This window comes from Streptomyces sp. URMC 126, assembly GCF_051386555.1.
Taxonomy (GTDB): Bacteria; Actinomycetota; Actinomycetes; order Streptomycetales; family Streptomycetaceae; genus Streptomyces.
In genome coordinates this window covers 1-57,671 of the sequence record NZ_JBPQTX010000005.1, presented here as the reverse complement: position 1 = coordinate 57,671, position 57,671 = coordinate 1, and the positions used below count along the sequence as shown (strand labels likewise).

Genomic DNA, 57,671 nt, shown 5'->3' with positions numbered 1-57,671 from the left:
GCGTCCACCTGGTCGGCGCGGACACCGGCGTTCGCCAGGGCGGCCCGGATCACCCGCTGCTGCGCCGGGCCGTTGGGCGCCGTCATGCCGTTCGACGCGCCGTCCTGGTTGATCGCGCTGCCCCGCAGCACCGCGAGCACCTTGTGCCCCTTGCGCCGCGCGTCGGACAGCCGTTCCACGAGGAGCACACCGGCGCCCTCGGCGAAGCCGGTGCCGTCCGCCGCCGCGGCGAACGCCTTGCACCGTCCGTCCGGGGCGAGACCGCGCTGCCGGGAGAACTCGATGAACGTCCCCGGCGTGGCCATGACCGTGACACCGCCGGCGAGCGCCATCGAGCACTCGCCGGAGCGCAGTGCCTGCGCGGCGAGGTGCAGCGCCACCAGCGCCGACGAGCAGGCCGTGTCGACCGTCATCGCCGGCCCCTCCAGGCCGTAGGTGTACGCGAGGCGGCCGGACAGGATGCTGGTCGCGACCCCCGTCATCAGGTGCCCCTCGGCCTCGGAGCCGCCCTGCGCCAGCACGCTGTTCTCGTAGCCGGAGGCGTATCCGCCGACGAAGGCGCCGGTCTGACTGCCGCGCAGGGAGGTCGGGTCGATGCCGGCCCCCTCGACGGCCTCCCAGGAGAGTTCCAGGAGCAGCCGCTGCTGCGGGTCCATCGCCAGCGCCTCGCGCGGGCTGATTCCGAAGAACGCGGCGTCGAACCCGCCGGCCTCCGCGAGGAACCCGCCCGCCCGGGTGTACGAGGTGCCCGTGTGGGCGGCGTCGGCGTCGTACAGGGCCTCCAGGTCCCAGCCGCGGTCGTCCGGGAATCCGGAGATCGCGTCCTGTCCGTCGGCGAGCATCCGCCACAGGTCCTCGGGGCCGGTCACACCGCCGGGGAACCGGCAGCTCATCCCCACGATGGCGATCGGTTCGGCGTGGTCCGCGGCCCCGGCGGGGACCGGCAGGTCCGCGCGCGGGCCGGCCTCCCCGCCGAGCAGGCCGCGAAGGCGCACGGCGAGCGCGGTCGGGCTGGGGTAGTCGAACACGAGGGTGGCGGGCAGCCGCAGCCCCGTGGCCGTGCCGAGCCGGTTGCGCAGCTGCACGGCGGTGAGCGAGGTGAAGCCCAGGTCGGTGAAGGCCCGGTCCGGTTCGACGGCGTCGGCGGAGGCGTGGCCCAGCACCGCGGCGACGTGGGCGCGGACCAGGTTCAGCAGCATCTGGTGGCCGTCCTCGGCGGACAGCGCGGCGAGCTTCCGCCGCAGCGGGTCCCCGCCCGCCTCGCCGGAGGCGGCGGCCCGGCGGGCCGGCCCGCCGGCCAGTGCCCGCCACAGCGGCGGGATCTCGTCGCGGGCCGCCTGCGCCCGCAGCCCGGCCAGGTCGAGCCGGGCGGGGACCAGTACCGCCTCGTCGCGGTCGAGTGCCAGGTCCAGCAGGGCCAGGCCCTCGTCCACGCTCAGGGCGGTGGCCCCGTTCCTGCTCATCCGGGCCCGTTCCGCGTCGGAGAGTTGCCCGGTCAGGCCGCTGACGGCCGCCCAGAGGCCCCACGCCAGCGACGTTCCGGGCAGCCCGGAAGCCCGCCGGTCGGCCGCCAGCGCGTCGAGGAACGCGTTGGCCGCCACGTAGTTGCCCTGACCCGGCACGCCGAACGTCGCCGCCGCCGAGGAGAACAGCACGAAGTGCTCCAGGTCCAGCTCCCGGGTGAGCTCGTGCAGATGCCACGCGGCGTCGGCCTTGGGCCGCATCACCGTCGCCACCCGCTCCGGGGTCAGCGAGGTGATCGTCCCGTCGTCGAGGACGCCGGCGGCGTGGATGACGGTCCGCAGCGGACGCCCGGCCGGGATCGCCCCGATCAGCGCGGCCAGCGCGTCGCGGTCCGCCGCGTCGCAGGCGAGCACGTCGACCGACGCGCCGCTCTCCGCCAGGCCGGCGGCCAGCGCGGCCACTTCGGCGGCGGCCGGACCCGAGCGGCTGGTCAGCACCACTCCGTCGGCCCGCCCGGTGGCCACCAGGTGCCGGGCGACGAGTCCGCCCAGCGTGCCGGTGCCGCCGGTCACCAGAACGGTGCGCGCGGTCCGCGCGCCCCGCGGGTCCGAGGGCCGTTCAACTGCTGCCGCGGCACGGGATGGACGGGTCAGCCGCCGCCCGTACGCGACACCGTCGCGGACGGCCAGTTCCGGTTCCCCGCTGTTTACGACGGACGGCAGGAGGGCGGCCTGGTCGCCTCCGCCTCCGGTTCCCGCCCGGTCGTCCGCGCGGGTGCCGGCGGCGGTCCGGTCGTCCGTGCCGCACGCGGCCCGGGCGTCGGCGCCCGCGGCGGGCAGGTCCACCAGGACCAGCCTGCCGGGGTTCTCCGACTGCGCCGAGCGCAGCAGACCCCAGACCGAGGCCGCCGTGAGGTCGGACACCCGTTCACCCGCCGCGGCGGCCACGCCCCCTCGGGTCACGACCACCAGCCGCGCGGCTCCGAGGCGCTCCTCGCCGAGCCACTTCTGCACCAGGCCCAGCGCCCGGCCGGCCGCCCGGCGTGCGGCCCGCGCCGCATCGCCGTCCTCGCCGCCCGCGCAGGCCAGTACGACATCGGGAGCGATCCGCCCCGCCTCGACGGCGGCGGCCACCTCGGCGAGATCGGCGAAGGAACGCACCGCCACGCCGGCCGCCTCCAGCCCCGCGACCACCTCGAAGCGGTCGGGGCCGATCAGCGCCCACTCCCCCGCCGGTACGGCGGTCTCGGGGACCGGGGTCCACTCGACGGTGTACAACGCGTCGGCCACTCCGGGTGCGGCGGGCCGGAGCCGATCCGCCGCCACCGACCGGGTGATCAAGGAGGCCACCGACACCACCGGAGCGCCCGAGGCGTCCGCAGCCGTCACGCTCAGGTTGCCCTGCGCGTCCCGCCGCAGTCGCGCCCGCAGCACCGACGCGCCACCGGCGTGCAGCTCCACGCCCGTCCACGCGAACGGCAGCCGCACCTGCCCCGGCTCGCCCTCCCCGGGCTCCACGGGCCTGCCGTCGGCGAGGCCGCCGGCCTGGAGAACGGCGTCGAAGAGCGCCGGGTGCAGCCCGAACGCGCCCGCGTCCTGAGCCACGTCCTCGGGCAGCGCCACCTCGGCGAAGACGTCCTCACCCCGGCGCCAGACGGCACGGAGCCCCTGGAACGCCGGGCCGTAGGCGTACGACGCCCGGGCCAACTCCTCGTACATTCCGCTGATGTCCACGGCCGTGGCCTCGCGCGGCGGCCAGACGGTCAGGTCGTCCTCCGCCGCGTGGACGGGCCCGGAGGGCGCGACGGTGCCGTCTGCGTGCTGAATCCAGGGCTCGTCGGAACCGTCGGGCCGGGAGAACACCTCGACCGCGCGGCGCCCCTCGGCATCGGCGTCGGCCACCACGACCTGGATCCGCACTCCACTGCCGTCGGCGGGCACCACCAACGGCGCCTGCAACGTCAGCTCCTCCAGCAGACCACAGCCCACCTGGTCCCCGGCGCGCACGACCATCTCCACGAAACCGGTGCCGGGCAGCAGAACCGCGCCATCGATCGTGTGATCGGCCAGCCACGGATGCGTCCGCGCCGACAACCGACCCGTGCACACCAGCCCCGCGCCACCGGCCAGTTCCACCGCCGCGCCCAGCAGCGGGTGATCCACCGCGCCGAGCCCCAGCGACACCGCGTCCCCGCCGATGACCGGTCCGGCCGCGCGCGGCCAGTACCGCTCGTGCCGGAAGGCGTACGTCGGCAGCTCCACCCGGTTCGCGGCGGGCAGCACCTTCGCCCAGTCCACCGCCACACCCTGCACGAACGCCTCCGCGAGCGAGGCGAGCAGGCGGTCGGCACCACCGTCGTCGCGGCGCAGCGTCCCGCAGACCGCCCCCGCCACCGTGCCGGGGCCCGCGTCCTGTGCGAACTCTTCGAGGGTGTCGTTCATCGCACCCATGAGCACCGGGTGCGGGGTCACCTCGACGAACATCTGGTGGCCCTGGCCGGCCAGCAGCCGCACGGCCCGGTCGTAGTGCACGGTGGCGCGCAGGGACGCGTACCAGTAGTCGGCGTCCAGCTCCTCGCCCGTCAGGGTCTCGCCCGACATGGCCGACACCATCGGGATCCGGCCGCGACGCGGCGCGATGTCGGCGAGAACGGACGTGATCTCCTCCTCCAGGCGCTCCACCTGGGCGGAGTGCGAGGCGTAGTCCACGGCCACCATGCGGGCCCGGACGCCGTCCGCCTCCAACTCGGCCTTCAGCTCCTCCAGCGCCTGCGGCTCACCGGACACCACCGTCGACGCGGGGCCGTTGACGGCCGCCAGCGACAGACGCTCGCCCCAACGCGGCAGCCGCTCCACGACCGCCGCAGCGGACAGGCTCACCGAGAGCATGCCGCCCGCACCCGCCAGCACCTTCAGCGACTGCGAACGCAAGGCCACGACGCGGGCGCCGTCCTCCAGCGACAGCATCCCGGCCACCGTCGCCGCCGCGATCTCACCCTGCGAATGACCCACCACAGCGTCGGGGGCCACACCAGCGGCCTCCCACACCGCCGCGAGCGACACCATCACCGCCCACAACGCCGGCTGGACGACATGGGCCGCCACCATCTCGGGCGCACCCTCCGCACCCGCCAGCACCTCACTCAACGACCAGTCGACATACGGGGCCAGCGCCTGCTCGCACTCGGCGAGGCGAGCCGCGAAGACCGGGACGGTCCGGGCGAGTTCACGGCCCATGCCCACCCACTGCGAGCCCTGGCCCGCGAAGGCGAACACCGTTCGCACGCCCGGCCGGGCCACCCCGGCGACCACCGAACCGGCGGGCACATCGGCCGCCAGGCTCTCCAGACCGGCGAGAAGCCCACCCCGGTCGTCGCCCACCACGACCGCCCGGTGCTCGAACACCGATCGCGTCGCCGCCAGCGACCACGCTACGTCCGCCGGCTCCAGCTCCGGACGCGCGCTCACCCACTCGCGCAAACGTTCCGCCTGCGCCGCCAGGCCCTCCGCCGACCGGGCCGACACCAGCCACGCACCGCCCCCGCCGGACTCGACCACGGCGGGTCCGTGAGCCGGTTCGCCGGTCTCACCGTCGGACGCGGAGGCGGGGTCCGCCGACTCGGCGACCGCGGCCGGGGCTTCCTCCAGCAGCAGATGGACGTTGGTGCCGCTGATGCCGAACGAGGACACGCCCGCCCGTCGCGGCCGTCCGCCCGCGGGCCACGGCGCCGCTTCCGTCAGCAGCCGTACGTCGCCGGCCGTCCAGTCGACGTGCGGGGACGGCTCGTCCGCGTGCAGGGTCCGCGGCAACTGCTCGTTCCGCAGGGCGAGCACCATCTTGATGACGCCCGCCACACCGGCGGCGGCCTGCGTGTGACCGATGTTGGACTTCACCGAGCCCAGCCACAGCGGTCGGCCGTCGGGGCGGTCCTGCCCGTACGTCGCGAGGAGCGCCTGGGCCTCGATCGGGTCACCGAGCTTGGTGCCCGTGCCGTGCGCCTCGACCACGTCCACGTCGGCGGGGGACAGCCGGGCGTTCGCCAGGGCGGCGCGGATCACGCGCTGCTGGGACGGGCCGTTGGGCGCGGTCAGGCCGTTCGACGCGCCGTCCTGGTTCACCGCCGAACCGCGGATCACCGCCAGGACCTCGTGTCCGTTGCGCAGGGCGTCCGAGAGCCGCTCCACGACGACCATGCCGGCGCCCTCGGCGAAGCCCATGCCGTCCGCGTCCGCCGAGAACGCCTTGCAGCGGCCGTCCTCGGCCAGGCCGCGCTGCCGGCTGAAGCCCACGATCCCGTCAGGGGTCGCGATGACCGTGGCGCCACCGGCCAGTGCCATCGAGCACTCGCCCGAGCGCAGCGCCTGCGCGGCCAGGTGCAGTGCCACCAGCGACGACGAACACGCCGTGTCCACCGTCACCGCCGGCCCCTCCAGGCCCAGCGCGTACGAGACCCGGCCCGACATGACGCTCGTCGCGAAGCCCGTCGTCAGATGCCCTTCGACGCCTTCGTCGCCCGTGTTTCCACCGCCGAAGCCGTAGGCCGAGGCGAATCCGCCGACGAAGACACCGGTCCGGCTGCCGCGCAGGGAGGCCGGGTCGATCCCGGCCCGCTCGACGGCCTCCCATGACACCTCAAGGAGCTGCCGCTGCTGCGGGTCCATGGCCAGCGCCTCGCGCGGGCTGATCCCGAAGAACGCGGCGTCGAACCCGCCGGCGTCCGCCATGAACCCGCCGGAGCGCGTGTACGCGGTCCCGGCGTGCTCCGGGTCCGGGTCGTAGAGCCCCTCCACGTCCCAGCCCCGGTCGCCCGGGAAGTCCGAGACGGCGTCCGTCCCGTTGGAGATCAGCTCCCAGAACCGGTCGGGGTCGTTCACGTCTCCGGGGTAGCGGCAGGCCATGCCGACGATCGCGATGGGCTCGCCGGTCGCCGCCTCCGCCGTGTGGACCGGCGGCGGTCCCGCGGGCTCCTCGCCGTCGCCCACGAGCCGGGCCCGGAGGTGCTTGGCGAGGGCGACGGGGTTGGGGTAGTCGAAGACGAGGGTGGCCGGCAGCCGCAGGCCGGTCGCGGTGTTGAGGCGGTTGCGCAGTTCCACGGCGGTGAGCGAGTCGAAGCCGAGGTCCGTGAAGGCCCTGGTGGGTTCGATCGCGTCGGCCGAGGCGTGGCCCAGCACGGCCGCCACATGGGTGCGGATCAGGTCGGTGAGCCTGCGCTCCCGGTCCTGGGGCGCGAGCCCCGCCAACTGCTGGTGCAGCGAGTCCGCGCCGCCGCCACCCGAGACGGCCGCACGCCGCCCGGTGCCGCCCCGCACCAACTGCCGCCACAGCGGCGGCACTTCGGCACTGCGGGCGGCCTTGGCGCGGAGGCCGGCGAGGTCGATCCGGGTCGGCACCAGCACCGCCTCGTCGCGGGCCAGCGCCATGTCCAGCAGGGCCAGCCCGTCCTCCGCGCTGAGCGCCCGCGCGCCGCCGCGGGTCAGACGGTCCCGCTCGGAGTCGGTGAGCTGCCCGGTCAGGGCACTGACCTCGGCCCACAGCCCCCAGGCCAGTGACGTTCCGGGCAGCCCGGCGGCACGGCGACGGGTGGCGAGGGCGTCGAGGAACGCGTTGGCCGCGACGTAGTTGCCCTGGCCCGCCACGCCGAAGGTGGCCGCCGCCGAGGAGAACAGCACGAAGTGTTCCAGGTCCACGCCCTGGGTGAGTTCATGCAGGTTCCACGCGCCGTCGGCCTTGGGCCGCATCACCGTCTCCACCCGCTCCGGGGTGAGCGAGGCGATCGTCCCGTCGTCCAGGACGCCGGCGGTGTGGACGACGGTCGTCAGCGGGTTGTCGTCCGGTACGCGCGCGATGACGGTGGCGAGCGCGTCCCGGTCGGCCGCGTCGCAGGCCACGATCTGCACCGCCGCGCCCAACAGCGCCAGTTCCGCCGCCAGTGCGGCCACGTTCGGGGCGGACGGGCCCGAGCGGCCGGTCAGCACCAGCCCGTCGGCCCGTCCCGTCGCGGCCAGATGACGCGCCACGAGGCCGCCCAGCGTGCCCGTACCACCCGTCACCAGCGCCGTCTTGCCGCCTGTGCGCGGTACGAGTGAGCCGTGGCGGTCGGCGGGCAGCGTCAGGACCATCTTTCCGGTGTGCCGCGCCTGCGACATGAACCGGAACGCCTCCCGGACCCGCCGCACGTCCCACGCCCGCACCGGCAACCGCGACAGCTCACCCGCGGCCATCAGATCGACAATCCGGCCGAGCATCTCCCCCAGCCGCTCCGGCCCGGCCTCGCCAAGGTCGAACGGCCGGTACGTGACTCCCGGATGCTGCCGGGTGAGAGTCTGCGGGTCCCGGAGGTCCGTGCGGCCCATCTCGATGAACGCACCGCCCTTCGGCAGCAACCGCAGCGACGCGTCCGTCAGCTCCCCCGCCAGGGAGTTCACCACGATGTCCACACCCGCACCGCCCGTGGCGGCCAGGAACTCCGCCTCGAAACCGGCACTCCGCGACGAGGAGACGTGCGCCTCGTCCAGCCCCATCGCCGCCAGCACCGGCCACTTGGCCACACTCGCGGTCGCGAACACCTCCAGCCCCAGGTGCCGGGCGATCTGCACCGCCGCCATCCCCACACCACCGGCCGCCGCGTGCACCAGCACCCGCTGACCGGCCCGCGCACCCGCCAACTCCACCAACGCGTACCACGCCGTCGCGAAGGCGACCGGCACCGAGGCCGCCTCGGCGAACGACCACCCCGCCGGGATCCGCACCACCTGGCGGGCGTCCGTGACGACCACCGAGCCGATCCCGCCGGCGGCGACGCCCATCACGCGGTCACCGACCACCAGACCCGAGACGCCCGGGCCGGTCTCGATCACCGTTCCGGCGACCTCGCTGCCCAGCACGCCACCACCCGGATACATACCCAGGCCGATCAGCACGTCCCGGAAGTTCAACCCCGCCGTCCGCACCGCCACCCGCACCTGCCCGGCCTCCAGCGGATCACCGGCCCCCGGCAACTCCACCGCCACCAGACCGTCCAACGACCCGCCCGCGTCCGGCTCCAACCGCCACAACCCCTCGGGCACCACCAGACCACCCGACGGACGCGACAACCGCCGCCCCAGAGCGACCCCGCCCCGAACCGCCAACTCCGCCTCACCGCAATCCACCACCGACGGCAACACCGCGGCAGCCTCACCCACCACACCCCCGGCCGGCAGATCCACCAGCACCAACCGACCCGGGTTCTCCGACTGCGCCGAACGCAACAGACCCCAGACAGCAGCCGCCGCGAGATCCACGACGCCTTCACCGACGGAGGCGGCCGCCCCGCCCCGCGTCACGACCACCAACCGGGCGGATTCCAGACGCTCTTCGTCCAGCCACTCCTGGACGAGCTCCAGGGCCGCGCCGGTCGCCCGGCGGGCGGAGGCCGCCACATCGTCGCCCTCACCGCCGGCGCACGTCAGCACGACACCCGGAACGATCTCCCCCGCCTCGACGGCGGCGGCCACCTCGGCGAGACCGGCGAAGGAACGCACCGGCACCCCGGCCGCCTCCAGCCCCGCGACCACCTCGAAGCGGTCGGGGCCGATCAGCGCCCACTCCCCCGCCGGAATCTGCGCCTCGGGTACGGGGACCCAGTCCACCGCGAAGAGCGCGTCGGCCACTCCTGCCCCGGGGCCCTGGAGTTGATCGGCCGACACCGGGCGGGTGATCAGTGACGCCACCGACACCACCGGAGCGCCCGAGGTGTCCGCCGCCGTCACGCTCAGGTTGCCCTGGGCGTCCCGCCGCAGCCGCGCCCGCAGCACCGAGGCGCCACCGGCGTGCAGCTCCACGCCCGTCCACGCGAACGGAAGCCGCACCTGACCCGGCTCGTCCTCCTCGGTCCCAGCGGTCCCACCGGTGAGAACACCGGCTTGGAGCAAGGCGTCGAGCAAGACCGGGTGCAGCCCGAAAGCACCCGCGTCCCGGGCGACGCTCTCGGGCAGCGCCACCTCGGCGAAGACGTCCTCGCCCCGGCGCCAGGCGGCCCGCAGCCCCTGGAACGCCGGGCCGTAGGCGTACGACGCCCGGGCCAACTCCTCGTACATGCCGCTGATGTCCACGGGTGTCGCTGCACGCGGCGGCCAGACGGCCAGGTCGTCCTCCGCCGCGTGAACGGGACCGGAGGGCGCGACGGTGCCGTCGGCATGCTGCGTCCAGGGCTCGTCGGAACCGTCGGGGCGGGAGAACACCTCGACCGACCGACGGCCATCCCCGTCGGCGTCGGCCACCACGACCTGGACCTGCACACCGCCGCCGTCGGCGGGCACCACCAGCGGTGCCTGCAACGTCAGCTCCTCCAGCAGACCGCAGCCCACCTGGTCCCCGGCGCGTACGACCATCTCCACGAAACCGGTACCCGGCAGCAGAACCACACCGCCCACCACGTGATCGGCCAGCCACGGATGCGTCCGCACCGACAACCGGCCCGTACACACCAACCCCGCACCACCGGCCAGCTCCACCGCCGCACCCAGCAGCGGGTGATCCACCGCGCCCAAGCCCAAGGAGACCGCGTCCCCGCCCAGGGTCGGCGCCGCCTCGGGCGGCCAGTACCGCTCCTGCTGGAAGGCGTACGTCGGCAACTCGACCCGGTTCGCGGCGGGCAGCACCTTCTTCCAGTCCACCGCGACGCCCTGGACGAATGCCTCGGCCAGAGACGTGAGCAGCCGCGTGGCGCCGCCGTCGTCGCGGCGCAGGGTGCCGCACACCCCGGCGGGGGTCGCGTCCTGCGCGACCTCTTCGAGGGTGTCGTTCATCGCGCCCATGAGCACGGGGTGGGGAGTGACCTCGATGAAGACCTGGTGGCCCTGGCCGGCCAGCAGCCGCACCGCGCGGTCGTAATGCACCGTCGCGCGCAGACTCTCGTACCAGTACGCGGCGTCCAGTTCCTCACCGGTCAGGGTCTCGCCGGACATGGCCGACACCATCGGCACCCGGCCGCGACGCGGAGAGACCCCGGCCAGGACGGAGAGGATCTCCTCCTCCAGCCGCTCGACCTGCGCCGAGTGCGAGGCATAGTCCACGGCCACCATGCGGGCCCGAACGCCGTCCGCCTCCAGCTCCGCCTTCAGCTCCTCCAGCGCCCCCGGCTCACCGGACACCACCGTCGACGCCGGACCGTTGACCGCCGCCAGCGACAGACGCTCACCCCAACGCGGCAGCCGCTCCACGACCGCCGCAGCGGACAGGCTCACCGACAGCATGCCGCCAGCGCCCGCCAGCACCTTCAACGCCTGCGACCGCAAGGCCACGACGCGGGCGCCGTCTTCCAGCGACAGCATCCCCGCCACCGTCGCGGCGGCGATCTCACCCTGCGAATGACCCACCACCGCATCCGGCACCACACCAGCGGCCTCCCACACCGCCGCAAGCGACACCATCACCGCCCACAACGCCGGCTGGACGACATGGGCCGCCACCATCTCGGGCGCGCCCTCCGCGCCCGCCAGTACCTCACTCAACGACCAGTCGACATACGGGTCCAGCGCCTGCTCGCACTCGGCGAGACGCGCCGCGAACACCGGGCTGGCCTCCGCCAGCTCCCGGCCCATGCCCACCCACTGCGAGCCCTGACCCGCGAACGCGAACACCGGTCGCGCATCCGAGCGGGCCACCCCGGCGACCGCCTGACCGGCGGAGCCCTCGGCCGCCAGGCTGTCCAGGCCGGTGACGAGCTGACCCCGGTCACGTCCGACCACCACGGCACGGTGGTCGAACACCGACCGCGTCGTCACCAGCGACCACGCCACGTCCGCCGGCTCCAGCTCCGGACGCGCGCTCACCCATGCCCGCAGACGATCCGCCTGCGCCGTCAGGCCCTCGGCCGACCGGGCCGACACCAGCCACGCGTCCGCGCCCGATACGACGGGCGCGGTGGTCGCGCTGCCGTCTTGGGTTCCGGCGGTTCCGGCCGTTCCGGTGGTTTCAGCGGTTCGGGTGCCCTCCGTGTCGCCGTCGCCGGGCGTGGCGTCGCCCGGTGCCGCCGTCTCGGCGGGGGCTTCCTCGAGGATGACGTGGACGTTGGTGCCGCTGATACCGAACGAGGAGACACCGGCGCGGCGGACGCGCTCGCCCGCCGGCCAGGCCACGGCCTCGGTCAGCAGCCGGACGTCGCCGTCGGACCAGTCCACGTGCGGGGACGGCTCGTCGGCGTGCAGGGTCCTCGGCAGCTCGCCGTGCTGGAGGGCGAGCACCATCTTGATCACGCCGGCCACACCGGCCGCTTGCTGGGCGTGTCCGATGTTGGACTTCACCGAACCGAGCCACAGCGGCCGGCCGTCGGGGCGGTCCTGCCCGTAGGTGGCGAGGAGCGCCTGGGCCTCGATCGGGTCGCCCAGCGTCGTGCCGGTGCCGTGTGCCTCGACCGCGTCCACGTCGGCGGGCGTCAGGCGGGCGCCGGCCAGGGCGGCGCGGATGACGCGCTGCTGGGAGGGGCCGTTGGGGGCGGTCAGGCCGTTGGACGCGCCGTCCTGGTTCGTCGCCGAGCCCCGTACGACGGCGAGGACCTTGTGCCCGTTGCGCCGCGCGTCGGACAGCCGCTCCACGACGACCATGCCGGCGCCCTCGCCCATGCCCATGCCGTCCGCGTCCGCCGAGAACGCCTTGCAGCGGCCGTCCTCGGCCAGGCCGCGCTGGCGGGAGAACCCGACGAAGCCCGCGGGCGTGGCCATGATCGTGACGCCGCCGGCCAGCGCCATCGAGCACTCACCGGAGCGCACCGCCTGGCAGGCCAGGTGCAGGGCCACGAGGGAGGAGGAGCACGCCGTGTCGATGGACACGGCGGGTCCCTGCAGACCGAGCAGGTAGGAGATACGGCCCGACATCACGCTGGCCGCGCCGCCGGTCATCAGGTGCCAGTCGAGGCCCTCCATGGTGCGCAGGGCCGGGTGTGTGACGTAGTCGGAGGGGGCGACGCCGACGAACACGCCGGTCAGCGAGCCGCGCAGCGAGGCGGGGTCGACGCCGGCCCGCTCCAGCGCCTCCCAGGAGGTCTCCAGGAGCAGGCGCTGCTGCGGGTCCATCGCCAGCGCCTCGCGCGGGCTGATCCCGAAGAACCCCGCGTCGAAGCTGGCCGCGTCCCGCAGGAACCCGCCCTCGACCACGTAGGAGGTGCCCTGGTTGTCCGGGTCGGGGTCGTAGACGCCCTCGGCGTCCCAGCCCCGGTCTGTCGGGAAGCCGGATATCGCGTCCCCGCCCGCGGCGAGGAGGTCCCACAGTTCCTCCGGGGTGGTCACCCCGCCCGGGTAGCGGCAGCTCATACCGACGATCGCCAGGGGCTCCGTGGACGCCGAGACGAGTCGGCGGTTCCGCTGCCGCAGCCGCTCGGTTTCCTTCACGGAGGCGCGCAGCGCTTCAAGGAGCTTGTCAGCCGGTCCGGTCATCGCTGCCTCCACGCATCGAGCATCGTCAACTTCACTCCGACTCGCCGTCCAGGGCCAGGCGGATCAGGCTTTCCGCGTCCAGTGCGTCGAAGTCCCCGACCTCTTCGCCCTTGTCGTTCACGAGGTCGTCGTCGTGGACGTCGGCGAGCCGCATCAGCGCTTCCATGAGTCCGGCCTCACGGAACCTGGACAGCGGAACGCTCGCGAGCGCCTTCCGGAGTTTCTCCTCGGCGGGTATCGCCGCGCCATGTTCAGCGATCTCCGGTGACAGCTTTTCCTGGAGGAACGCGGCCAGTTCCAGGGGGTTGGGGTAGTCGAAGACGAGGGTGGCCGGCAGCCGCAGGCCGGTCGCGGTGTTGAGGCGGTTGCGCAGTTCCACGGCGGTGAGCGAGTCGAAGCCGAGGTCCGTGAAGGCCCTGGTGGGTTCGATCGCGTCGGCCGAGGCGTGGCCCAGCACGGCCGCCACATGGGTGCGGATCAGGTCGGTGAGCCTGCGCTCCCGGTCCTGGGGCGCGAGCCCCGCCAACTGCTGGTGCAGCGAGTCCGCGCCGCCGCCACCCGAGACGGCCGCACGCCGCCCGGTGCCACCCCGCACCAACTGCCGCCACAGCGGCGGCACTTCGGCGCTGCGGGCGGCTTGCGCCCGCAGCCCGGCCAGGTCGAGGTGGGCCGGGACGAGAACGGCCTCGTCGCGGGTGAGGGCCAGATCCAGCAGGGCCAGTCCGTCGTCCGCGCTGAGGGCGGTGACGCCGCCCCGGTTGATGCGTGCCCGTTCGGAGTCGGTGAGCTGCCCGGTCAGGGCGCTGGCCTCGTCCCAGAGGCCCCAGGCCAGGGACGTTCCGGGCAGTCCTGCCGCGCGCCGGTCGGCCGCCAGCGCGTCGAGGAACGCGTTGGCCGCGACGTAGTTGCCCTGGCCGGCCGCGCCGAAGGTGGCCGCCGCCGAGGAGAACAGCACGAAGTGTTCCAGGTCCATGTCCCGGGTGAGTTCATGCAGGTTCCACGCGCCGTCGGCCTTGGGCCGCATCACCGTCTCCACCCGCTCGGGGGTGAGCGAGGCGATCGTCCCGTCGTCCAGGACGCCGGCGGTGTGGACGACGGTCGTCAGTGACGTCTCCTTGGCGGCCCCCGCGATGACGGTGGCGAGCGCGTCCCGGTCGGCCGCGTCACAGGCCACGATCTGCACCGCCGCGCCCAACAGCGCCAGTTCCGCCGCCAGTGCGGCCACGTTCGGGGCGGACGGGCCCGAGCGGCCGGTCAGCACCAGCCCGTCGGCCCGTCCCGTCGCGGCCAGATGACGCGCCACGAGACCACCCAGCGTGCCCGTACCACCCGTCACCAGCGCCGACCGCCGGGCCGGCCGCGAGGCGACCGGGGCGGCGGCGACCAGTTGCGACACGGCGGAGGTGGCCGGAAGGGTCAGGACCATCTTTCCGGTGTGCCGTGCCTGCGACATGAACCGGAACGCCTCCCGCGCCCGCCGCACGTCCCACGCCCGCACCGGCAACCGCGACAGCTCACCCGCGGCCATCAGACCGACGATCCGCCCGAGCATCTCCCCCAGCCGCTCCGGCCCGGCCTCGCCGAGCTCGAACGGCCGGTAGACGACACCGGGATGCCGCTGCGCCAGGTCGTCGGCGTCCCGGAGGTCCGTGCGGCCCATCTCGATGAACGCACCGCCCTTCGGCAGCAACCGCAGCGAGGCGTCCGTCAGCTCCCCTGCCAGGGAGTTCACCACGATGTCCACCCCCGCGCCGCCCGTGGCGGCCAGGAACTCCGCCTCGAAACCGGCACTGCGCGACGAGGAGACGTGCGCCTCGTCCAGCCCCATCGCCGCCAGCACCGGCCACTTGGCCACACTCGCGGTCGCGAAGACCTCCAACCCGAGATGCCGGGCGATCTGCACCGCCGCCATTCCCACACCACCGGCCGCCGCGTGCACCAGCACCCGCTGACCGGCCCGCGCACCCGCCAACTCCACCAACGCGTACCACGCCGTCATGAAGGCGCTGGGGACGGCCGCGGCGTCGGCGTAGGACCAGCCGTCGGGTATCCGTGTCAGTTGCCGGGCGTCCGTCACCACGACCGGGCCGAAACCGCCGGCGGCGACGCCCATCACGCGGTCGCCGACCACCAGACCCGAGACCTCCGGGCCGGTCTCGATCACCGTTCCGGCGATCTCGCTGCCCAGCACGCCACCACCCGGGTACATGCCCAGGCCGATCAGCACGTCCCGGAAGTTCAACCCGGCCGTCCGCACCGCCACCCGCACCTGCCCGGCCTCCAGCGGATCACCGGCCCCCGGCGACTCCCCCGCCACCAGACCGTCCAGCGACCCGCCCGCGTCCGGCTCCAGCCGCCACAACCCCTCGGGCACCACCAGACCACCCGACGGACGCGACAGCCGCCGGCCCAGAGCGACCCCGCCCCGAACCGCCAACTCCGCCTCGCCGCAATCCACCACCGACGGCAACACCGCGGCAGCCTCACCCATCACGGCCCCGGCCGGCAGGTCCACCAGCACCAACCGACCCGGGTTCTCCGACTGCGCCGAACGCAGCAGACCCCAGACGGCAGCCGCCGCGAGGTCGGACACCCGCTCGCCGGCGGAGGCGGCCACGCCTCCACGGGTCACGACCACCAGCTGGGCCGACTCCAGGCGCTCGTCGCCGAACCAGTCCTGCGCCAGCCCCAGGGCCGCGCCGGTCGCCCGGCACGCGGCCCGCGCCACGTCGCCGTCCGTACCGTCCTCGTCACCCGCGCAGGCCAGCACAGTCCCGGGAGCGGCGGTGCCCGCCTCGACGGCGGCGGCGAGCTCGGTGAGGCCGGTGAAGGTACGCACCGGCACCCCGGCCGCCCTGAGTGCTTCCGCCAGGCCGAAACGGTCGGCACCGACCAGTGCCCACTCCCCCGCCGGTACGGCGGTCTCGGGGACCGGGGTCCACTCGACGGTGAACAGCGAGTCCGCCACTCCCTCTTCGGCGGGCCGCAGTCGGTCCGCCGACACCGGGCGGGTGATCAGTGACGCCACCGACACCACCGGAGCGCCCGAGGTGTCCGCCGCCGTCACGTTCAGACCGCCCTGGCCGTCCCGCCGCAGTCGCGCCCGCAGCACCGAGGCGCCACCGGCGTGCAGCTCCACGCCCGTCCACGCGAACGGCAGCCGCACCTGACCCGGCTCGTCCCGCTCGGCCTCGCCGACGAGGCCGCCGGCGTGCAGCACCGCGTCGAGCAGCGCCGGGTGCAGTGCGAAGGAGCCCGCGTCCCGTGCCACGGCCTCGGGGAGCTCCACCTCGGCGAAGACGTCCTCGCCCCGGCGCCACACCGCGCGCAGCCCCTGGAACGCCGGGCCGTAGCCGTACGCCCCCGCCGCCTCGTCGTACATCCCGCCGATGTCCACGGCCGTGGCCTCGCGCGGCGGCCAGACGGCCAGGTCGTCCTCCGCCGCGTGAACGGGACCGGAGGGCGCGACGGTGCCGCCGGCGTGCTGAATCCAGGGCTCGTCGGAACCGTCGGGCCGGGAGAACACCTCGACCGCGCGGCGCCCCTCGGCGTCGGCGTCGGCCACCACGACCTGGACCCGCACACCGCCGCCGTCACCGGGAAGCACCAGCGGCGCCTGCAACGTCAGCTCCTCCAGCAGACCGCAGCCCACCAGATCCCCGGCCCGCACGACCATCTCCACGAAACCGGTACCCGGCAGCAGAACCACACCGCCCACCACGTGATCAGCGAGCCACGGATGCGTCCGCACCGACAACCGACCCGTACACACCAGCCCCGCACCACCGGCCAGCTCCACCGCGGCGCCCAGCAGCGGGTGATCCACCGCGCCGAGGCCCAGCGACACCGCGTCCCCGCCGCCGACCGGTCCGGCCGCGCGCGGCCAGTACCGCTCGTGCCGGAAGGCGTACGTCGGCAGCTCCACCCGCTCCGCCGAGGGCAGCACCTTCTTCCAGTCCACCGCCACACCGTGGACGAACGCCTCGGCCAGCGAGGTGACCAGGCGCGTCGCGCCGCCGTCGTCGCGGCGCAGCGTCCCGCACACCCCGGCGGGGACCGCGCCCTGCGCGACCTCCTCCAGCGTGTCGTTCATCGCACCCATCAGCACCGGGTGCGGGGTCACCTCGACGAACATCTGGTGCCCCTGGCCGGCCAGCACCCGCACCGCGCGGTCGTAATGCACCGTCGCGCGCAGGGACGCGTACCAGTAGTCGGCGTCCAGTTCCTCACCCGTCAGGGTCTCGCCCGTCATCGCCGACACCATGGGCACCCGGCCCCCGCGCGGGGTGATCCCGGCGAGAGCGGACGTGATCTCCCGCTCCAGCCGTTCGACCTGGACGCTGTGCGAGGCGTAGTCCACGGCCACCATCCGCGCGCGGACGCCCTCCGCCTCCAGCTCGGCCTTCAGCTCCTCCAGCGCCTCCGGCTCACCGGACACCACCACCGCGGCCGGGCCGTTCACCGCCGCCAGCGACAGACGCTCACCCCAACGCGGCAGCCGCTCCTCGACCGCCGCGGCCGACAGGCTCACCGACAGCATCCCGCCCGCGCCCGCCAGCGCCTTCAACGCCCGCGAGCGCAGCGCCACCACGCGGGCGCCGTCCTCGACGCTGAGCATTCCGGCCACCGTCGCCGCGGCGATCTCGCCCTGCGAGTGGCCCACCACCGCCTCCGGTGTGACCCCGGCCGCCTCCCACACCGCCGCCAGGGACACCATCACCGCCCACAGCGCCGGCTGCACCACATCCGCGGCCTCCAGCGCGGGGGCGCCCTCGGCGCCCGCGAGGACGTCGCTCAGCGACCACTCCACGAACGGCGCCAACGCCCGCTCGCACTCCGCGAGACGCGCCGCGAACACCGGGCTGGTGGCGCTGAGTTCGCGGCCCATGCCCGCCCACTGCGAGCCCTGGCCCGCGAAGGCGAACACCGTCCGCACGCCCGGCCGGGCCGCCCCGGCGACCACCGAACCGGCGGGCACGTCGGCCGCCAGGTTCTCCAGGCCCGACACGAGTTCCGCCCGGTCACGGCCCACGACGACCGCACGGTGGTCGAACACCGACCGCGTCGTCGCGAGCGACCACGCCACGTCCGCCGGCTCCAGGCCCGGACGCGCGCTCACCCACTCGCGCAAACGTTCCGCCTGCGCCGCCAGGCCCTCGGCCGACCGGCCGGACACCAGCCACGCGCCGACGCCGTCGAGCTCGACCACGGCCTCGTCGGCGGTGTCGTCCGGACCGGCGTTGTCGTTCTCGACCGGGTCCGCTTCGGGGGCCGGGGCCTCCTCCAGGATGATGTGGGCGTTGGTGCCGCTCAGGCCGAACGAGGACACGCCCGCCCGCCGCGGCCGTCCGCCCGCGGGCCACGGCGCCGCTTCCGTCAGCAGCCGCACGTCGCCGGCCGTCCAGTCGACGTGCGGGGACGGCTCGTCCGCGTGCAGGGTCCGCGGCAACTGCTCGTTCCGCAGGGCGAGCACCATCTTGATGACGCCCGCCACACCGGCGGCGGCCTGCGTGTGACCGATGTTCGACTTCACCGAGCCGAGCAGCAGCGGCCGGCCCTCCGGCCGTTCCTGCCCGTACGTCGCGAGGAGCGCCTGGGCCTCGATCGGGTCACCCAGCTTGGTGCCCGTGCCGTGCGCCTCGACGGCGTCCACGTCGGCGGCCGTCAGACGGGCGTTGGCCAACGCCGCCCGGATCACCCGCTGCTGCGAGGGGCCGTTGGGGGCGGTCAGGCCGTTCGACGCGCCGTCCTGGTTGGTCGCGCTGCCGCGCAGCACCGCGAGCACCGGGTGCCCGTTGCGCCGCGCGTCGGACAGCCGCTCCACGACGACCATGCCCGCGCCCTCGGCGAAGCCCATGCCGTCCGCGTCCGCCGAGAACGCCTTGCAGCGCCCGTCGGCCGCCAGACCGCTCTGCTCGCTGAAACCGACGAAACCCTCGGGGGTCACGAGGAGCGTGATGCCTCCGGCCAGCGCCATCGAGCACTCGCCCGAGCGCAGTGCCTGCGCGGCCAGGTGCAGCGCCACCAGCGACGACGAACACGCCGTGTCCACCGTCACCGCCGGGCCCTCCAGGCCCAGCGCGTACGACACGCGGCCCGAGAGCACGCTCGTCGCGTTGCCGGTGATGAGGTGGGCCGCGCCGCCGAGGTCCGCGCCGTATCCGTAGCCGGACGCGTAGCCGCCGGCGAAGACGCCGGTCGAGCTGCCGCGCGCCGACTCCGGGTCGATACCGGCCCGTTCGAGGGCCTCCCAGGACAGTTCGAGGAGCAGCCGCTGCTGCGGGTCCATGGCCAGCGCCTCGCGGGGGCTGATGCCGAAGAACCCGGCGTCGAACCCGCTCATGTCCTCGATGAAGCCGCCGTGCCGCACGTACGAGGTGTCGCCGAGCGCCTCCAGATCCCAGCCCCGGTCCTCCGGGAAGCCGGAGATCCCGTCCCCGCCCGAGCCGAGGAGCGCCCACAGTCCGTCGGGGTCGGTCACGCCGCCGGGGTAGCGGCAGCTCATGCCGACGATCGCGATCGGCTCGTCCGCCACGGACGGGCCCTGTGCCGCCGTCGGTACCGCGGTGTCGTCCGGCAGGGCCCCCAGCAGCTCCGTGCGGAGGTACTCGCTGAGGGCACCCGGGCTGGGGTAGTCGAACAGCAGGGTCGCGGGGAGGCGCAGTCCGGTCGCGGTGTTGAGGTCGTTGCGCAGTTCCACCGCGGTCAGGGAGTCGAAGCCCAGTTCACTGAAGGCGCGGCCCGCCTCGACCGCGTCGTGTGAGGCGTGGCCCAGTACGTGGGCTGCCTTGGCCTGCACGAGTTCGGTCAGGGTCCGGTGCTGTTCGGTCCTGCTCATGGCGGACAGCCGACGCGTCAGGTCGCCTTCTTCTTCCCGAACGGCGGGGGCGTCCGCGAGGAGCCCGGCCAGTTGGCGGACTTCCGGCAGGTCCCGCATCAGCGGGACCTCCAGCAGGCTCGCCGCCGACCGCGGCGTCGCGAGGATGACGGACCAGTCGATGTTCGTCACCGTCAGGACGGTGTCGGAACCGTCGAACGCCTCGCCCAGGGCGCGGATCGCCAGGTCCGGGTCCATCACTCCTTCCCACTGGTTGCGGGCCAGCCGCTGCCGCGCGGCCTCGGAGCCCTGCGCCACTCCGGCCGCCCACGGGCCCCAGGCCACGGCGAGACCGGGGAGCCCCCGGCCGCGCCGGTTCTCGGCGAGGGCGTCCAGGTACGCGTTGGCCGCGGCGTAGTTGCCCTGGCCCGGGCCGCCCGTGGTGGCCACCACGGACGAGAACAGCACGAACGCGTCCAGGTCCAGGCCGGCGGTCAGCTCGTCCAGGTGGGCGGCGCCCGCGGCCTTGGCGGCCAGCGCCGTCTCCAGGCGGGCCGCGGACAGGCCGTCGATCACGCCGTCGTCCAGCACGGCCGCGGTGTGTACCACCGTGGAGAGCCCGGGGCCGCTCGCACCGATCCAGTCCACGAGTCCGGCGAGCTCCGAGCGGTCGCTCACGTCGCAGGTCACGACGTCCACACGGGTGCCTCGGGCGGCCAGGCCGGCGGCCTGCGCCGCGACGCCCGCTCCTGCGGGCCCGGAGCGGCTGGTCAGCACCAGCCGGCCGGCGTCACGCCCGGCGAGCCAGTGGGCCACGTGCCCGCCGAGCGCCCCGGTGCCACCGGTGACCAGCGCCGTGCCGCGCACGGAGCGCCTGCCGTCGTGCGCCGAGGGCTGCGGGGCGTGGGTGAGCCTGCGGCCCAGGATTCCGGCCGGCCTGATCGCCGCCTGGTTCTCGCCGCAGCCGGACAGCACGGCCACCAGCCGCGCGCCCGTCCGCTCGTCCAGTGCGGCGGGCAGGTCGATCAACCCGCCCCAGCGGTCCGGGTATTCGAGTCCGACGACGCGGCCGAAGCCCCAGACCTGCGCCTGCGACGGGCTGGTCGGCACCTCGCCGGGCCCGGTGGCGACGGCGCCGTGGGTGAGGAGCCACAGCGGTGCGCCGACCCCGGCGTCTCCCAGCGCCTGCACGAGTGCCAGCGTGGCGGCCAGTCCCGCGCACACCACGGGGTGGTCCGGTACGGGCGCCTCGTCGAGGGCCAGCAGCGAGACCGCGCCGGACAGCGCGCCGGATTCCGTGCCGGCGTTCCGCAGCTCCCGGTCGAGCAGCACGGCCAGGCCGGCCCGGCCCACCGTCGCGGCCGGCACCTCGACGACGGTCACCTGGGCGCCGCGCGCGGTCAGTGCCGTGACACATCCCCGCGTCAGCTCGGCCGCGGCCGGACCGGCGGGCGTCACGACCAGCCACTGCCCCGGCAGCCGGACGGTGCCCGGCTCCGTGACCGGCGCCCAGGTCACGCGGTAACGCCACTTGGCGGTGACCGACTTGTCCTGCTCACGCCGCCGCCAGGAGGCCAGCGCCGGCAGCACCGCGCTGAGCTGCTTCTCGTCCTCGATCGCCAGCGTCTGGGCGATCCCCGCGAGGTCACCGCCCTCGACGGCGGCCCAGAACTCCGCCTCGGCCGCCGCGCTCGCGCCGTCCCCGCCTATGGGGGTCGGGGTCACCGCCGACTTGAGCCAGTACTGCTCCTGCTGGAAGGCGTAGGTGGGCAACTCCACCGGCTCACCGGCGGGGAGGACCGTCTTCCAGTCCACCGGCAGGCCACCGACGTAGGCCTGGGCGAAGGAAGTGAGCAGCCGGGACACGCCGGCGTTGTCGCGCTCCAGCGTGCCCACCGTCAGCACGCCGCTCACGCCCGCGTCCTCGGCCGTCTCCGTCACCGCAGCGGTCAGCACCGGATGCGGGGAAACCTCGACGAAGTCGCCGTAACCGGCCCCCAGCAGGGCCCGGACGGCCTCTTCGAAACGGACCATCCGCCGCAGGTTCGCGAACCAATACCCCGCGTCCACCTCCGGACCCGAAAGCCACTCACCCGTGACCGTCGAAACCATCGGAACACGGCCCTCCCGCGGCGTGATCCCGGCAAGCTCCTGCTCCAGCACCGCCGCCAGCGGCTCCACCACCGGCGAATGCGCGACGAAATCCGTCTCCGGAATACGCCAGCGGAGCACATGCCGGGAAGCGAGCTCTCGCTCGAACTCCGCCAACGCCCCCGGCTCACCCGAGACAACGACGGAGGCCGGACCGTTGACCGCCGCCACCGACAACCGCTCACCCCAGCCCGTGGCAAGCTCCGCCACCGCCTCCGACGGCATCACCACCGACACCATCGAGCCCTCGACCGACAAACCACTCAGCGCGCGGGAACGCACCGCCACCACCCGGGCGCCGTCCTCCAGCGACAGCATCCCCGCCACCGTCGCGGCGGCGATCTCACCCTGGGAATGGCCCACTACAGCGTCGGGGGTCACACCAGCGGCCTCCCAGACCGCCGCGAGCGACACCATCACCGCCCACAGCGCCGGCTGCACCACATCGGCGGCCACCATCTCGGGCGCACCCTGCGCACCCGCCAGCACCTCACTCAACGACCACGACACATACGGCGCCAGCGCCCGCTCACACTCCGCGAGACGGGCAGCGAACACCGGGCTGGACTCCGCCAACTCCCGGCCCATGCCCACCCACTGCGACCCCTGCCCCGCGAACACAAACACCGTCCGCCCACCGGACCGGGCCACACCCGCGACAACAGACCGCGCAGGCGCCCCGTCCGCCAGGCTCTCCAGCCCCGCCAACAACTCCGCCCGGTCACCGCCGACCACAACGGCGCGCTGCTCGAACGACGACCGCGTCGCCGCCAGCGACCACGCCACGTCCACCGGCGCCAACTCCGGCCGCGCCTCAACCCACTGCCGCAGCCGCTCCGCCTGCGCCGTCAGACCCTCCGACGTGCGACCCGACACCGGCCACACACTGACGCCACCGGCCTCGACCACCGCCGGAGCGGTGGCCGTCGGGGCCACGTCGGTGGGCTCCTCCGGGGTGTGGGCCGCTTCGCCGTCCTCGGCCGGGGCTTCCTCCAGGATGACGTGGACGTTGGTGCCGCTCATCCCGAACGCCGACACACCGGCGCGGCGCACCCGCTCGCCGGCGGGCCACGGGACGGCATCCGTCAGCAGCCGTACGTCGCCCACCGACCAGTCGACGTGCGGTGTCGGCTCGTCGACGTGCAGCGTTCGCGGCAGCTGCTCGTGCTGCAGCGCGAGCACCATCTTCATCACGCCCGCCACACCGGCGGCGGCCTGGGTGTGTCCGATGTTGGACTTCACCGACCCGAGCCACAGCGGGCGTTCGGCCGGCCGCTCCCGGCCGTAAGTGGCGAGCAGGGCCTGTGCCTCGATCGGGTCGCCGAGGGTGGTCGCGGAACCGTGGGCTTCCACCACGTCCACCTCGGCGGGCGACACCCGGGCGGCGGCCAGTGCCGCGCGGATCACCCGCTGCTGCGACGGGCCGTTGGGGGCGGTCAGACCGTTCGACGCGCCGTCCTGGTTGATCGCCGAGCCGGGGATCACCGCGAGCACCTTGTGCCCGTTGCGCCGGGCGTCCGACAGGCGCTCCACCACGAGCATGCCCGCGCCCTCGGCGAAGCCCGAGCCGTCGGCCGAGGCCGCGAACGACTTGCAGCGTCCGTCCACCGACACTCCGCCGGCCTTGGCGAAGGCGACGAACACGTCCGGGGTGGCGGTGACCGTGGCGCCGCCGGCGAGGGCGAGCGAGCACTCGCCCGCCCGGATCGCCTGGCAGGCCATGTGCAGGGCGACCAGCGACGAGGAGCACGCCGTGTCGACCGTCACCGCCGGGCCCTCCAGGCCGAAGGTGTAGGACAGCCGGCCGGAGAGGACGCTGGTCGCGTTCCCGGTCACCAGGTGTCCCTCGACGACCTCCGTGCCCTCCAGCTCCACGTTGGTTCCGTACCGGGAGCTGTATCCGCCGACGAAGGCGCCGGTCTGGCTGCCGCGCAGGGTGTGCGGGTCGATGCCGGCCCGCTCGAACGCCTCCCACGACGTCTCCAGGAGCAGGCGCTGCTGCGGGTCCATAGCCAGGGCCTCGCGCGGGCTGATGCCGAAGAACGCCGCGTCGAACCCGCTCGCGTTCCGGACGAACCCGCCCCCTTGCGTGTACGACGTCCCGGCGCGTTTCGACTCCGGGTCGTAGAGCGCCTCGATGTCCCAGCCGCGGTCCTGCGGGAACGGGCCGATGGCGTCCGAGCCGGAGGCCAGCAGCTGCCACAGCTCCTCCGGGCCGGCCGCGCCGCCGGGGTAGCGGCAGGCCATGCCGACGATCGCGATCGGCTCGTCCGCCGCTCCCGCCGCCGCCGGGGCGGACGGCGCCGTGACGGCGGGCAGGTCGCCCGCCAGTTCCGCGCGCAGCAGCCCGGCCAGGGCCGCCGGGGTGGGGTAGTCGAAGACGAGGGTGGCCGGCAGCCGCAGTCCGGTCTCCGCGTTCAGCCGGTTGCGCAGTTCCACGGCGGTCAGCGAGTCGAAGCCCACGTCGGTGAAGGCCCGGCTGGCCTCGATCGCCTCGGCCGACGCGTGCCCCAGGACGGCGGCCACGTGGGCGCACACCATGTCGAGGAGCAGGCGGGCGCGTTCGGCGGCCGGCACCGATGCCAGCTGCCGCCGCAGCGCCTCTCCCGCCGCGGCGCCCACGCCGAGGACGGTGCCCGCTCCCGCGACGGTGCCCGCGGCGGCGGTGCGCCGGGCGGACGGGCCCGCCAGCGCCCGCCACAGCGGGGGGACGTCGTCGCTGCCCGCGGCCTGTGCGCGCAGTGCCGCCAGGTCCAGGCGGGCGGGTACCAGGACCGCCTCGTCTCGGGCCAGTGCCACGTCCAGGACGACGAGTCCCGCTTCGGCGTCCAGCGGTACGAAGCTCCGGTCGATCCGCGACAGCAGCCGCTCGTCCAGGTTCCGGCCGATGCCCTCCTCGTGCGCCCAGGGGCCGAGCTGGAGCGAGAGGCCCGCGAGCCCGGCCGCGCGCCGGTATCCCGCCAGGGCGTCCATGAACGAGTTCGCCGCCACGTAGCTGCCCTGGCCGGGCGCGCCGAAGGTGGCCGCCGCAGAGGAGAACGTGACGAAGCGCTCCAGGTCCAGGTGCGCGGTGAGTTCGTGCAGGTGCCAGGCGGCGTCGACCTTCGGGCGCATGACCGCCGCGAGGCGCTCGGGCGTCAGCAGTTCGATGACGCCGTCGTCGACGACTCCGGCGGAGTGGATGACGGAACCCAGCGGGTTCTCCGCCGGCACGGTCTCCAGGAGCGCGGCCAGCGCGGTGCGGTCGGCCGCGTCGCACGCGACGATCCGGACCCACGCGCCGAGCTCCGCCAGCTCCGCGGCGAGCACCGCCACACCGGCGGCGCCCGGGCCGGAACGGCTGGTCAGCACGGCACCGCCGGCGCGGCCCGTCGCCACCAGGTGCCGGGCCACCAGCGCGCCCAGCGTGCCGGTGCCGCCCGTCACGAGGACGGACCGGGCCGTGGCGTCGGCCTTCGGCGCGGCCGGCCACTCGACCGGTGCGAGTTCGCCGGAGGGCCGGGTCAGCCGTCTGCCGTAGGCGGCCTGTCCGCGGATCACCAGCTCCGGTTCGCCGCTGTCGAGGACGGAGGGCAGCACCCGGGCGTGTCGCCCGGCGTCCGCGGCGGGCAGGTCCGCGAGGAGCAGCCGGCCGGGGTTCTCCGCCTGCGCCGACCTCAGCAGCCCCCACACGGCGGCGGCGGCCGGGTCGGACACCGGCTCACCGGCGGCCGCGTCGACCGCGCCCCGGGTGACGACCAGCAGCCGCGCGGCGTCCAGGCGCCGTTCGGCCAGCCACCGCTGGACCAGGCCCAGGGCCTCACCGGTCGCCTGCCGGGCGGCTTCCGCCATGTCGTCGCCCTCGCCGCCGGCGCAGACGACGACCGTGCGCGGGTCGATGTCACCCGCCTCGGCGGCGGCGGCCAGCTCGGCGAGGCCGGCGAAGGTGCGCACGGCCACCCCCGCGGCGCCCAGCCCTTCGAGGAGCCCGAACCGGTCGGCGCCGATCAGCGCCCACTCGCCGGCCGGAGCCGGGGACTCGGCCACGGCCGCCCAGTCCGTGACGAACAGCGAATCGGTCAAGCCGGTTGCGGCGGACGGGAGTTGGTCCATCGACACCAGGCGCTTCACCAGCGAACCCACCGACACCACCGGGGCTCCGGTGGCGTCCGCGGCCGTCAGCGACAGGCCGCCCTGCTCGTCACGGCGCAGCCGTACGCGCAGCACCGAGGCGCCACCGGCGTGCAGCTCGACGCCCGTCCACGCGAACGGCATCCGGATCCGCCCCGGCTCGGCCTCGGCGTCCGTCTCCGCGAGGGCCGCGCCGTGCAGCGCGGCGTCGAGCAGCGCCGGGTGCAGGGCGTACTTGCCCGCCTCGTGTACCACCTCGTCGGGCAGCGTCACCTCGGCGTAGAGGTCGTCGCCCCGGCGCCAGGCGGCCCGCAGCCCGTGGAAGGCCGGGCCGTACACGTCCGCCAGGTGCACCGCGTACAGGTCCGCGATGTCCAGCGGCTCGGCGTTCCGCGGCGGCCATTCCCGCAGGTCCTCGGCCGGCCCGGCCGGCCCGGCCGTCAGGGCGGGGGCCACCACGCCGCTGGCGTGCCGCGCCCACGCCTGCTGGGCACCGGCTCCGTCGGGGCGGGAGAACACCTCCACCCCGCGGCGGCCCTCGGCGTCGGCCGCGGCCACCACGACCTGGATCTGCACTCCGCTGCCGTCGGAAGGCACCACCAGCGGTGCCTGGAGCGTCAGTTCCTCCAGCAGGCCGCATCCGGCCTGGTCGCCGGCGCGTACCGCGAGTTCCACGAAGGCGGTGCCCGGAAGCAGCATCACGCCGCCGACGGCGTGGTCGGCCAGCCAGGGCTGCGTGCGCACCGACAGGCGCCCCGTGCAGACGAGGCCCGCGCCACCGGCCAGTTCCACCACCGCGCCCAGCAGCGGGTGTCCCACCGCGCCGAGGCCCAGCGACGTCGCGTCACCGCCGGACGCCCGGACGGACAGGTCCGTCAACGTCCCCTTCGGCCAGTAGCGTTCGTGCTGGAAGGCGTACGTCGGCAGGTCCACCCGGCGGGCGGCGGGCAGCACCTTCGCCCAGTCCACCGCCACACCGTGGACGAACGCCTCGGCCAGCGAGGTGACCAGGCGCGTCGCGCCGCCGTCGTCGCGGCGCAGCGTCCCGCACACCGCGGCGGCCACCGCGCCGGGACCCGCCTCGCGCGCGACCTCCTCCAGCGTGTCGTTCATCGCGCCCATCAGCACCGGGTGCGGGGTGATCTCCAGGAAGACCTGGTGCCCCTGGCCGGCGAGGGTGCGCACGGCGCGGTCGTAGTGGACCGTCGCGCGCAGGCTCTCGTACCAGTACGCGGCGTCCAGTTCCTCGCCGGTCAGGGTCTCGCCCGACATGGCCGACACCATCGGCACGCGGCCCTTGCGCGGCGCGATCGCGGCCAGGACGGAGAGGATCTCCTCTTCCAGGCGCTCGACCTGGGCGGAGTGCGAGGCGTAGTCCACGGCCACCATGCGGGCCCGGACGCCGTCCGCCTCCAGCTCGGCCTTCAGCTCCTCCAGCGCCTGCGGCTCACCGGACACGACCACCGCGGCCGGGCCGTTGACGGCGGCCAGCGACAGACGCTCGCCCCAACGCGGCAGCCGCTCCACGACCGACGCGGCGGACAGGCTCACCGAGAGCATGCCGCCCGCGCCCGCCAGCACCTTCAGCGACTGCGAACGCAACGCCACCACCCGGGCGCCGTCCTCCAGCGACAGCATCCCGGCGACCGTCGCGGCGGCGATCTCACCCTGCGAATGACCCACCACCGCATCAGGGGCCACACCAGCGGCCTCCCACACCGCCGCCAGGGACACCATCACCGCCCACAACGCCGGCTGCACCACATCGGCGGCCACCATCTCGGGCGCACCCTCCGCGCCCGCCAGTACCTCACTCAACGACCAGTCGACATACGGCGCCAACGCCGCCTCGCACTCGGCGAGACGAGCCGCGAACACCGGGCTGGCCTCCGCCAGCTCGCGGCCCATGCCCAGCCACTGCGAGCCCTGGCCCGCGAAGGCGAACACCGGTCGCACATCGGTCGTGGCCACGCCGGAGACGACGGCGCCGCTGGGCGTCCCCCCGGCCAGGGCCTCCAGGCCGGCGAGCAGCGCGTCCCGGTCGTCGCCCACCACCACGGCGCGGTGTTCGAAGGCCGCCCGCGTGGTCGCCGACGACCAGGCCACGTCGGCCGGTTCCAGCTCCGGGCGGGCGGTGGCCCACTCGCGCAGCCGGTCCGCCTGCGCCGCCAGGCCGTCCGCCGAGCGCCCCGACACCAGCCACGCGCCGGCGCCGGCCACCACGGGCCCCGCGGCGGCGGAACCGCCCGCGTCCGCCGTCCCGGCCGTACCGTCCTCCGGTGCCGCGGTCTCCCGCGCCGCGCCACCGGTCGCGTCGGCGGCGGCCGGCTTGCCGCCCGCGCCCTCGTCGGCGGGCGCCTCCTCCAGGATGAGGTGGGCGTTGGTGCCGCTGCCGCCGAACGAGGAGACGCCCGCACGGCGCGGGCGCTCCCCGGCCGGCCAGGGCACCGGTTCCGTCAGCAGCTCCACCTCGCCGGCGGACCAGTCCACGTGCGGCGTGGGCTCCTTGACGTGCAGCGTCCGCGGCAGCTCGCCGTGCTGCATCGCGAGCACCATCTTGATCACACCGGCGACGCCGGAAGCGGCCTGCGTGTGGCCGATGTTGGACTTCACCGAGCCCAGCCACAGCGGCCGGCCCCCGGCCCGCTCCTGGCCGTAGGTGGCCAGGAGGGCCTGGGCCTCGATCGGGTCGCCCAGCCGGGTGCCCGTGCCGTGCGCCTCCACCGCGTCCACGTCGGCCGCCGAGAGGCGGGAGTTGTCGAGTGCGGCGCGGATCACGCGCTGCTGGGACGGGCCGTTGGGGGCGGTCAGGCCGTTGGACGCGCCGTCCTGGTTGATCGCGCTGCCGCGGATGACCGCGAGGACCTTGTGCCCGTTGCGGCGCGCGTCGGACAGGCGTTCCACGACGACCATGCCGGTGCCCTCGGCCCAGCCGGTGCCGTTCGCGTCCTCGGAGAAGGCGCGGCACCGGCCGTCCACGGACAGGCCCTGCTGCCGGGAGAACTCGACGAACATGCCCGGTGTCGCCAGCACCGTCACGCCGCCGGCCAGCGCCATCGAGCACTCGCCCGACCGGATCGCCTGGCAGGCCAGGTGCAGCGCCACGAGGGAGGACGAACAGGCCGTGTCCACCGTCAGCGCCGGGCCCTCCAGGCCCAGGACGTACGACACGCGGCCGGAGAGGACGGCGGTGAGGTTGCCGGTCATCATGTGTCCCTCAAGCCCGGCCGTGCCCCCTTCCGCCAGCTCCAGGTTCACTATGTAGTTCGACGTGAAACCGCCGACGAACACGCCGGTCTTGCTGCCGCGCAGGGTTCCGGCGTCGATGCCCGCCCGCTCCAGGGCCTCCCACGACACCTCGAGAAGCAGCCGCTGCTGCGGGTCCATCGCCAGTGCCTCGCGCGGGCTGATCCCGAAGAACCCCGCGTCGAACCCGCTGGCGTCGCGCACGAACGCGCCGGACTGCGTGTACGACCGTCCGGACTTCTCCGGGTCCGGGTCGTACACGCTCTCCAGGTCCCAGCCGCGGTCGGTCGGGAACTCTCCGACCGCGTCGCCGCCCTCCGACAGCAGCCGCCAGAGGTCCTCCGGGCTCTCCACCCGGCCCGGGTAGCGGCACGCCATCCCGACGATCGCCATCGGCTCGTAGTCGCCGGCCTCCAGCTTGTGCAGGCGCTTGCGCGTCTCCTGGAGCTCGGCCGCGGTCTTCTTGAGGTAGGCGAAGAGCTTCTCTTGGTTGTCCACAGTGACCCCTTGCTAAAGCGTGCCGTCAATAAGTCCGAAGCAACTAGTTGGACAAGCCAAGTTCCTTGTCCAGAAACTCGAAAACCTCGTCGGGCGTTGCCGACTGGAGTTCGACCTCTTCACTTCCGGACTCCGCCCCGCCCTGTCTTCCGATCCACTGCGAAAGAATGCTCTGCAACCGCCTCGTAATGCTCTCGCTCAGTTCCTGGTCAGGCGTCGAACTCGACAGGCTGGATTCGAGCCGGTCGAGGTCGTCGAGTACCGGCACCGACGCCGCTTCGTCGTCGATGAATTCGGTACGCAGCCAGGCGGCCACCGCCACGGGGGTGGGGTAGTCGAAAATCAACGTAGCGGGGACCCGCAGTCCGGTCGCAGCGTTCAACCTGTTGCGGATCTCGACCGCGGTCAACGAGTCGAAGCCCAGGTCCTTGAACGCCTGCTGCGCCTGGACCGCCTCCGGCGAGGCGTGGCCGAGCACCACGGCCGCCTCGGAGCGCACCAGATCCGTCAGGACCCGCTCCTGCTCGGCCCGGTCCATCCCGGCCAGCCTGCGGCCCAACTCCCCTTCGTCGGCGGCGGCGTCGGTGGTCGATTCGCCGGCGGCGGCCAGTCGGCGGACCTCCGGCAGGTCGCGCACCAGCGGACTCTGCGACAGGCCGACCGCCGTCGCCGCGAGCCGGGCCCAGTCCACGTCCATCACCGTCACGACGGCGTCGCGCCCGTCCAGCGATTCGCCGAGCGCCCGGACCGCCAGCTGCGGGTCCATCGCGGGCATCGGGAGCCGCTTCATCCGCGACCGGATCGCCTCCTTCGACTCCGCGAGGCCGCCGCCGCCCCACAGGCCCCAGGCCACCGACAGACCGGTGAGGCCCCGGGCCCTCCGGTTCTCCGCCAGGGCGTCCAGATAGGCGTTGGCGGCGGCGTAGTTGCCCTGGCCCGCCGAGCCCAGTGTGGACGCCGCGGAGGAGAACAGCACGAACGCGTCCAGGTCCAGGCCGGCGGTCAGCTCGTCCAGGTGGGCGGCGCTGGCTGCCTTCGCGGCCAGCACCTTCTCCAGACGCGGCGCGGACAGACGATCGACGACGCCGTCGTCCAGAACACCCGCGGTGTGCATCACCGACGACAACGCGGGACCACTACGACCCGTCCACTCCACCAGCCCTTCAACCGCCGACCGCACGCTCACGTCACACGCCACGACATCCACCCGCGTGCCCTGAGCGGCCAAGTCGGCGACCTGCGCCGCGACACCGGACGCAGCGGGACCGGAACGGCTCGTCAGCACCAGACGCGGCGCACCCCGCTCGGCCAGCCACCGGGCCACATGCCCCGCGATCGCACCCGTGCCACCCGTGATCAGCACGCTGCCGCGCGGCGTCCACCGCCGCTCGGTGGTGCGGGCCGGTGCGGGCCGGCTCATCCTGCGGCCGTACACCCCGGCCGGGCGGATGGCGACCTGGTCCTCACCGCCTCCGGCGAGCACGGCCACCAGACGCGCCCCCGCCCGCTCGTCGACGGTCGCGGGCAGATCGACCATCCCGCCCCACCGCTCCGGGTGCTCCAGGCCCACGACCCGGCCGAGCCCCCACACCTGCGCCTGCACAGGACTGCCCGGCGCCTCGTCCGCCACGGCCGCCACCGCACCACACGTCGCCAACCACAACGGCGCGAGGACTTCGGTGTCCCCCAACGCCTGCACGAGAGCCAGCGTCGCCGCCAGCCCCCCGGCCACCACCGGGTACTCCGGCAACGCCGTCTCATCCAGCGCCAGGAGCGACAGCACACCCGTCACGTCCGCGGCCCCAGCGGCCTCCGTGCTCTCCAGTGCCGCTCGCACCCGCGCGGCCACCTCGGCCCGGTCCACGGCTCCGGCCGGCACCACGACCGTCACGGCCGTGGCGCCCCGGGCGCCGAGCGCCACCGCGCACTCCCGCGCGAGGCCGTCCTCGGCGGACCCTTCCGGGGCCACCACGAGCCACGTCCCGGACAGCAGGGCCGGGTCGGGCTCGGCGATGGGTGCCCAGCCCATGCGGTAACGCCAGTTCGCGGTCACCGAGCGGTCCTGCTCGCGGCGGCGCCACGACGTCAGCGCGGGCAGCACCTCACTGAGGTGCCTCTGGTCCTCAAGGGCGAGGGTGTCCGCGACACGTGCCAGGTCGCCGCCCTCGACGGCCGCCCAGAACTCGGTCTCGGCCGCCGTGCCCGACCCGTCCCCGCCGGAGGCCCGCCCGCCGTTCGGCAGCTCCGACAGAGCGCGCGGCCAGTAGCGGTCGTGGCGGAAGGCGTACGTCGGCAGGTCCACCCGGTGCGCGGCGGGCAGCACCTTCGCCCAGTCCACCGCCACACCGTGGACGAACGCCTCCGCGAGCGAGGTGACCAGCCGCGTCGCGCCGCCGTCGTCGCGGCGCAGCGTCCCGCACACCGCGGCGGCCACCGCGCCGGGACCCGCGTCCCGCGCCACCTCCTCCAGCGACTCCGTCATGCCGCCCAGCAGCACGGGGTGCGGGGTGACCTCGATGAAGACCTGGTGCCCCTGGCCGGCGAGGGTGCGCACGGCGCGGTCGTAGTGGACCGTCGCGCGCAGGGACGCGTACCAGTACGCGGCGTCCAGCTCCTCGCCCGTCAGGGTCTCGCCCGACATGGCCGACACCATCGGCACGCGCCCGCGACGCGGCGCGATGTCGGCGAGAACGGACGTGATCTCCTCCTCCAGCCGCTCGACCTGCGCGGAGTGCGAGGCGTAGTCCACGGCCACCATCCGCGCCCGGACGCCGTCCGCCTCCAGCTCGGCCTTCAGCTCCTCCAGCGCCGCCGGGTCACCCGACACCACGACCGTGGCCGGGCCGTTGACGGCGGCCAGCGACAGACGCTCGCCCCAACGCGGCAGCCGCTCCACGACCGACGCGGCGGACAGGCTCACCGAGAGCATGCCGCCAGCACCCGCGAGCACCTTCAGCGACTGCGAACGCAACGCCACCACCCGGGCGCCGTCCTCCAGCGACAGCATCCCGGCCACCGTCGCGGCGGCGATCTCACCTTGCGAATGGCCCACCACAGCGTCGGGGGCCACACCAGCGGCCTCCCACACCGCCGCGAGCGACACCATCACCGCCCACAACGCCGGCTGCACCACATCAGCGGCCACCATCTCCGACGCACCCGACAGCACATCGGCAAGCGACCACGACACATAAGGCGCCAACGCCCGCTCGCACTCGGCGAGACGCGCCGCGAAAACAGGGCTACAGGCGTCCAACTCCCGCCCCATCCCGATCCACTGCGAACCCTGACCCGCGAACGCGAACACCACCCGCGCGTCCGGCCGAGCCACTCCCGACACCACCGAACCCGCGGACACGCCCGCGGTCAGGCTCTCCAGGCCCGACACCAGTTCCGCCCGGTCGCCGCCCACGACGACGGCCCGGTGCTCGAAGACCGAGCGCGTCACCGCCAGCGACCACGCCACGTCCGCCGGCTCCGTCCCGGGGCGCGCGGCCACCCATTCCCGCAGCCTGCCCGCCTGTGCCGAGAGCGCCTTGGGCGACCGGCCCGACACCACCCACGCGGTGGGCCCGGACACCACCGGCGCCGTGGCCGCCGTGCCGCTCCCGGCGGCGCCCGCGTCCTCGTCCTCCGTCGCGGCGGCCGGGGCCTCCTCAAGGATGACGTGCGCGTTGGTGCCGCTGATGCCGAAGGAGGACACACCGGCTCGGCGCGGCCGCTCGCCGGCGGGCCACGGCACCGGTTCGGTGAGCAGCCGCACCTGCCCGGCCGACCAGTCGATGTGCGGCGAGGGCTCGTCCACGTGCAGCGTCCGGGGCAGTTGCCGGTGCCGGAGCGCCAGCAGCATCTTCATGACGCCGGCCACGCCTGCGGCGGCCTGGGTGTGGCCGATGTTGGACTTCACCGAGCCGAGCCACACCGGACGCCCCTCGGGCCGGTCCTGGCCGTAGGTGGCGAGCAGGGCCTGCGCCTCGATGGGGTCGCCGAGCGAGGTGCCCGTGCCGTGTGCCTCGACCACGTCCACGTCGGCGGGGGACAGCCGGGCGTTCGCCAGGGCGGCGCGGATCACGCGCTGCTGGGACGGGCCGTTGGGCGCGGTCAGGCCGTTGGACGCGCCGTCCTGGTTGATCGCGCTGCCGCGCACCACCGCGAGGACCGGGTGGCCGAGCCGCCGGGCGTCCGAGAGCCGCTCCACCACGAGCATGCCGACACCCTCGGACATGCCCATGCCGTCGGCCGACGCGGCGAACGCCTTGGACCGCCCGTCCACCGCGAGCCCGCGCGCCTGGGAGAACGCTACGAACCCGTCGGGGCTCGCCATGACGGTGACCCCGCCGGCGAGGGCCAGCGAGCACTCCCCCGCCTTGAGCGCCTGGCAGGCCATGTGCAGGGCGACCAGGGACGAGGAGCAGGCCGTGTCCATCGTCACGGCGGGGCCCTCCAGGCCGAAGACGTACGACAGGCGGCCCGACAGCACGCTGGTCGCGTTGCCGGTCATCACGTGCCCCTCGCTGCCCTCGAACTCCCCGTCGCCGTCGAGGCCGATGCCGGCGTACCCCGACCCGTAACCGCCGACGAACGCGCCGGTCCGGCTGCCGCGCAACGCGGCCGGGTCGATGCCGGCCCGCTCGAACGCCTCCCACGACGTCTCCAGGAGCAGCCGCTGCTGCGGGTCCATGGCGAGGGCCTCACGCGGGCTGATGCCGAAGAACCCCGGGTCGAACCCGCTCACGTCGCGTACGAAGCCGCCCTCCCGGGTGTACGAGGTCCCCGTGTGCTCGGAGTCCGGGTCGTACAGGGCGTCGATGTCCCAGCCGCGGTCCTGCGGGAACGGGCCGATCGCGTCCGTGCCGTCGGCCAGGAGCCGCCACAGCTCCTCCGGGCCGGCCGCGCCGCCGGGGAAGCGGCAGGCCATGCCGACGATCGCGACCGGCTCGTCCGCGACCGCGGCGGCCGCCGCGGCGGGTTCGGCGGTGGGCGAGTCTCCCGCCAGTTCGCCGCGGAGCAGCAGGGCCAGCGCGGCGGGGGTGGGGTGGTCGAAGATCAGCGTGGCGGGGAGCCGGAGGCCCGTCTCCGTCCGCAGCCGGTTGCGCAGTTCCACGGCGGTCAGCGAGTCGAAGCCCAGGTCGGTGAAGGCCCGGTTCGCCTCGACGGCGTCCGCCGAGCCGTGTCCGAGCACCGCGGCGACCTGTGCCCGTACGAGGTCGAGCAGGATCCGGTCCCGTTCGGGGCCCGACGCCCCGGCCAGTCGCCGGCGCAGTTCCGCTCCGGCGTCCGTGCCGGTCGCGGCGGCCTGGGCGGCGACCGCCCGGCGGACGCGTCCGCCGGCCAGGGTCCGCCACAGCGGCGGGATGTCCGTGCTGCGCGCGGCGCGTGTCCGCAGCCCCGCCAGGTCAAGGCGCGCCGGTACGAGGACGGCCTCGTCGCGGGCCAGCGCCGTGTCCAGCAGGGCCAGGCCCTCGTCCGCGCCCAGCTCCGCGACGCCCGACCGGCTGATGCGCGTCAGCAGCCGGTCGCCGAGGTCCCTGCCGATGCCCGCCTCGTGCACCCACGGCCCCCAGGCCAGGGACAGGCCCGCGAGGCCCGCCGCCCGCCGGTGGCCCGCGAGCGCGTCCAGGAAGGCGTTGGCGGCGACGTAGTTGCCCTGCCCCGGCGCGCCGAACACCGCCGCGGCCGAGGAGAACAGGACGAAGTGGTCCAGGTCCAGCTCCCGGGTGAGCTCGTGCAGGTGCCAGGCGGCGTCGGCCTTCGGCCGCATGACCGCCGCGAGGCGTTCGGGGGTGAGCGCCGCGAGCACTCCGTCGTCGATGATCCCGGCGGCGTGGAAGACGGAGCCCAGCGGGCACTCGTCCGGCACGGTCTCCAGGAGCGCGGCCAGCGCGGTGCGGTCGGCCGCGTCACACGCGACGATCCGGACCCACGCGCCGAGTTTCGCCAGCTCCGCGGCGAGCACCGCCACACCGGCGGCGCCCGGGCCGGAACGGCTGGTCAGCACGGCACCGCCGGCGCGTCCCGTCGCCACCAGGTGCCGGGCCACCAATCCGCCCAAAGTACCCGTACCGCCGGTCACCAACAGGGTCCGCGGGGTGCCGGCGGACGGGCCCGTGGGGTGTTCAACCGATGCCGCAGCGCCGGACGGACGGGTGAGACGCCGTCCGAGAGCGCTGCCACCGCGCAGGGCCAGCTCCGGTTCGCCGGTGCCGATGACCGCCGGAAGTACGGCGATCCGCCCGGTATCGTCCGCATCCGGGGTGTCGGCGGCGGAGAGGTCGACGAGGACCAGCCGGCCGGGGTTCTCCGACTGCGCCGAGCGCAGCAGGCCCAGGGCGGCGGCCGCCGCCAGGTCCGCGACGCCCTCGCCGGGCGACGCGGCCACACCGCCACGGGTGACGACCGCCAGCGTCGCCGACTCCAGGGACTGCTCCTCCAGCCACGCCTGGGCCAGCTCCAGCGCCTCGCAGGTGATCCGACGGGCCGTCTCCGGCACGGTCGCGGCGTCGTCCGCGGCGCCGCCGTCGACCGGGGGCGTGCCGAGGCAGACGAGCACCACCGGCGGGGCGGCCTCGCCCGCTTCCACCGCCGTGGACACCGCGTGCAGGTCGGCGAAGGGCCGCACCGCCACGCCCTCGGCGGCCAGCCCTGCGGCCACCCCGAAGCGGTCGGGGCCGATCAGCGCCCACTCCCCCGCCGGTACGGCCGTCTCGGCCACCGGCGCCCACTCCTGGACGAACAGCACGTCGGCCGTTCCGCCGTCGGCGGCCCGGAGCTGCCCCGCCGACACCGGCCGGCTCACGAGGGACTCCACCGAGACCACCGGTGCGCCCGTGGCGTCGGCGGCGGTCAGTGCGAGACCGCCCCGCGCGTCCCGCCGCAGCCGGGCCCGCAGCACCGAGGCCCCGCTCGCGTGCAGTTCCACGCCGGTCCACGCGAACGGCATACGCACCTGGCCGGGCTCGCCGTCGGCGTCTTCCGCGGCCGCGTCGTCCAACGCGGCGGCGTGCAGCACCGCGTCGAGCAGGACCGGGTGCAGCCCGAACGCGCCGGCGTCCCGGGCCACGCTCTCGGGCAGCTCCACCTCGGCGAAGACGTCCTCGCCCCGGCGCCAGGCGGCCCGCAGCCCCTGGAACGCCGGGCCGTACACATCGGCCAGACGCACCGCGTACAGGTCGTCGACGTCCAGTGCCGTCGCGCCCTGCGGCGGCCAGACGGTCAGGTCGTCCTCCACCGCGTGAACGGGACCGGAGGGCGCGACGGTGCCGCCGGCATGCTGCGTCCAGGGCTCGTCGGAACCGTCGGGGCGGGAGAACACCTCGACCGCGCGGCGCCCCTCGGCATCGGCGTCGGCCACGACAACCTGGACCTGCACACCGCCGCCGTCGGCGGGCACCACCAACGGTGCCTGCAACGTCAGCTCCTCCAGCAGGCCGCAGCCCACCTGGTCCCCGGCGCGCACGACCATCTCCACGAAACCGGTGCCGGGCAGCAGAACCACACCGCCCACCACGTGATCGGCCAGCCACGGATGCGTCCGCACCGACAACCGACCCGTGCACACCAGCCCCGCGCCACCGGCCAGTTCCACCGCGGCGCCCAGCAGCGGGTGATCCACCGCGCCGAGCCCCAGCGACACCGCGTCCTGGCCCGCGCCCACCAGGGACAGCGGAAGCATCCCCCGCGGCCAGAACCGTTCGTGCCGGAACGCGTAGGTCGGCAGCTCGACCCGCTCGCCCCGGGGGAGAACGGCGGTCCAGTCCACGGCGACGCCTTGGACGTACGCCTCGGCGAGCGAGGTGACCAGCCGCGTCACACCGCCCTCGTCGCGGCGCAGGGTCCCGCAGACCGCCCCGGGGACAGCGCCCGGACCCGCGTCCTGCGCGACCTCTTCGAGGGTGTCGTTCATCGCGCCCATGAGCACGGGGTGGGGAGTGACCTCGATGAAGACCTGGTGGCCCTGGCCGGCCAGCACCCGCACGGCCCGGTCGTAGTGCACGGTGGCCCGCAGACTCTCGTACCAGTACGCGGCGTCCAGTTCCTCGCCCGTCAGGGTCTCGCCGGACAGGGCCGACACCATCGGCACCCGGCCCTCGCGTGGCGCGATGCCGGCGAGAACGGACGTGATCTCCTCCTCCAGCCGCTCGACCTGCGCGGAGTGCGAGGCGTAGTCCACGGCCACCATCCGCGCCCGGACGCCGTCCGCCTCCAGCTCGGCCCGCAACTCCTCCAGCGCCCCCGGCTCACCGGACACCACCACCGCGGCCGGACCGTTCACCGCCGCCAACGACAGGCGGGTGCCCCAGCGCGCGATGCGCTCTTCGATCGCCGCGGCGGACAGGCTTACCGAGAGCATCCCGCCCGCACCCGCGAGCACCTTTAGTGATCGCGAACGCAACGCCACGACGCGGGCGCCGTCCTCCAGCGACAGCATTCCGGCGACCGTCGCGGCGGCGATCTCACCCTGCGAGTGGCCCACCACAGCGTCCGGCGTGACCCCGGCCGCCTCCCACACCGCCGCGAGCGACACCATCACCGCCCACAGCGCAGGCTGCACCACATCGGCGGCCACCATCTCCGACGCACCCGACAGCACATCGGCAAGCGACCACGACACATAAGGCGCCAACGCCCGCCCGCACTCGGCGAGACGCGCGGCGAACACCGGGCTGCACGCGGCCAGTTCACGACCCATGCCCACCCACTGCGACCCCTGGCCCGCGAAGGCGAACACCACCCGCGCGCCGGGGCGGGCCACTCCGGAGACCACGGAACCCGTGGGCACACCGGCGGCCAGGCTCTCCAGACCGGTCAGCAGTGCGGCGGGCTCCCCGCCGACCACCACGGCACGGTGCTCGAAGGCCGATCGCGTCGTGGCCAGCGACCAGGCCACGTCCGCCGCCTCCAGTCCCGGCCGCGCCGCGAGCCACCCGCGCAGGCGGTCGGCCTGAGCCGCCAGCCCCTCCGCGGACCGCCCCGAGACCGGCCACGCGCCGGCACCCGACACCACGACGGCCGCACCGGCCTCGACCGCTGGGCCGGAACCGCCCTCGGCCGCCGGCTCCTCGGCGGGTGCCTCCTCCAGGATGACGTGGGCGTTGGTGCCGCTCATCCCGAACGAGGACACACCGGCGCGACGCACCCTGTCCCCGACAGGCCACGGCACCTGCTCGTTCAGCAGCTCGATGTCGCCGGCCGTCCAGTCCACGTGCGACGAGGGCTCGTCCGCGTGCAGCGTGCGCGGGAGCCGCTCGTGCCGCAGCGCGAGCACCATCTTGATCACACCCGCGACACCGGCGGCGGCCTGGGTGTGACCGATGTTCGACTTCACCGAACCGAGCCACAGCGGCCGGTCCCCGGCGCGTTCCCGACCGTAGGTCGCGAGCAGCGCCTGCGCCTCGATCGGGTCGCCGAGCGTGGTGCCCGTGCCATGCGCCTCGACCACGTCCACGTCGGCGGCGGTCAGCCGCGCACTGGCGAGCGCCGAACGGATCACCCGCTGCTGGGAGGGGCCGTTGGGGGCGGTCAGGCCGTTGGACGCGCCGTCCTGGTTGATCGCGCTGCCGCGTACCACCGCGAGGACCGGGTGTCCGTTGCGCCGGGCGTCGGAGAGCCGCTCCAGGACGAGCATGCCCGCGCCCTCGGCCCAGCCGGTGCCGTCCGCGTCCTCGGAGAAGGCGCGGCACCGCCCGTCCGCCGAAAGTCCCTGCTGGCGTGAGAAGTCGATGAACGTCCCCGGCGTCGCCATGACCGTGACGCCGCCGGCGAGCGCCAGCGAGCACTCGCCGGACCGCAGCGCCTGCGCGGCCAGGTGCAGTGCCACGAGCGACGAGGAGCACGCCGTGTCCACCGTCACCGCCGGGCCCTCCAGCCCCAGCGCGTACGACACCCGGCCCGACAGGACGCTCGTCGCGTTGCCGGTCAGGAGATGGCCTTCGACACCGGCGCCGGACTGGCCCGCCAGGGTGAAGCCGTAGCCGGACGCGTAGCCGCCGGCGAAGACGCCGGTGGCGCTGCCGTGGAGCGACTGCGGGTCGATGCCGGCCCGTTCCAGCGCCTCCCAGGACGTCTCCAGAAGCAGCCGCTGCTGCGGGTCCATGGCGAGGGCCTCACGCGGGCTGATCCCGAAGAAACCCGCGTCGAACTCCGCCGCGTCCTCCAGGAACGCGCCCTGCGCCACGTATGACGTGCCGTCCCGCTCGCCATCCGGGTCGTAGACGCCGTCCAGGTCCCAGCCACGGTCGGTGGGGAACCCGCTCACCGCGTCGCCACCGGAGGACAGCAGTTCCCAGAACTCCTCCGGGCTGCCCGCGCCGCCCGGGAAGCGGCACCCCATGCCGACGATCGCCAGCGGCTCGTCCGAAGCCGCCGCGTAGGCCACGGGAGCCCCGGCGTCCGTCTGCTCGCCGGTCAGTTCGTCCCGCAGGAATCCGGCGAGGACGACCGGGGTGGGGTAGTCGAAGACGAGCGTGGCGGGCAGGCGCAGCCCGGTCAGCGCGTTGAGCCGGTTGCGCAGTTCGACGGCGGTCAGGGAGTCGAAGCCCAGGTCCTTGAACGCCCGGCGGTCCTCGACCGCTTCGGCCGAGGCGTGCCCCAGCACCACGGCCGCCTCGCCCCGGACCGCCTCGGTGAGCACCCGCTCCTGCTCCGTACGGCCCAGACCGGCGACGCGCCGGGCCAGTTCGCCCGCACCGCGTGCGGCGGCCCCGGCTCCGGCACCGGCGGCGGCCAGCCGGCGGACCTCGGGCAGGTCGCGCACCAGCGGCGCCTCCCACAGCCCGGCCGTGTCGGAGGCGGTCGCCAGCCGGGCCCAGTCCACGTCCATCACGGTCAGCACCGGGTCGGGCCCGTCGAGGGCCTCGCCGAGCGCCCGCACCGCCAGGTGCGGGTCCATCGGCGGCATCGCACCCCGCCGGGCGCGCGCCCGCACGACCTCGCTGGACGCGGCGAAACCGCCGCCCGCCCACGCGCCCCACGCCACCGTCAGACCGGCGAGGCCGCGGGCCCGTCGGGACTCCGCGAGGGCGTCCAAGTACGCGTTGGCGGCGGCGTAGTTGCCCTGGCCCGCGGCCCCGAGCGTCGAGGCGGCGGAGGAGAACAGCACGAACGCGTCCAGGTCCAGGCCGGCGGTCAGCTCGTCCAGGTGGGCGGCGCTGGCGGCCTTCGCGGCCAGCACCTTCTCCAGACGCGGCGCGGACAGACGATCGACAACGCCGTCGTCCAGAACACCCGCGGTGTGCATCACCGACGACAGCGCGGGACCGCTACGGCCCGTCCACTCCACCAGCCCTTCCAGCGCCGACCGCACGCTCACGTCACACGCCACGACGTCCACCCGCGTGCCCTGAGCGGCCAGATCGGCGACCTGCGCCGCGACACCGGACGCAGCGGGACCGGAACGGCTGGTCAGAACGAGGCGCGGTGCGCCCCGGCCGGTCAGCCAGTGCGCCACGTGCCCGGCGATCGCGCCGGTCCCGCCCGTGATCAGGACGCTGCCACGCGGTGCCCAGCGCGCTTCGCCGCGCGGTCGCGCGGCCCGGGCCAGGCGTCGGGCCAGCACACCCTCCGACCGGATGGCGACCTGGTCCTCACCGCCTCCGGCGAGCACGGCCACCAGACGCGCGCCCGCCCGCTCGTCGACGGTCGCGGGCAGATCGACCATCCCGCCCCACCGCTCCGGGTGCTCCAGACCGACGACGCGGCCGAGCCCCCACACCTGCGCCTGCACCGGACGAACCAGCGTCTCGGCCGGCCCGGCCGCCACCGCACCACACGTCGCCAACCACAACGGCGCAAGGACGTCGGTGTCCCCCAACGCCTGCACGAGAGCCAGCGTCGCCGCCAACCCACCGGCCACCACCGGGTACTCCGGCAACGCCGTCTCATCCAGGGCGAGCAGCGACAGCACACCCGTGACGTCGCCGATCTCCACGTCCTGCAACGCCGCGTCCAGCAGGGCCGCCATCTCGGTGCGCTCCACGACACCGGACGGAACCTCGGCCACCACGACCTCGGCACCACGAGCGGCCAGCGCTTCCGCGCACTGCCGTGCCACGTCGTCACCGCCACCGCCACCGCCTGCCGGGGCGGCAATCAGCCATGTCCCGGACAGCACGCGGGAGTCGGGCTCCGTCACCGGGGTCCAGCGGACTCGGTAGCGCCAGTTCACGGTCACCGACCGGTCCAGCTCACGGCGGCGCCATGACGCCAGCATGGGCAGGATCTCGCCCAGATAACGCTGGTCCTCGATCTCCAGCACAGTGGCGACCCGCGCCACATCGCCGCCTTCGACCGCCGCCCAGAACTCCGCTTCGGCCGCGGTGCTCGCACCGTCACCACCCGCGACCGAAGCCGCCGAGGGCAGCGTCAGCACACCTTCCGGCCAGAACCGCTGATGCCGGAAGGCATACGTGGGCAGCTCCACCCGCTCGCCCGCCGGAAGCACCTTCGACCAGTCCACGGCCGCACCGTGGACGAATGCCCGTGCCAGACCCGTCACCAGACCGGAAACCGCGTCCGCGTCGTCGCGCCGCTGGAGCGGCACGAACACACCCTCCTCGCCGCTACCGACACCGGCCACGGCATCCGGACCGAGTGCCGACAACGAACCGTCCGGGCCGACTTCGAGGAACACCGACACGCCCTGCGCCGCCAGCGCAGCCACCGCATCCGCGAACCGCACCGCCTGCCGCGTCTGCGCCGGCCAGTAACCACCCTCACACTCCGAGAGCACCTCACCGCTCAACGCACCCGCCCACAGCATGCGCGGACGCTGATACGTCAGAGCAGCCGCGACCTCCCCCAATTCCTCCAACACCGGATCCATCGCCGGAGAGTGGAAGGCATGCGAGACCCGCAGCCGCCGCACCCGACGACCCCGCTCCCGCCAGAGCTCCACCACCGTCTCCACCGCGCCGGCCTCGCCCGACACCACCACCGACTCCGGCCCATTGACCGCAGCAACCGACACACCCGACACACTCGCCAAACCGGCGAGCACGTCTTCCTCGGACGCGCCGATCGCGGCCATCGCCCCACCAGCCGGCAACCCCTGCATCAACCGCGCACGAGCCCCCACCAGCCGACACGCATCCGGCAACGACAGCACACCCGCCACATACGCGGCAGCCACCTCACCCACCGAATGCCCCACCACCGCGTCCACCGTTACACCGGCGGCCTCCAGCACCGCCGCCAACGCCACCTCGAACGCGAACAACCCCACCTGCGCGAACAAGGTCTGATCCGTCAGCCCCTCATCCACACCCTCCACACCCAGCACGACATCGCGCACCGACGAACCAACGTCCGCGCCCAACTCCAGCTCAAGCAACCCACACACACGATCAAAGACCTCGACGAAGACCGGGCTCCCCGCATACAGACCCCGGCCCATACCCGCCCACTGCGACCCCTGACCGGCAAAGATCAGACCCACCCGAGCACCCTGCCGCGCCACACCCGACACCACCGAAGCAGCCGACACACCGGCAGCCAGCTTCTCCACACCGGAGACGAAGTCCTCGCGGCCACCGCCCACCACCACCGCGCGGTGCTCAAAGGCCGAACGCGTCGTCGCCAACGACCACGCCACATCCACCGGCTCCAGCTCCGGCCGCGACACCAGCCACTCACGCAACCGACCCGCCTGAGCCACCAGCCCATCCGCAGACCGACCCGACACCACCCACGCACCGACACCACCGGAACCGACCACCAAGGGACCGACCACCGGCTCCACCACCGTGCGCTCCTCGGCGGGTGCCTCCTCCACGATGACGTGGGCATTGGTGCCACTGATGCCGAAGGAGGAGATGCCGGCGCGGCGCGGACGCTCCCCGGCGGGCCACGGCACCGACTCGGTCAGCAGCTTCACGTCGCCGGCCGTCCAATCGACGTGCGACGACGGTTCGTCGGCGTGCAGTGTCTGCGGCAGCCGCTCGTGCTGCAGCGCGAGCACCATCTTGATCAGGCCCGCGACACCGGCCGCGGCCTGGGTGTGGCCGATGTTCGACTTCACCGAGCCGAGCCACACCGGACGTCCCTCGGGCCGGTCCTGGCCATACGTGGCCAGCAGCGCCTGTGCCTCGATCGGGTCGCCCAACGTCGTACCCGTACCGTGCGCCTCCACCACGTCCACATCTGCGGCGGTCAGCCGCGCGCCGGCGAGAGCGGAACGGATCACCCGTTGCTGCGACGGACCGTTGGGCGCGGTCAGCCCGTTGGACGCGCCGTCCTGGTTCACCGCGGAGCCGCGTACGACGGCGAGCACCTTGTGTCCGTTGCGCCGCGCGTCGGAGAGCCGTTCGACGACGAGCATGCCCGCGCCCTCGGCCCAGCCGGTGCCGTCCGCGTCCTCGGAGAACGCCCGGCATCGCCCGTCCGCCGAAAGCCCCTGCTGCCGCGAGAACTCCACGAACGTCCCGGGCGAGACCATGACCGTGACGCCACCGGCGAGCGCCAGCGAGCACTCCCCCGACCGCACCGCCTGCGCGGCCAGGTGCAGCGCCACCAGCGACGACGAACACGCCGTGTCCACCGTCACCGCCGGACCCTCCAGCCCCAGCACGTACGACACCCGGCCCGACAGGACGCTCGTCGCGTTGCCGGTCATCAGGTGACCCTCGACGCCGGGTCCCGCCTGTCCCGCCAGCGAGACGCCGATCCCGTAGCTGGAGGCGAAGCCGCCCGCGAAGACGCCGGTGGCGCTGCCCCGCAGGGAGTGCGGGTCGATGCCGGCCCGCTCCAGCGCCTCCCACGAGGTCTCCAACAACAGCCGCTGCTGCGGGTCCATGGCGAGGGCCTCACGCGGGCTGATCCCGAAGAACCCCGCGTCGAACACCGTGGCGTCGCGCAGGAAGGCGCCCTGCGCCACGTACGAGGTGCCGTCGCGCTCCCCGTCCGGGTCGTAGACGCTCTCCAGGTCCCAGCCGCGGTCGGTCGGGAACCCGCTCACCGCGTCGCCGCCCGAGGACAGCAGCTCCCAGAACTCCTCCGGACTGCCCGCCCCACCCGGGAAACGACACGCCATCCCCACGATCGCCACGGGCTCCGTGGCCCGCTCCTGCACCTTGCGCAACCGTGCACGGGCGTCCTGGGCGTCTGCAATGGCCCGCTTAAGGTAACTACGAAGCTTGTCCTCGTCGGACACGGTCGGCTCCCGGGAAAGATGTTCGGCGGTTTCAGGGGCGGGGCCGACCGCACGGAACGTGCGGCCAGCCCCATCGGCGAGGCCCGTCAGGGCCGGGCGGGGATCACTCGAGTTCGTCGACGAGAGCGAAGAGCTCGTCGTCACTCGCGGCCTCGAGTTCCTCTTCGCGCCGCTTCCTGCTCTTCTCGGCGGTCTCGCCGCCCATGGCCTCCAGCAGCCTGCGCAGCCGCTCGGCGGCTTCTTCCCGTACCGGCTCGTCCACCGAGCCGGCGTTGAGAGCGGCTTCGAGCCGGTCGAGCTCGGCGAGCACCGGAACCGGCGCCGCCTCGTCCGTGACCATCTCGGTGCGCAGCCACGCGGCGAGTTCGACCGGAGTGGGGTAGTCGTAGACGAGCGTGGCGGGCAGCCGGAGACCCGTGACCCCGTTGAGGCGGTTGCGCAGTTCGACGGCGGTCAGCGAGTCGAAGCCCAGGTCCTTGAACGCCCGGCGGTCCTCGATCGCCTCGGCCGAGTCATGGCCCAGGGCGGCGGCCACCTCGGCCCGCACCACATCCGTGAGCACCCGCTCCTGCTCCGCCCGGCTCAGCCCGTCGAGACGGCGCGCCGGCCCGGCCTCGTCCCGCGGCCCAGCGCCCCGGCTCGCCGTGGCGGCGACCGCCTGGCGGATCTCCGGCAGGTCCCGCAGGAGTGGTGTCTCCCGCGGGTCCGTCGCACCCGGCGCCGCCACCAGCTGCTCCCAGTCGACGTCCATGACGGTCACGACCGCGTCGGGGCCGTCGAGGGCCTCACCCAGGGCACGTACGGCGAGCTGCGGGTCCATCGGCGGCATCGGGCCGCGCTTGACCCGCTCCCGCACCACCGTGCTGGACTCGGCGAAACCGCCGCCCGCCCATACGCCCCACGCCACCGTCAGACCGGCGAGGCCACGGGCCCGCCGGGACTCCGCGAGAGCGTCCAAGTACGCGTTGGCGGCGGCATAGTTGCCCTGACCCGCGGCCCCGAGCGTCGAGGCGGCGGAGGAGAACAGCACGAACGCGTCCAGGTCCAGATCCGCGGTCAACTCGTCCAGATGGGCGGCGCTGGCGGCCTTCGCCGCGAGCACCTTCTCCAGACGCGGCACCGAAAGCCGGTCCACCACACCGTCGTCCAGCACCGCGGCCGTGTGCATCACCGACGACAGCGCGGGACCGCTCGTCCCGGTCCAGGCGATGAGCCCGGCCAGCTCCGACCGGTCGCTCACGTCACAGGCCACCACGTCCACCCGCGTGCCCCGGGCGGCCAGTTCGGCCGCCTGCGCGGCGACGCCGAGGGCAGCCGGGCCGGAACGGCTCGTCAGCACCAGACGTGCCGCCTCCCGCTCGGCCAGCCACCGGGCCACATGCCCCGCGAGCGCACCCGTGCCGCCCGTGATCAGCACACTGCCGCCCGGGGCCCAGGAACGGCCGGTGTCACGGGACTGCGCCACCCGGGTCAGCCTGCGGCCGAGGATCCCGGCCGGCCGGATGGCGACCTGGTCCTCGCCGCACCCGGCGAGCACCGCGACCAGGCGCGCGCCCGCCCGCTCGTCCACCGTCGCGGGCAGATCGATCAGCCCGCCCCAACGGTCCGGGTGCTCCAGTCCGACGACGCGGCCGAGCCCCCACACCTGGCCCTGGACCGGGCCGGCCGGCGCCTCACCGGGCGCGGTCGCGACCGCGCCACGCGTGGCGACCCACAGCGGAGCGGGGACTCCGGCATCGCCCAGCGCCTGCACGAGACCCAGCGTCGCGGCGAGACCACCGGTCACCACCGGGTGGCCGGGCACCGGCGTCTCGTCCAGCGCGAGGAACGAGAGCACTCCGGAGACCCCGGCCGGGTCCGCACCTCCGCTCGCCAGCGCCGCGCCGAGCACGGCGGCCAGCTCCGCACGGTCCACGACACCGGCCGGAACCTCGGCCACCAGGGCCTGAGCCCCACGGGCGGCCAGCGCGGCGACACACCGCCGGGCGGTGTCGGCCTCGTCCCGGGCCGCCGGGATCGCGAGCAGCCATGTGCCGGACAGCAGGCGGGAGTCGGGCTCCGTGACGGGAGTCCAGCCGGCCCGGTAACGCCAGCCCGCCGTCATGGACCGGTCCTGCTCCCGGCGGCGCCAGGACGCCAGCGCGGGCAGGAGCTCGCCCAGGTGCCGCTGGTCCTCGATGGCCAGCGTGTCCGCGATCCGGGCCAGGTCACCATCCTCGACCGCCGCCCAGAACTCGGCTTCGGCCGCGGTGCTCGCACCGTCGCCACCCGCGACCGTTGCCGCTGTGGGAAGCGTCAGCACGCCTTCCGGCCAGAACCGCCGGTGCCGGAAGGCATACGTGGGCAGCTCTACGCGCTTGCCCGTCGGGAGGACCTTGGCCCAGTCCACGGCCGCGCCGTGGACGAACGCGCGTGCCAGGCCGGTCACCAGACCGGAGACGGCGTCCGCGTCGTCGCGGCGCTGGAGCGGCACGAAGACACCCTCATCGCCGCTACCGACACCGGCCACGGCGTCCGGGCCGAGCGCCGACAACGAGCCGTCCGGGCCGACTTCGAGGAACACCGACACGCCCTGCGCCGCCAGCGCGGCCAACGCATCCGCGAACCGCACCGCCTGCCGCGTCTGCGCCGGCCAGTAACCACCCTCGCACTCCGAGAGCACCTCACCACTCAGCGCGCCAGCCCACAGCATGCGCGGACGCTGATACGTCAGAGCAGCCGCGACCTCCCCCAACTCCTCCAACACGGGATCCATCGCCGGGGAGTGGAAGGCGTGCGAGACCCTAAGCCGCCGCACCCGACGACCCCGCTCCCGCCAGAGCTCCACCACCGTCTCCACCGCGCCGGCCTCGCCCGACACCACCACCGACTCCGGCCCATTCACCGCAGCAACCGACACACCCGCCAAACCGGCGAGCACGTCTTCCTCGGACGCTCCGATCGCGGCCATCGCCCCACCAGCAGGCAGGCCCTGCATCAACCGCGCACGAGCTCCCACCAGCCGGCAGGCATCCGGCAACGACAGCACACCCGCCACATACGCGGCAGCCACCTCACCCACCGAATGCCCCACCACCGCGTCCACCGTCACACCGGCGGCCTCCAGCACCGCCGCCAACGCCACCTCGAACGCGAACAACCCCACCTGCGCGAACAAGGTCTGATCCGTCAGCCCCTCATCCACACCCTCCACACCCAGCACGACATCGCGCACCGACGAACCAACATCCGCGCCCAACTCCAGCTCAAGCAACCCACACACACGATCAAAGACCTCGGCGAAGACCGGGCTCCCCGCATACAGACCCCGGCCCATACCCGCCCACTGCGATCCCTGACCAGCGAAGATCAGACCCACCCGCACGTCCGACCGAGCCGCGCCCGACACCACCGAGCTCACCGGCACACCGGCAGCCAGCTTCTCCAAACCGGTGACGAGACCCTCGCGGTCACCGCCGATCACCACCGCGCGGTGCTCGAAAGCGGAACGCGTCGTCGCCAACGACCACGCCACATCCACCGGCTCCAGCTCCGGCCGCGACACCAGCCACTCACGCAACCGACCCGCCTGAGCCACCAGCCCGTCCGCAGACCGACCCGACACCACCCACGCACCGACACCACCGGAACCGACCACCAAGGGCCCGTCCACCGGCTCCACCACCGTGCGCTCCTCGGCGGGGGCCTCCTCCACGATGATGTGCGCGTTCGTGCCGCTCATCCCGAACGCCGACACACCGGCGCGGCGCGGACGCTCCCCGGCGGGCCACGGCACCGACTCGGTCAGCAGCTTTACGTCGCCGGCCGTCCAGTCCACGTGCGACGACGGCTCGTCCGCGTGCAGCGTCCGCGGCAACCGCTCGTGCTGCAACGCGAGCACCATCTTGATCACACCGGCCACACCCGCGGCAGCCTGCGTATGACCGATGTTCGACTTCACCGAACCCAGCCACAGCGGCCGGTCCCCGGCGCGTTCCCGACCGTAGGTCGCGAGCAGCGCCTGCGCCTCGATCGGGTCACCCAGCGTCGTACCCGTACCGTGCGCCTCCACCACGTCCACATCGGCGGCGGTCAGCCGCGCACTGGCGAGCGCCGAACGGATCACCCGCTGCTGGGAGGGGCCGTTGGGCGCGGTCAGCCCGTTGGACGCGCCGTCCTGGTTGGTCGCCGACCCGCGCACCACCGCGAGGACGGGGTGGCCGAGCCGACGTGCGTCGGAGAGCCGTTCGACGACGAGCATGCCCGCGCCCTCGGCCCAGCCGGTGCCGTCCGCGTCCTCGGAGAAGGCACGGCAGCGCCCATCCGCCGAAAGCCCCTGCTGCCGCGAGAAGTCGATGAACGTCCCCGGCGTCGCCATCACCGTCACGCCACCGGCGAGTGCCAGCGAGCACTCCCCCGACCGCACCGCCTGCGCGGCCAGGTGCAGGGCCACCAGCGACGACGAACACGCCGTGTCCACCGTCACCGCCGGACCCTCCAGCCCCAGCACGTACGAGACCCTGCCCGACAGAACGCTCGTCGCGTTGCCGGTCATCAGGTGGCCCTCGGCTCCGGAACCGCCCTCGCCCGCCAGCGTCACACCGAACCCGTAGCCCGACGCGAAGCCGCCGGCGAACACGCCGGTCGCGCTGCCGTGGAGCGACTTCGGGTCGATGCCGGCCCGCTCCAGCGCCTCCCAGGACGTCTCCAGCAGCAGCCGCTGCTGCGGGTCCATGGCGAGGGCCTCACGCGGGCTGATCCCGAAGAATCCCGCGTCGAACTCCGCCGCGTCCCGCAGGAACGCGCCCGACTGCGTGTACGAGGTGCCCTCGCTCGCGCGGTCCGGGTCGTAGAAACCCTCCAGGTCCCAGCCACGGTCGGTCGGGAACCCGCCCACCGCGTCACCACCCGAGGACAACAGCTCCCAGAACTCCTCCGGACTGCCCGCCCCACCCGGGAAACGACACGCCATCCCCACGATCGCCAGCGGCTCGTCCGTCACCGGGACCGCCACCGACGCCACCGGAGCAGCGGCCTCCGCCTGCTCACCGACCAGCTCACCCCGCAGGAACCCGGCCAACACGACCGGAGTGGGGTAATCGAAGACCAGCGTGGCAGGCAACCGCAGACCCGTCGCCGCGTTCAGCTGATTGCGCAGCTCCACGGCCGTCAGCGAATCGAAGCCCAGGTCCTTGAACGCCCGGCGGTCCTCGATCGCCTCGGCCGAGGCATGACCCAGGGCGGCGGCCACCTCGGCCCGCACCACATCCGTGAGCACCCGCTCCTGCTCCGCACGGCTCAGCCCGTCGAGACGGCGCGCCAGTTCACCTTCGCCGCGTGCCGTGTCACCGGTGCCCGCCTGTTCGGCGACCAGTCGGCGGACCTCGGGCAGGTCGCGCAGCAGCGGCATCCGGCGGACGTCCGCGGCGCCCTGCGTGGACGCGAGCTGTTCCCAGTCGACGTCCATGACGGTCACGACCGCGTCGGGGCCGTCGAGGGCCTCACCCAGGGCCCGCGCGGCGAGCTGCGGGTCCATCGGCGGCATCGGGCCGCGCTTGACCCGCTCCCGCACCACCGTGCTGGACTCGGCGAAACCGCCGCCCGCCCATACGCCCCACGCCACCGTCAGGCCGGCGAGGCCGCGGGCCCGCCGGTTCTCCGCCAACGCGTCCAGGAACGCGTTCGCCGCCGCGTAATTACCTTGCCCCGGACCACCCAACGTCGAAGCAGCCGACGAGAACAGCACAAACGCGTCCAGATCAAGACCCGCCGTCAACTCGTCCAGATACACCGCACTCGCCGCCTTCGCCGCAAGCACCGTCTCCAGACGCCCCACCGACAACCGGTCCACCACACCGTCGTCCAACACCGCCGCCGTATGCATCACCGACGACAACGCAGGACCCGTACGACCCGTCCACCCCACAAGCCCTTCAAGACCCGACCGGTCACTCACATCACACGCCACCACGTCGACGGCGGTCCCGGCGGCGGCCAGCTCGGCCGCCAGGGCGGCCGCGCCCTGTGCTCCGGGACCGGAGCGGCTGGTCAGGACGAGGCGCGGTGCGCCCCGACCGGTCAGCCAGTGCGCCACGTGCCCGGCGATCGCGCCGGTCCCGCCCGTGATCAGGACGCTGCCACGCGGTGCCCAGCGCGCTTCGCCACGAGGCTGCGCAGCCCGCGCCAGGCGCCGGCCCAGCACGCCCGCCGAGCGGATCGCGACCTGGTCCTCACCACACCCGGCGAGCACCGCGACCAGGCGCGCGCCCGCCCGCTCGTCCACCGTCGCGGGCAGATCGATCAGCCCGCCCCAACGGTCCGGGTGCTCCAGTCCGACCACGCGGCCCAGGCCCCAGACCTGGCCCTGCACCGGACTGGTCAGCTCCTCACCCGGCCCGGCCGCGACCGCGCGACACGTCGCCAGCCACAGCGGCGCGGTCACGGCGACGTCACCGAGGGCCTGTACAAGCCCCAGCGTCGCCGCCAGCCCACCGGCCACCACCGGATACTCCGGCAACGGCGCCTCGTCCAGCGCGAGCAGCGACAGCACACCCGTGACGTCGCCGATCTCCACGTCCTGCAACGCCGCGTCCAGCAGGGCTGCCATCTCGGCGCGCTCCACGACACCGGACGGAACCTCGGCCACCACGACCTCGGCGCCACGAGCGGCCAGCGCCGCACCGCACCGCTGCGCCGCACCGTCCTGGCCCAGGCCGGCCGGGGCCACCAGCAGCCACGTTCCGGAAAGGACCCTGGCGTCGGTCTCGGCGACGGGGGCCCAGGCGGCTCGGTAACGCCAGTTCGCGGTCATCGAACGGTCCAGCTCACGCCGGCGCCAGGTGGCCAGCGCGGGCAGCACATCGCTGAGTTGCTTCTGGTCCTCGATGGCCAGCGTGTCCGCGATCCGGGCCAGGTCTCCGCCTTCGACCGCCGCCCAGAACTCGGCTTCGGCCGCGGTGCTCGCACCGTCACCACCCGCGACCGAAGCCGCCGAGGGCAACGCCAGCACACCCTCCGGCCAGAACCGCTGATGCCGGAAGGCATACGTGGGCAGCTCCACCCGCTCGCCCGCCGGAAGCACCTTCGACCAGTCCACGGCCGCACCGTGGACGAACGCCCGCGCCAGGCCGGTCACCAGGCCAGGAACGGCATCCGCGTCGTCGTCACGCCGCTGGAGCGGCACGAAGACACCCTCATCGCCGCCACCGACACCGGCCACGGCATCCGGACCGAGCGCCGACAACGAACCGTCCGGCCCCACTTCGAGGAACACCGACACACCCTGCGCCGCCAGCGCGGCCACCGCGTCCGCGAACCGCACCGCCTGCCGCGTCTGCGCCGGCCAGTAACCACCCTCACACTCCGAGAGCACCTCACCACTCAACGCACCCGCCCACAGCATGCGCGGACGCTGATACGTCAGAGCAGCCGCGACCTCCCCCAACTCCTCCAACACGGGATCCATCGCCGGGGAGTGGAAGGCGTGCGAGACCCTAAGCCGCCGCACCCGACGACCCCGCTCCCGCCAGAGCTCCACCACCGTCTCCACCGCGCCGGCCTCGCCCGACACCACCACCGACTCCGGCCCATTGACCGCAGCAACCGACACACCCGACAGGTCAGCGAGGCCAGAGACAACCTCATCCTCCGACGCGCCGATCGCCGCCATCGCCCCACCGGCCGGCAGGCCCTGCATCAACCGCGCACGAGCCCCCACCAGCCGACACGCATCCGGCAACGACAGCACACCCGCCACATACGCGGCAGCCACCTCACCCACCGAATGCCCCACCACCGCGTCCACCGTCACACCGGCGGCCTCCAGCACCGCCGCCAACGCCACCTCGAACGCGAACAACCCCACCTGCGCGAACAAGGTCTGATCCGTCAGCCCCTCATCCACACCCTCCACACCCAGCACGACATCGCGCACCGACGAACCAACATCCGCGCCCAACTCCAGCTCAAGCAACCCACACACACGATCGAAGGTCTCGGCGAAGACCGGGCTCCCCGCATACAGACCCCGGCCCATACCCGCCCACTGCGATCCCTGACCAGCGAAGATCAGACCCACCCGCACGTCCGACCGAGCCGCGCCCGACACCACCGAGCTCACCGGCACACCGGTAGCCAGCTTCTCCAAACCGGTGACGAGACCCTCGCGGTCACCGCCGATCACCACCGCGCGGTGCTCAAAGGCCGAACGCGTCGTCGCCAACGACCAGCCCACATCCACCGGCTCCAGCTCAGGCCGCGAGACCAGCCACTCACGCAACCGACCCGCCTGAGCCACCAGCCCATCCGCAGACCGACCCGACACCACCCACGCACCGGCGTTTTCGACGACCGTCGTGGTCTCGGGCGCACTGTTCCCCTCGTCCCCGTCGACAGCCACGGCGTCAACCGGGTCGGGGGCCTCTTCGACGATGACGTGGGCGTTGGTACCGCTGATGCCGAACGCCGACACACCGGCGCGGCGCACCCGCTCACCGTCGGACGGCCACGGCACCGACTCCGTCAGCAGCTTCACATCGCCGGCCGTCCAGTCCACGTGTGACGACGGCTCGTCCGCGTGCAGCGTCCGCGGCAACCGCTCGTGCTGCAACGCGAGCACCATCTTGATCACACCCGCGACACCGGCCGCGGCCTGGGTGTGGCCGATGTTCGACTTCACCGATCCCAGCCACAACGGCCGCCCGTCCACGCGCTCCTGGCCATACGTGGCGAGCAGCGCCTGCGCCTCGATCGGGTCACCCAGCGTCGTACCCGTACCGTGCGCCTCCACCACGTCCACATCAGCCGCCGTCAAGCGACCACTGGCCAGAGCGGAGCGGATCACCCGCTGCTGCGACGGGCCGTTCGGTGCCGAGAGGCCGTTGGACGCGCCGTCCTGGTTGATCGCGCTGCCGCGCACCACGGCCAGGACCTTGTGGCCGAGCCGACGCGCGTCCGACAGCCGTTCGACGACGAGCATGCCGGCACCTTCGGCCCAGCCGGTGCCGTCCGCGTCCTCGGAGAACGCCCGGCATCGCCCGTCCACCGAAAGACCCTGCTGCCGCGAGAACTCCACGAACGAGAACGGTGTCGCCATGACCGTCACACCACCGGCGAGCGCAAGGGAGCACTCCCCCGACCGCACCGCCTGGACGGCGAGGTGCAGGGCGACCAGCGACGACGAACACGCCGTGTCCACCGTCACCGCCGGGCCTTCCAGTCCCAGCACGTAGGAGATGCGGCCGGACAGCACACTGGTGGAGTTGCCGGTCATCAGGTGGCCTTCGACGCCGGCTCCGTCCTGGCCGGTCAGCGCCATGCCGATGGCGTAGCCTGACCCGAAGCCGCCCGCGAAGACACCGGTGGCGCTGCCCCGCAGGGAGTGCGGGTCGATGCCGGCCCGCTCCAGCGCCTCCCACGAGGTCTCCAACAACAACCGCTGCTGCGGATCCATCGCCAGCGCCTCACGCGGACTGATCCCGAAGAATCCCGCGTCGAACTCCGTCGCATCCCGCAGGAACGCGCCCGACTGCGTGTACGAGGTCCCCTCGCTCGCGCGGTCCGGGTCGTAGAAACCCTCCAGGTCCCAGCCACGGTCGGTCGGGAACCCGCCCACCGCGTCACCACCCGAGGACAACAGCTCCCAGAACTCCTCCGGACTGCCCGCCCCACCCGGGAAACGACACGCCATCCCCACGATCGCCAGCGGCTCGTCCGTCGCCGGGACCGCCACCGACGCCACCGGAGCAGCGGCCTCCACCTGCTCACCGACCAGCTCACCCCGCAGGAACCCGGCCAACACGACCGGAGTGGGGTAATCGAAGACCAGCGTGGCAGGCAACCGCAGACCCGTCGCCGCGTTCAGCTGATTGCGCAGCTCCACGGCCGTCAGCGAATCGAAGCCCAGGTCCTTGAACGCCTGCCTGGCTTGGACCATGTCCATGGAGGAGTGGCCCAGTACGGCGGCGGCCTCCGCCCGCACCACATCCGTGAGCACGCGGTCCTGCTCCACCCGGCCCATGCCCGCCAGGCGGCCGGCCAACTCGCCGTCGCTCCGCGCCGGTCCGTCGGCGCGGGCGCCTGTGGTGGCCAGGCGGCGGATTTCGGGAAGGTCGCGGACCAACGGCATCCGGTGCACGTTCGCCGTGCCGGGCGCGGAGCCCAGTTGGTCCCAGTCGACGTCCATCACCGTCACGACCGCGTCAGGGCCGTCCAGCGACTCGCCCAGCGCCCGGACCGCCAACTGCGGGTCCATCGCGGGCATCGGGGCGCGCCGCATACGCGATCGAATCGCCTCGTTGGACTCCGCGAGTCCGCCGCCGCCCCACAGGCCCCAGGCGACCGCGAGACCGGCGAGGCCGCGGGCCCGCCGGTTCTCCGCCAACGCGTCCAGGAACGCGTTCGCCGCCGCGTAATTACCCTGCCCCGGACCACCCAACGTCGAAGCAGCCGACGAGAACAGCACAAACGCGTCCAGATCAAGACCCGCCGTCAACTCGTCCAGATACACCGCACTCGCCGCCTTCGCCGCAAGCACCGTCTCCAGACGCCCCACCGACAACCGGTCCACCACACCGTCGTCCAACACCGCCGCCGTATGCATCACCGACGACAACGCAGGACCCGTACGACCCGTCCACCCCACAAGCCCTTCAAGGCCCGACCGGTCACTCACATCACACGCCACCACGTCGACCCGCGTGCCGCGGGCAGCCAGGTCGGCGACCACGGCCGCGACTCCGCCGGCCGCGGGGCCGGTACGGCTCGTCAGCACCAGGCGCGGCGCGCCGCGCCCGGCCAGCCACCGGGCCACATGCCCCGCGACCGCTCCCGTACCGCCCGTGATCAGCACGCTGCCGCGCGGCGCCCACGTCTCCTCCGCGTCGCGGGACTGCGGCACCCGGGCCAGGCGCCGGCCCAGCACGCCCGCCGAGCGGATCGCGACCTGGTCCTCACCACACCCGGCGAGCACGGCCACCAGGCGTGCGCCCGCCCGCTCGTCCAGCGTCGCGGGCAGGTCCACCAGGCCGCCCCAGCGCTCCGGGTGCTCCAGGCCGACCACGCGGCCGAGCCCCCACACCTGCGCCTGCACCGGACGGGCCAGCGTCTCGGCCGGCCCGGCCGCCACCGCACCGCACGTGGCGACCCACAGCGGCGCGGCGACTTCCACGTCACCCAGCGCCTGCACGAGGGCCAGCGTCGCCGCCAGCCCCCCGGCCACCACCGGATACTCCGGCAACGGCGCCTCGTCCAGCGCGAGCAGCGACAGCACACCCGCCACCCCACCGGACTCCACACCCCGCAGCGCCACGTCCAGGACGGCCGCCACGTCGGCGCGCTCCACGACACCGGCCGGAACCTCGGCCACCACGACCTCGGCGCCACGAGCGGCCAGCGCTTCCGCGCACTGCCGCACCAGGTCACCACTGCCACTGCCATCGCGACCGCCACCGTCCGCCGGGGCGGCCACCAGCCATGTCCCGGACAGCGCGCGGGAATCGGGCTCGGTGATCGGAGTCCAGCCGGTCCTGTACCGCCAGCCGGCGGTCACCGAGCGGTCCTGCTCGCGGCGCCGCCAGGACGCCAGCGCGGGCAGCACTTCGTTGAACGGACGGCCGCCGTCCACGGCCAGCGTGTCGGCGAGCCGCGTCAGGTCGCCGCCCTCGACCGCCGCCCAGAACCGCGCCTCGGCCGCCGTGCTCGCACCGTCGCCGCCGGCGACCGAACCCGCCGAGGTGGGCAGCGCCAGCACACCCTCCGGCCAGTACCGCTGATGCCGGAAGGCGTACGTCGGCAGCTCCACCCGCTCGCCCGCCGGGAGCACCTCGCGCCAGTCCACCGTGGCGCCCTGGACGAACGCCTCGGCCAGTGACGTGAGCAGCCGCGTCGCGCCGCCGTCGTCGCGGCGCAGCGTCCCGCAGACGGCGCCGGGCACGGCACCCGGCCCGGCCTCCAGAACCGCTTCCTCCAGGGTGTCGTTCATCGCGCCCATGAGCACCGGGTGCGGGGTGACCTCGATGAAGATCTGGTGGCCCTGGCCGGCCAGCACGCGCACCGCGCGCTCGTAGTGCACGGTGGCGCGCAGGCTCTCGTACCAGTACGCGGCGTCCAGTTCCTCGCCGGTCAGGGTCTCGCCCGTCATCGCGGACACCATCGGGATCCGGCCGCGACGCGGCGCGATCCCGGCCAGGACGGAGAGGATCTCCTCCTCCAGGCGCTCGACCTGCGCCGAGTGCGAGGCGTAGTCCACGGCCACCATCCGCGCCCGGACACCCTCCGCCTCCAACTCCGCCTTCAGCTCCTCCAACGCCTGCGGCTCACCGGACACCACCACAGCCGCCGGGCCGTTCACCGCCGCCAGCGACAGACGCTCACCCCAACGCGGCAGACGCTCCTCAACCGCCGCAGCCGACAGGCTCACCGACAGCATCCCGCCCGCACCCGCCAGCACCTTCAGCGACTGCGAACGCAACGCCACCACCCGGGCGCCGTCCTCCAGCGACAACATCCCCGCGACCGTCGCGGCAGCGATCTCACCCTGCGAATGACCCACCACCGCATCCGGCACCACACCAGCGGCCTCCCACACCGCCGCCAGCGACACCATCACCGCCCACAACGCCGGCTGCACCACATCCGCAGCAACCATCTCCGCCGCACCCGACAGCACATCGGCAAGCGACCACTCCACAAACGGCGCCAACGCCCGTTCACACTCGACCAGACGCGCCGCGAAAACAGGGCTACAGGCAGCCAGCTCCCGCCCCATCCCCACCCACTGCGACCCCTGACCCGCGAACGCGAACACCACCCGCGCACCCGGCCGAGCCACCCCCGACACCACCGAACC

General features: G+C 74.1%; 3 protein-coding genes and 1 pseudogene (1 of these 4 running past the window's edge). All 4 read right to left on the bottom strand.

Annotated elements, in window-relative coordinates; genetic code table 11:
• Positions 1–12,878, bottom strand: the 5' portion of a protein-coding gene (locus tag ACSNOK_RS01510) for an SDR family NAD(P)-dependent oxidoreductase (RefSeq protein ID WP_436778678.1). 2,095 nt of this gene lie to the left of the window's left edge; 12,878 of the gene's 14,973 nt are visible here — the first part of the coding sequence; the start codon lies at positions 12,876–12,878; the stop codon falls past the left edge of the window.
• 31 nt (positions 12,879–12,909) lie between these two features.
• Entirely contained in the window at positions 12,910–29,700 is a 16,791-nt protein-coding gene (locus ACSNOK_RS01505; protein WP_436778677.1) for a type I polyketide synthase, read from the bottom strand.
• A gap of 43 nt (positions 29,701–29,743) precedes the next feature.
• A pseudogene (locus ACSNOK_RS01500) lies at positions 29,744–44,830 on the bottom strand (type I polyketide synthase); the annotation flags it as partial.
• A 118-nt stretch (positions 44,831–44,948) separates the two neighbouring features.
• The coding region (locus ACSNOK_RS01495) for a type I polyketide synthase (RefSeq protein WP_436778676.1) at positions 44,949–57,671 on the bottom strand (12,723 nt) is incomplete at its 5' end.